61 protein-coding genes, 1 tRNA gene, 1 pseudogene and 2 CRISPR repeat arrays are annotated in these 57,671 nt (G+C 48.1%); of the genes and pseudogenes, 28 read left to right on the top strand and 35 right to left on the bottom strand.

Translation table 11 applies throughout. The features are described 5' to 3' along the window. Window positions 1–49: 49 nt before the first annotated feature. From QXJ75_02380 to QXJ75_02350, 7 genes are all read right to left on the bottom strand, one after another. On the bottom strand, window positions 50–1,102 hold the full coding sequence (locus QXJ75_02380; GenBank protein MEM3736927.1) for a hypothetical protein: 1,053 nt from the start codon (window positions 1,100–1,102) through the stop codon (window positions 50–52). Window positions 1,103–1,333: 231 nt separating this feature from the next. Then, entirely contained in the window at window positions 1,334–2,008 is a 675-nt protein-coding gene (hxlB, locus tag QXJ75_02375) for a 6-phospho-3-hexuloisomerase (protein MEM3736926.1), read from the bottom strand. A 64-nt stretch (window positions 2,009–2,072) separates the two neighbouring features. Beyond that, window positions 2,073–3,083 (bottom strand): DHH family phosphoesterase, encoded by a 1,011-nt coding sequence (locus QXJ75_02370; protein ID MEM3736925.1) that lies wholly within the window; start codon window positions 3,081–3,083, stop codon window positions 2,073–2,075. Window positions 3,084–3,122: 39 nt separating this feature from the next. Continuing rightward, the gene (locus QXJ75_02365; protein ID MEM3736924.1) at window positions 3,123–3,500 is read right to left on the bottom strand and encodes a prefoldin subunit beta; all 378 of its coding nucleotides are present in this window, start codon (window positions 3,498–3,500) and stop codon (window positions 3,123–3,125) included. Window positions 3,501–3,535: 35 nt separating this feature from the next. After that, window positions 3,536–3,823, bottom strand: coding sequence for a KEOPS complex subunit Pcc1 (locus QXJ75_02360; GenBank protein ID MEM3736923.1), 288 nt, complete (start codon window positions 3,821–3,823; stop codon window positions 3,536–3,538). Beyond that, window positions 3,808–4,305 carry a hypothetical protein gene (locus QXJ75_02355; GenBank protein MEM3736922.1) on the bottom strand — a complete coding sequence of 166 codons (498 nt, stop codon included), beginning with the start codon at window positions 4,303–4,305 and terminating at the stop codon, window positions 3,808–3,810. The genes QXJ75_02360 and QXJ75_02355 overlap by 16 nt, the downstream gene beginning before the upstream one ends. A 135-nt stretch (window positions 4,306–4,440) precedes the next feature. Further along, window positions 4,441–4,668: a hypothetical protein gene (locus tag QXJ75_02350; GenBank protein MEM3736921.1), complete on the bottom strand. Its 228-nt coding sequence runs from the start codon at window positions 4,666–4,668 to the stop codon at window positions 4,441–4,443. Window positions 4,669–4,886: 218 nt separating this feature from the next. Between QXJ75_02350 and QXJ75_02345 the strand changes: the two genes are divergently transcribed. After that, a complete protein-coding gene (locus QXJ75_02345; protein ID MEM3736920.1) occupies window positions 4,887–5,063 on the top strand; it encodes a hypothetical protein in 177 nt (58 codons plus the stop codon). A gap of 126 nt (window positions 5,064–5,189) precedes the next feature. Here the strand turns inward: QXJ75_02345 and QXJ75_02340 are convergent, their stop codons facing one another. The 3 genes from QXJ75_02340 to QXJ75_02330 form a co-directional block, all read right to left on the bottom strand. Continuing rightward, on the bottom strand, window positions 5,190–6,350 hold the full coding sequence (locus QXJ75_02340; GenBank protein MEM3736919.1) for an MFS transporter: 1,161 nt from the start codon (window positions 6,348–6,350) through the stop codon (window positions 5,190–5,192). A gap of 277 nt (window positions 6,351–6,627) precedes the next feature. After that, window positions 6,628–6,810, bottom strand: a complete 183-nt coding sequence (locus tag QXJ75_02335) for a DUF123 domain-containing protein (protein ID MEM3736918.1) — start codon at window positions 6,808–6,810, stop codon at window positions 6,628–6,630. Between the two features lie 223 nt (window positions 6,811–7,033). Next, the gene (locus QXJ75_02330; protein MEM3736917.1) at window positions 7,034–7,834 is read right to left on the bottom strand and encodes a DNA primase; all 801 of its coding nucleotides are present in this window, start codon (window positions 7,832–7,834) and stop codon (window positions 7,034–7,036) included. A gap of 258 nt (window positions 7,835–8,092) precedes the next feature. Between QXJ75_02330 and QXJ75_02325 the strand changes: the two genes are divergently transcribed. The 3 genes from QXJ75_02325 (at window position 8,093) to QXJ75_02315 (ending at window position 10,531) form a co-directional block, all read left to right on the top strand. Continuing rightward, window positions 8,093–9,382 carry an endonuclease Q family protein gene (locus QXJ75_02325; GenBank protein MEM3736916.1) on the top strand — a complete coding sequence of 430 codons (1,290 nt, stop codon included), beginning with the start codon at window positions 8,093–8,095 and terminating at the stop codon, window positions 9,380–9,382. A 217-nt stretch (window positions 9,383–9,599) separates the two neighbouring features. Then, window positions 9,600–9,920 (top strand): hypothetical protein, encoded by a 321-nt coding sequence (locus tag QXJ75_02320; GenBank protein MEM3736915.1) that lies wholly within the window; start codon window positions 9,600–9,602, stop codon window positions 9,918–9,920. Beyond that, a complete protein-coding gene (locus QXJ75_02315) occupies window positions 9,920–10,531 on the top strand; it encodes a V-type ATP synthase subunit E (protein ID MEM3736914.1) in 612 nt (203 codons plus the stop codon). The genes QXJ75_02320 and QXJ75_02315 overlap by 1 nt, the downstream gene beginning before the upstream one ends. Before the next feature lie 68 nt (window positions 10,532–10,599). Here the strand turns inward: QXJ75_02315 and QXJ75_02310 are convergent, their stop codons facing one another. From QXJ75_02310 to QXJ75_02300, 3 genes are read right to left on the bottom strand one after another with little or no spacing between them, the layout of a single operon-like run. Then, on the bottom strand, window positions 10,600–11,394 hold the full coding sequence (locus QXJ75_02310; protein MEM3736913.1) for a tRNA (adenine-N1)-methyltransferase: 795 nt from the start codon (window positions 11,392–11,394) through the stop codon (window positions 10,600–10,602). Further along, entirely contained in the window at window positions 11,381–11,950 is a 570-nt protein-coding gene (locus tag QXJ75_02305) for a hypothetical protein (GenBank protein MEM3736912.1), read from the bottom strand. Before QXJ75_02305 ends, QXJ75_02310 begins: the two co-directional genes overlap by 14 nt. A 13-nt stretch (window positions 11,951–11,963) precedes the next feature. After that, window positions 11,964–13,148, bottom strand: coding sequence for a pyridoxal phosphate-dependent aminotransferase (locus QXJ75_02300; protein MEM3736911.1), 1,185 nt, complete (start codon window positions 13,146–13,148; stop codon window positions 11,964–11,966). 517 nt (window positions 13,149–13,665) lie between these two features. On the opposite strand from QXJ75_02300, the gene QXJ75_02295 reads away from it, so the two are divergent. Both QXJ75_02295 and endA read left to right on the top strand, forming a co-directional pair. Further along, the gene (locus QXJ75_02295) at window positions 13,666–14,844 is read left to right on the top strand and encodes a TGS domain-containing protein (protein ID MEM3736910.1); all 1,179 of its coding nucleotides are present in this window, start codon (window positions 13,666–13,668) and stop codon (window positions 14,842–14,844) included. Between the two features lie 32 nt (window positions 14,845–14,876). Further along, complete coding sequence (gene endA, locus QXJ75_02290) at window positions 14,877–15,404, top strand: tRNA-intron lyase (GenBank protein MEM3736909.1); 528 nt, start codon at window positions 14,877–14,879, stop codon at window positions 15,402–15,404. Between the two features lie 245 nt (window positions 15,405–15,649). Here the strand turns inward: endA and QXJ75_02285 are convergent, their stop codons facing one another. The 4 genes from QXJ75_02285 to QXJ75_02270 form a co-directional block, all read right to left on the bottom strand. Continuing rightward, window positions 15,650–16,177: a Mov34/MPN/PAD-1 family protein gene (locus tag QXJ75_02285; protein MEM3736908.1), complete on the bottom strand. Its 528-nt coding sequence runs from the start codon at window positions 16,175–16,177 to the stop codon at window positions 15,650–15,652. Window positions 16,178–16,555: 378 nt separating this feature from the next. After that, window positions 16,556–16,840 (bottom strand): hypothetical protein, encoded by a 285-nt coding sequence (locus QXJ75_02280; protein ID MEM3736907.1) that lies wholly within the window; start codon window positions 16,838–16,840, stop codon window positions 16,556–16,558. A 2-nt stretch (window positions 16,841–16,842) separates the two neighbouring features. Beyond that, window positions 16,843–18,171 (bottom strand): histidine--tRNA ligase, encoded by a 1,329-nt coding sequence (gene hisS / locus QXJ75_02275; protein ID MEM3736906.1) that lies wholly within the window; start codon window positions 18,169–18,171, stop codon window positions 16,843–16,845. Between the two features lie 197 nt (window positions 18,172–18,368). Further along, window positions 18,369–19,223, bottom strand: coding sequence for a ZIP family metal transporter (locus tag QXJ75_02270; GenBank protein MEM3736905.1), 855 nt, complete (start codon window positions 19,221–19,223; stop codon window positions 18,369–18,371). A gap of 98 nt (window positions 19,224–19,321) precedes the next feature. Here QXJ75_02270 and QXJ75_02265 point away from each other — a divergent pair, with 98 nt between their 5' ends. After that, window positions 19,322–19,705 carry a CopG family ribbon-helix-helix protein gene (locus QXJ75_02265; GenBank protein ID MEM3736904.1) on the top strand — a complete coding sequence of 128 codons (384 nt, stop codon included), beginning with the start codon at window positions 19,322–19,324 and terminating at the stop codon, window positions 19,703–19,705. Window positions 19,706–19,751: 46 nt separating this feature from the next. Here QXJ75_02265 and QXJ75_02260 read toward each other — a convergent pair whose 3' ends face one another. The 5 genes from QXJ75_02260 to QXJ75_02240 form a co-directional block, all read right to left on the bottom strand. Then, on the bottom strand, window positions 19,752–20,771 hold the full coding sequence (locus tag QXJ75_02260; GenBank protein MEM3736903.1) for a type II glyceraldehyde-3-phosphate dehydrogenase: 1,020 nt from the start codon (window positions 20,769–20,771) through the stop codon (window positions 19,752–19,754). A gap of 40 nt (window positions 20,772–20,811) precedes the next feature. Further along, window positions 20,812–21,654 carry a coenzyme F420-0:L-glutamate ligase gene (locus QXJ75_02255; GenBank protein MEM3736902.1) on the bottom strand — a complete coding sequence of 281 codons (843 nt, stop codon included), beginning with the start codon at window positions 21,652–21,654 and terminating at the stop codon, window positions 20,812–20,814. Window positions 21,655–21,695: 41 nt separating this feature from the next. Then, window positions 21,696–22,367, bottom strand: coding sequence for a hypothetical protein (locus tag QXJ75_02250; GenBank protein MEM3736901.1), 672 nt, complete (start codon window positions 22,365–22,367; stop codon window positions 21,696–21,698). Next, complete coding sequence (locus QXJ75_02245; protein ID MEM3736900.1) at window positions 22,349–23,440, bottom strand: hydantoinase/oxoprolinase family protein; 1,092 nt, start codon at window positions 23,438–23,440, stop codon at window positions 22,349–22,351. The genes QXJ75_02250 and QXJ75_02245 overlap by 19 nt, the downstream gene beginning before the upstream one ends. A gap of 329 nt (window positions 23,441–23,769) precedes the next feature. Beyond that, complete coding sequence (locus tag QXJ75_02240; GenBank protein MEM3736899.1) at window positions 23,770–24,969, bottom strand: glycosyltransferase family 2 protein; 1,200 nt, start codon at window positions 24,967–24,969, stop codon at window positions 23,770–23,772. A gap of 92 nt (window positions 24,970–25,061) precedes the next feature. Between QXJ75_02240 and QXJ75_02235 the strand changes: the two genes are divergently transcribed. The 4 genes and pseudogenes from QXJ75_02235 to QXJ75_02220 all read left to right on the top strand — a co-directional run bounded on the left by QXJ75_02235 (window position 25,062) and on the right by QXJ75_02220 (window position 28,552). Next, window positions 25,062–25,307 (top strand): hypothetical protein, encoded by a 246-nt coding sequence (locus QXJ75_02235; protein MEM3736898.1) that lies wholly within the window; start codon window positions 25,062–25,064, stop codon window positions 25,305–25,307. 832 nt (window positions 25,308–26,139) lie between these two features. Further along, window positions 26,140–27,018, top strand: a pseudogene (pdxS, locus tag QXJ75_02230) (pyridoxal 5'-phosphate synthase lyase subunit PdxS). A 2-nt stretch (window positions 27,019–27,020) separates the two neighbouring features. Further along, window positions 27,021–27,656 carry a pyridoxal 5'-phosphate synthase glutaminase subunit PdxT gene (gene pdxT, locus QXJ75_02225; protein ID MEM3736897.1) on the top strand — a complete coding sequence of 212 codons (636 nt, stop codon included), beginning with the start codon at window positions 27,021–27,023 and terminating at the stop codon, window positions 27,654–27,656. 221 nt (window positions 27,657–27,877) lie between these two features. Next, entirely contained in the window at window positions 27,878–28,552 is a 675-nt protein-coding gene (locus tag QXJ75_02220; protein MEM3736896.1) for a 2,5-diamino-6-(ribosylamino)-4(3H)-pyrimidinone 5'-phosphate reductase, read from the top strand. On the opposite strand, the gene QXJ75_02215 is transcribed toward QXJ75_02220, so the two are convergent. After that, window positions 28,549–29,712, bottom strand: a complete 1,164-nt coding sequence (locus QXJ75_02215) for a hypothetical protein (protein ID MEM3736895.1) — start codon at window positions 29,710–29,712, stop codon at window positions 28,549–28,551. The two genes, QXJ75_02220 and QXJ75_02215, sit on opposite strands and share 4 nt — an antisense overlap. Before the next feature lie 131 nt (window positions 29,713–29,843). On the opposite strand from QXJ75_02215, the gene QXJ75_02210 reads away from it, so the two are divergent. The 3 genes from QXJ75_02210 (at window position 29,844) to QXJ75_02200 (ending at window position 31,836) form a co-directional block, all read left to right on the top strand. Further along, on the top strand, window positions 29,844–31,196 hold the full coding sequence (locus tag QXJ75_02210; GenBank protein ID MEM3736894.1) for an APC family permease: 1,353 nt from the start codon (window positions 29,844–29,846) through the stop codon (window positions 31,194–31,196). Window positions 31,197–31,225: 29 nt separating this feature from the next. Then, complete coding sequence (locus QXJ75_02205) at window positions 31,226–31,432, top strand: hypothetical protein (protein ID MEM3736893.1); 207 nt, start codon at window positions 31,226–31,228, stop codon at window positions 31,430–31,432. Window positions 31,433–31,608: 176 nt separating this feature from the next. Further along, entirely contained in the window at window positions 31,609–31,836 is a 228-nt protein-coding gene (locus QXJ75_02200) for an Lrp/AsnC ligand binding domain-containing protein (protein MEM3736892.1), read from the top strand. Between the two features lie 176 nt (window positions 31,837–32,012). Here the strand turns inward: QXJ75_02200 and QXJ75_02195 are convergent, their stop codons facing one another. Beyond that, window positions 32,013–32,933 (bottom strand): DUF72 domain-containing protein, encoded by a 921-nt coding sequence (locus QXJ75_02195; GenBank protein MEM3736891.1) that lies wholly within the window; start codon window positions 32,931–32,933, stop codon window positions 32,013–32,015. A 100-nt stretch (window positions 32,934–33,033) separates the two neighbouring features. Here QXJ75_02195 and QXJ75_02190 point away from each other — a divergent pair, with 100 nt between their 5' ends. Continuing rightward, window positions 33,034–33,732, top strand: coding sequence for a hypothetical protein (locus tag QXJ75_02190; protein MEM3736890.1), 699 nt, complete (start codon window positions 33,034–33,036; stop codon window positions 33,730–33,732). Window positions 33,733–33,960: 228 nt separating this feature from the next. Here the strand turns inward: QXJ75_02190 and QXJ75_02185 are convergent, their stop codons facing one another. Then, complete coding sequence (locus QXJ75_02185; GenBank protein ID MEM3736889.1) at window positions 33,961–34,128, bottom strand: ribbon-helix-helix domain-containing protein; 168 nt, start codon at window positions 34,126–34,128, stop codon at window positions 33,961–33,963. A 110-nt stretch (window positions 34,129–34,238) separates the two neighbouring features. Between QXJ75_02185 and QXJ75_02180 the strand changes: the two genes are divergently transcribed. Further along, window positions 34,239–34,556: a hypothetical protein gene (locus QXJ75_02180; GenBank protein MEM3736888.1), complete on the top strand. Its 318-nt coding sequence runs from the start codon at window positions 34,239–34,241 to the stop codon at window positions 34,554–34,556. Window positions 34,557–34,561: 5 nt separating this feature from the next. Here the strand turns inward: QXJ75_02180 and QXJ75_02175 are convergent, their stop codons facing one another. Next, entirely contained in the window at window positions 34,562–34,963 is a 402-nt protein-coding gene (locus QXJ75_02175) for a cyclophilin-like fold protein (GenBank protein ID MEM3736887.1), read from the bottom strand. 246 nt (window positions 34,964–35,209) lie between these two features. Between QXJ75_02175 and QXJ75_02170 the strand changes: the two genes are divergently transcribed. Next, window positions 35,210–37,111: an ASKHA domain-containing protein gene (locus tag QXJ75_02170; protein ID MEM3736886.1), complete on the top strand. Its 1,902-nt coding sequence runs from the start codon at window positions 35,210–35,212 to the stop codon at window positions 37,109–37,111. Window positions 37,112–37,171: 60 nt separating this feature from the next. Here the strand turns inward: QXJ75_02170 and QXJ75_02165 are convergent, their stop codons facing one another. Continuing rightward, window positions 37,172–37,984, bottom strand: a complete 813-nt coding sequence (locus QXJ75_02165) for a UbiA family prenyltransferase (protein ID MEM3736885.1) — start codon at window positions 37,982–37,984, stop codon at window positions 37,172–37,174. Between the two features lie 238 nt (window positions 37,985–38,222). Between QXJ75_02165 and QXJ75_02160 the strand changes: the two genes are divergently transcribed. The 8 genes from QXJ75_02160 (at window position 38,223) to QXJ75_02125 (ending at window position 45,481) form a co-directional block, all read left to right on the top strand. Then, on the top strand, window positions 38,223–39,398 hold the full coding sequence (locus QXJ75_02160; GenBank protein ID MEM3736884.1) for an NAD(P)/FAD-dependent oxidoreductase: 1,176 nt from the start codon (window positions 38,223–38,225) through the stop codon (window positions 39,396–39,398). A gap of 11 nt (window positions 39,399–39,409) precedes the next feature. Next, window positions 39,410–40,171 carry a geranylgeranylglyceryl/heptaprenylglyceryl phosphate synthase gene (locus QXJ75_02155; protein ID MEM3736883.1) on the top strand — a complete coding sequence of 254 codons (762 nt, stop codon included), beginning with the start codon at window positions 39,410–39,412 and terminating at the stop codon, window positions 40,169–40,171. A gap of 15 nt (window positions 40,172–40,186) precedes the next feature. After that, window positions 40,187–41,233 (top strand): NAD(P)-dependent glycerol-1-phosphate dehydrogenase, encoded by a 1,047-nt coding sequence (locus QXJ75_02150; protein ID MEM3736882.1) that lies wholly within the window; start codon window positions 40,187–40,189, stop codon window positions 41,231–41,233. Window positions 41,234–41,414: 181 nt separating this feature from the next. Then, window positions 41,415–43,082 (top strand): hydroxymethylglutaryl-CoA synthase, encoded by a 1,668-nt coding sequence (locus QXJ75_02145; protein MEM3736881.1) that lies wholly within the window; start codon window positions 41,415–41,417, stop codon window positions 43,080–43,082. Window positions 43,083–43,181: 99 nt separating this feature from the next. Beyond that, window positions 43,182–44,231: a polyprenyl synthetase family protein gene (locus tag QXJ75_02140; protein MEM3736880.1), complete on the top strand. Its 1,050-nt coding sequence runs from the start codon at window positions 43,182–43,184 to the stop codon at window positions 44,229–44,231. Between the two features lie 47 nt (window positions 44,232–44,278). Further along, window positions 44,279–44,356 (top strand) — tRNA-Gly (locus QXJ75_02135). A 49-nt stretch (window positions 44,357–44,405) separates the two neighbouring features. Further along, the gene (locus tag QXJ75_02130) at window positions 44,406–44,903 is read left to right on the top strand and encodes a hypothetical protein (protein MEM3736879.1); all 498 of its coding nucleotides are present in this window, start codon (window positions 44,406–44,408) and stop codon (window positions 44,901–44,903) included. A 110-nt stretch (window positions 44,904–45,013) separates the two neighbouring features. Next, window positions 45,014–45,481 carry a tyrosine-type recombinase/integrase gene (locus QXJ75_02125; GenBank protein MEM3736878.1) on the top strand — a complete coding sequence of 156 codons (468 nt, stop codon included), beginning with the start codon at window positions 45,014–45,016 and terminating at the stop codon, window positions 45,479–45,481. Window positions 45,482–45,556: 75 nt separating this feature from the next. Here the strand turns inward: QXJ75_02125 and QXJ75_02120 are convergent, their stop codons facing one another. Continuing rightward, window positions 45,557–45,697, bottom strand: a complete 141-nt coding sequence (locus QXJ75_02120; GenBank protein MEM3736877.1) for a hypothetical protein — start codon at window positions 45,695–45,697, stop codon at window positions 45,557–45,559. 365 nt (window positions 45,698–46,062) lie between these two features. Between QXJ75_02120 and QXJ75_02115 the strand changes: the two genes are divergently transcribed. Further along, entirely contained in the window at window positions 46,063–46,410 is a 348-nt protein-coding gene (locus QXJ75_02115) for a hypothetical protein (GenBank protein ID MEM3736876.1), read from the top strand. Window positions 46,411–46,565: 155 nt separating this feature from the next. Continuing rightward, a CRISPR array of direct repeats spans window positions 46,566–47,906; the repeat unit is 37 nt; unit sequence GTTTCTGTCTTCTCATCCTCATTGGAGTCATTGAAAC. Window positions 47,907–48,191: 285 nt separating this feature from the next. Here QXJ75_02115 and QXJ75_02110 read toward each other — a convergent pair. The 5 genes from QXJ75_02110 to QXJ75_02090 form a co-directional block, all read right to left on the bottom strand. Further along, window positions 48,192–49,337 (bottom strand): RAMP superfamily CRISPR-associated protein, encoded by a 1,146-nt coding sequence (locus QXJ75_02110; protein ID MEM3736875.1) that lies wholly within the window; start codon window positions 49,335–49,337, stop codon window positions 48,192–48,194. Between the two features lie 9 nt (window positions 49,338–49,346). Next, complete coding sequence (gene csx7 / locus QXJ75_02105; protein ID MEM3736874.1) at window positions 49,347–50,057, bottom strand: CRISPR-associated RAMP protein Csx7; 711 nt, start codon at window positions 50,055–50,057, stop codon at window positions 49,347–49,349. Window positions 50,058–50,062: 5 nt separating this feature from the next. Then, window positions 50,063–50,587, bottom strand: a complete 525-nt coding sequence (locus tag QXJ75_02100; GenBank protein MEM3736873.1) for a hypothetical protein — start codon at window positions 50,585–50,587, stop codon at window positions 50,063–50,065. Further along, complete coding sequence (gene cas10, locus QXJ75_02095; GenBank protein MEM3736872.1) at window positions 50,584–52,473, bottom strand: type III-B CRISPR-associated protein Cas10/Cmr2; 1,890 nt, start codon at window positions 52,471–52,473, stop codon at window positions 50,584–50,586. The genes QXJ75_02100 and cas10 overlap by 4 nt, the downstream gene beginning before the upstream one ends. 222 nt (window positions 52,474–52,695) lie before the next feature. Continuing rightward, window positions 52,696–52,827 carry a hypothetical protein gene (locus tag QXJ75_02090; protein MEM3736871.1) on the bottom strand — a complete coding sequence of 44 codons (132 nt, stop codon included), beginning with the start codon at window positions 52,825–52,827 and terminating at the stop codon, window positions 52,696–52,698. A 551-nt stretch (window positions 52,828–53,378) separates the two neighbouring features. Here QXJ75_02090 and QXJ75_02085 point away from each other — a divergent pair. Continuing rightward, on the top strand, window positions 53,379–53,531 hold the full coding sequence (locus QXJ75_02085; GenBank protein ID MEM3736870.1) for a CxxC-x17-CxxC domain-containing protein: 153 nt from the start codon (window positions 53,379–53,381) through the stop codon (window positions 53,529–53,531). A 244-nt stretch (window positions 53,532–53,775) separates the two neighbouring features. Next, the gene (locus QXJ75_02080; protein ID MEM3736869.1) at window positions 53,776–54,036 is read left to right on the top strand and encodes a GIY-YIG nuclease family protein; all 261 of its coding nucleotides are present in this window, start codon (window positions 53,776–53,778) and stop codon (window positions 54,034–54,036) included. A 180-nt stretch (window positions 54,037–54,216) separates the two neighbouring features. Here the strand turns inward: QXJ75_02080 and QXJ75_02075 are convergent, their stop codons facing one another. Together QXJ75_02075 and QXJ75_02070 are read right to left on the bottom strand one after the other, a co-directional pair. Continuing rightward, window positions 54,217–55,323, bottom strand: coding sequence for a site-2 protease family protein (locus QXJ75_02075; GenBank protein ID MEM3736868.1), 1,107 nt, complete (start codon window positions 55,321–55,323; stop codon window positions 54,217–54,219). A 158-nt stretch (window positions 55,324–55,481) separates the two neighbouring features. Then, window positions 55,482–56,084 (bottom strand): superoxide dismutase, encoded by a 603-nt coding sequence (locus QXJ75_02070; GenBank protein MEM3736867.1) that lies wholly within the window; start codon window positions 56,082–56,084, stop codon window positions 55,482–55,484. A 177-nt stretch (window positions 56,085–56,261) separates the two neighbouring features. Beyond that, a CRISPR array of direct repeats spans window positions 56,262–57,669; the repeat unit is 37 nt; unit sequence GATGCAGAACGAAAATCCCAACAAAGGGAATTGAAAG. Between the last annotated feature and the right edge of the window lie 2 nt (window positions 57,670–57,671).

Raw genomic sequence — 57,671 nt, 5'->3', positions numbered from 1 at the left:
ACTTTTCCATCTAAAACTTAGCTGCAAATGGCGTATTCACTTATCCCTGCTAGAAGTATTTCTTCAGCTCCTCAGCCGTTTCTTCGGGTCTCCGCTCAATAACAGGCTCATAGTGAAGCCGCTCCATAAAACCCGTGTCACAAGTGTAGAAGGGGCTTGGAGAAGGTCTCGACATGAGCTTCAAATTTAGAGAATAATACTCAAGATCTTCGCCAATAGGGCCTGAGTAAACTGTCATATTGAAGCTCCTAACCCCCTTATCATGATATCCCTTCAAAATCTTCGACAGTCCCAGGCAGAGATCCGCTAGGTGAGAATCTTTCAGTCCAGATAAATTTGAAACACCTGAGAAGACACCTAAAACCTCAGTGTTACCTTGTGGTGCATAGCTGGCCAACCAAGTCACAGCCCCTGTCTCTCCAACTAGCCTAGTCGCATTCTCCTTCTCCACCGAGACCAAGTCAGACCAGTAGTTGCTCTTATACTTCTCATAGTAAGCCTCGCTCTTTACAAGTAGCTCCTCCACCTGAGAGGTGGGCCACCGGTCAGCTAGAACCTGAAGGTGAGGGTGTATAATGCTAGCCCCAGCTGGGTGCATCTGGTTCCAGCTTATCAGCCCGTAGCGTACATCCGGCTGTTTAACATGAATCCTCATCAAGTATTCTAGACAGACCTTAAAGCAGTCGCTTATCAGCTTTGGCTGGAACTGGTCTAGCCTCAGATAATGCACGCCTGAGAACACCCCGACCGCGTGATGTTCTCCAAACGGGTACAAGTTTGGGAAAAGGCATGCTGAGCCAACTCTCAACTTACCCTCCTGTATCAAGTCTGGAGGGAATTTCGGCGTCTTACTCTCAAGGTTCTCTGGGCAGAAGAAACAGCCTTCTCTGGTCTTCATTATTACTTCCGTAAGCTCCCTATCATGTTTTTCAACCTCCACCGTCTGCTTAACCCTCTCTGTCCGCTTCAAGTTTATCCTACACCGTCTTCCTGTTAGAGGGTCGCTCCTATACTCTACAAGTTGAGTTTCGAGACTAAAATTTGAGAGCGGGCTCAGCAACCTCGCTAAGCAGCTCCTCTTACTGAACTTAACATCACCCATTCCCAATATACCAGCCTAACGTTAGTAGATGTTGCCTATACTGATCAGCTTGACTTCGCCCAGCCCTATAAGCTAACTTGGCTCGCCGCCTAGCATACTACAATACGGTTTAGCGTAATAAACTTGAGGCAATGAGAGGAGGTCCCAGATACGAACCTGCCCCCTCCTTTGTGGGATTTATAATTCCGAGACCTGACCGCGAAGAGCATTCCAACTCTAACTATCTACGGCTTATGGTGGCTCTATTGTGGCGTGGAGTCTCTTCAAATCTTCTTCAGTCTTACCAAGCCTATGCATCAATGCAACAACCAAAGCGTCTAGGAAGATCTGAGCAGCTGTCTCAAATATTGTGCCTAGTGGGGCGAGGGGTTCATGAACGCCCAGGATCTGCCTAGAGAAGTAATCTTTCTTCTCAGCCAGCTTTGTACGCCCACGTATAACCACTGAGTGATCAGCCATCCTGCCCAAAGGGGAATTCGGATAAGATGTTAATGCCAAAATTTTCGCGCCAACTTGCTTTGCAATCTTCGCCGCTGCAACAATCACAGTCGTCGACCCAGACCCCGAGATAGCAAATAAAAGATCGTTCTTCTCCATAGCTGGTGTGATGGTCTCGCCGATAACGTGAACGCGGAAGGTGAGGTGCATAAGCCTCATTGCGAAGGATCGCGCTACTAAGCCGCTCCGACCGGCACCAAGCACCATCACCTTCCTCTCATTATCCTTAGCCTCCAGTAAGATATCAATGAGTTTCGCTATCTGGCTTCGGTCGATTCTCTCCAGAGAGCTTCTAGTCCTCTCTAATATCTCTTCAACTGTTCCGTCGAAGTATCTCAGGGGCAGTTCACCCGCCTGTGGTTTGAGGAGAGATTGAGTTTGCGTATTACTTTGAGACCGCTGGTACACATGTCTCCCCGTTTGAAAACTAGAACAGCTTGGTTTAAAATAGTTTCTATCGAAAAAGCTGGACTCAAGTATGCGTGGTTTCAGCAGTTTTGGGGATCTTGGCTCTTAATATTTTCAAAGCTTCAGATTTAGCTGTCGAAATATCGCCCCTACCATTCACTCCTGCCGCTGTTGCATGACCTCCGCCAATCCCAGCAATCGCTTCCCCTATAGGGGTTGCGACATCGCGGCCAAGATGTAGCCTCGTCTTCTTGTAGAAAGATTCAGTCGACCTGAGGCTAACTCTAACCTCTCCCTCCTTCTCGCCTACCACAACTGAAACATCAGCTCCTAACGTGATCAACCCCCTAGCTGCCGAAGCCTCATGAGAATTGACATGAGAGAAAGCTAAGATCCATCCATGGATATTGTGAAGTTCTACGCGGCTCGCCGCCTTGAGTCTAGCGACTCTTTCAGAGAGCGACATAGGCTGCGTCATTAGATCCAAAGCTTCAGTTACGTCAAAACCTGAGGCAGCCAGGTCAGCTACTATACGAAAGGTTTTAGCGTTGGCTATATGGAAATGTCTAGTCTCATATGCAATCCCAAAGAAGAGCGCCAAAGCCTCTCTTCTACTGAGCCGATAGCCTAGCTGCGTGCAAAGTTCATAGACCAACTCGCAAGTAGACTTTGCCTCCTTATCTATTATCCTTACCTTAGAGAGCGTTAGCGTCTTGTCTTTGGGGGTATGGTGGTCAACAATTATGAGGGTTTTTCCAGACCTCTCCACCTCTTTACCTATCTCCCCCAATTGGTCTAGGGTGCTAGTATCTACGAGGGTGACGAAATCAACTTTATCTAACCGCAACTTATCTACCCACTTGACTGGTGTAACACTCATCAGAAGCTTCGAGACCTGACTGGGTCCATCCACCGCAACAATGTCACATTTGAGACTTGAGTGCAATCTCTTAAAGAGTTTGGAAAGCACATATGCCGAGAAGATAGCGTCTGGATCAGAGTTACGATGACAAATTAAAGCCCCATACCTCGGCTTGGATTTTTCTATAAACCTGCCTAAAGCCTTAACCTGCAATCTAGATTCGCCCCAAGGACTGTTCGAACCTCAGGGCACTTACGAGGCTTGAGCAGGTCTCAACCTTGTCTGAATCTCCTGCTCTAACTCGCGGAGTTTCTCCCTAGTTTTCTCTTCCTGTTTCACGAGAACGCTCAACCGTACATTGAGAAGTTCCTTCCTCTCTGATAGTTCCTTCACAAGCGAGGGTCTATCCTTCTTAATGAGGAGTGCTCCTATAGACTTGAAGACAACAGCGTCATCTGCGAGTTTCTGGAGTTCATCCAAGGCATGGGTGGTGTCTGTCAGCTCGAACTCGACTTGCTGCTTCTGGTTGACTATAATTTGGAGCGTCTGCTGTAGCTGCTGCAACTTTGCAAGTTGCTCCTGAAGGTATGGAGGCACCTCAACAGGCTCACTCATGCTACTCCCACGCATAGTCTCCTAATACTTATATAAGGTATATAATTCCCCTAAACAGAGGATTTATGTCTTCCCCCTTCAATCTCCTCCAAGACCCGTATCAAGCATAAGATCCACCAGCAGTAGGAGTTTAGTGAGGCCCTTAACGCGGAGACATCAGCTGCTTCCACAAGTAAACTTAACACATCATCTTCAACCTTTAAGGCTACTTTAGACCTTTTAGTGGGAAGGCGTTGGATCTCAGGCATCAGAGCCTCAAGGATTATCCTTGCCAAAGCCTCGGAACTAAGGCTCAAGTTGATCTCAGCCATCGCACCGCCCTTCACTTCACATCCCAACCAATAGCTCTCAGAGTTATCGATGGACCTACCTCCTCTTTACTCCTTGAGGAGAAGAAGGCAAGTCGCGGCACCCCTGAATCCTCCATTATCTGGAGAAAGACCTCGGAAGTTGAAATAAACTCTTCTGAGACCAGTTTCGCGTTAAATATTTGGCTCAAAACTTGCGCCAACCTCTTAAGCCAAGGCTTCTGAGGTTTTAAAATAACCAGCATAGTGGGTCTACGCCTAGGCATCTGAGCAACCTTTCGATAGTCGCGGCGTAGACGATAACCTTTTACATACAATATCGGTGGGACTGCCGTCAACTTGGCGTCTCCTACCCGGTAAAACCTTATGCATCCAACTCCGCCCCTCCAACTTTCAATTACAATAACATTGCTAGCCTCGAGTCTGTTAGCGTACTCCGCCAACCCTTTCATGTTGAGCTTTCCACGGGTGACTCTGATAGAGCCAGGTATGACGGCGTGCAAATCTCGCATCATTGTCCTAGCTGGGGGAGCGGGGTCCCTTGAGCTTGTTATGATTAGGTTACAGCCCAGAACCATAGTCCTTCAGGTATCTGTTGGACGTCAACAGCCCTTGCAATAAGTCTATCTCTGCGAACTACTAAAGCTTCAGTAGAGTTCTCTCTCTTCAAGCCTCTGCTGAAGTTTCCCTCTAATCTTTAAGCTCAACCCCTCCTCCGGCGGGGTCTCCTCTATTCTAGTGACCTTCTTGACAGTCAAACCGCAGAGACCGTTAGTTAGCAGCCGATTTCTGACACAAATTGCATACTTGCAGGTAGCTCCATCACAGAGGTCATCCGCATATTTACAGTAAACTTCCCTACCTTTCCACTGCATAGCTTTTTGGCTACATCTAAAAGATTCACACCTCGGAGAACATTTTTTAGGTTCCAAATCGGAGCCTCCATCAGTGTATATAAAAGTTAAAGTGCTTGTTTGGGGATGGTAGTGAAAATTTAGATACACATCCATGTTATTTAATCTATCGGTAACTGCCCTACTGGTTCACTCGAGGATAATTCAAGGCATCAAAATATGTTAGTAGAGGGATAGATTTGAGGCACGTATTAAAAGTAGCGAGTTACGTCGACAGGGAAGGTTTTATCTACTGCTCAGGTAAGCGAGGCATAGCCCCTGTGCCCCTTAACTTCCCCCTCACATGCCCATTCTGCGGAAAAATCTTCCACAGTGGTGGGGATATAAAGTTCGTCCTCACATACGAGATCATATAACCCAACCTGAACTCAGCATTTTCGACTTTTGAAGCGACCAGACTTTTCGCCATTAATGTTCAGATACAAAAAGTTCACATTACACAAAGAGAGTTCCAATTAAAGTTCTCGGTGGCTGTGTTCGCTCTACTTCCAGATTAGCTTGCTCATCAAAATTGTAGCTCCGACCTGAAGAAAGGTTGAGTAAGCGATTATGAGCTTGAAATCCACCTCATAAAGTATCCCGACAACAACCCCGCCAATGAACCAAGCTAGACCGAATAGTGCATTAAAGATTCCATAAGCCGTCCCTCTCATCTCGGCATCTACCAGATCGGCTACAGCTGCCCTTTGTACTGTTTCTTGAGCGCCTAATACTATACCGAAGAGCGAAGCCGAGATCAATAGCGTTTGTGGTGTTACATTTAGAGCCACTATTGGAACTAAGGCTGCTGTGGGAAAGGCTAAGCTTACAATCTTCAACCCATACCTGTCATAGAGAACCCCAAATAATAATCCGCTTAGCGCGTCTACCGCCTGAGCCAAGAGGAATATGATGGGGATGAACCAGTCTGGAAATACCCCATGCGATCTATATAAGATGAAAGCTATACTCATGAAGCCAGCGGTACTCAGCGTTATTGAGGCTGTATAGACCCAGTATGCTCTATACAGACCAGTGCGCCTCGCTTCATCCCCTCTTCTCGACGGGATTTCTTGTCTCTTGTAGAAGCTGTATGCTGCAGAAAGCGTCAATATGGCGAGTGCAGCAGGTATGCTGAATAAGAGGAACGCCATACTGTACTGGTTGTAGGTAAAGAGCACCAACGAGGCGATCGTCGGACCTGCGACCGCTCCAATTTGATCCAAAGCTTCATGTATACCGAAGGCTTTTCCTCTTCCAAAATCCTTTGAGACTACGGAGATTATGAAATCTCTCGAAGGAGTTCTGACAGCCTTCCCAAGCCTCTCAACAATAATGAGTAGCGCCGCCAACTGCCAGCTCCCACTGAAGGCTAACAAAGGTACTGCAAGTAGGTTTAAGAGATAACCTATGATTGTGAGAGCCCAATACCCCCTGGTTACATCTGCCAGTCTACCAGACACAAGCCTGAAACCATAACCGACAAAATCGCCGAGCCCTATCACTATGCCTAGAACGGCTACTGGTGCCCCCAATATTGCTGTTAAATATACCGGTATGATTCCTCTGGCTCCCTCATATGTGACGTCGGCAAAGAGGCTAACTACGCCCATCAGGATAATAACCAAAAGGGCGTTCCGCCTAGTCACGTCACAAGTCTTCAACTTATAAACGTCTCTCCTAGTTTATGCAACTAGTTTAGAGATTAGAGTAGTTCCGCAGGTAGATAACACATTTGGGGCATTAATCAGAAAGCGAGGTTCTCGACCTACTGCTCTACAGGAATCTGCCACTTCCTCTACTAGCCTACGTGATGTTTTTGAGGCGAAATAGTAAAGGTGACTTACCCAGCTGTTGCAGTCGCTTGAACCGAAACCCTTTAGGATTACCCTCACACCAAGGATTGCGCTGACCACCTTGGAGATTCGACACTCTACCCTACTATCCGCCTCTAATGGCGACGCTTACTATACGTGACCTCTCAGAGGCTAGGAGATAGTCGATATGCCAGTGCAGTCTCTTAACACGATTAAGGCATCTTGCTGCCCTGCCTTTAACCCCACGGAGGGCGGGGCTGACGTAGACATAGTAACCTTTTGGGAAACAGTTTTCGCCGAGGCGCACAACCCGTAATTTGTAGGGGGTCTGAGGTAGATTACCAAAATATATGACCCCTTACCCTTTAGGAGACTACTCGAGTGATTGACCTTCATAAGTACTCCGCGTAGTTTTATATCTGGGGGCAGCATCTATTATTAATAATAATTCGGGGGTAACTACATGTGTTGTAAAACTCCAGAAGAGAAGAAAAAAGCAAAGAAAAAAGGCTACTACCAGGGCAAAGAGGTCAAGGCTGGGAAGACTGCTTAAGAAGGAATCGGGGGAGGCATCTTCCATCCACTCTAGGATCGAAATCTTCTAAGTCGTCAACCTTTAATGGGATACAGATCCTCGAGACAACCCCATGAAGCGAGTACGGTAGTCTGAGTAGGCGCATCTCACCGCTGGTAACCCACTCATCAATTGGGTACTCCGCAGAGAACTCTTTAGCAAGCCTCTTCCTCTCTGCCCAACCCATATTCGTGGCGTCCTCGTTTTGCACCGTTAAGTGGAATCCTCTGCCTGAGTAGGTTACTTCAACTAGACCGTACCTCCTCTCTAACTTTTCGTATAGTTGGCGAGTTCGGCCCCTGATAACTTTGAACTCGTACATGCAAAAGCTTAGGCCTTGGTGTTTCCTCATCCTATCTTCGATGTTGCCGTGGTAGGGGCAGTGGATGTTCTCTGGATCTAGGTCGAAGGCTAGCTCTTGACCCTTGAATTCCTTACACTTCCAACAGTCTCGGTAGCTCTTCGGGCATCTGCGGCAGTTCTCTAGTTCGCCGCCGTAGAGGTTTCGGTCGTAGTAGACGCTTTCGGGGAGATATTGGAGTATATAATTCTTCACTTCGCTTAGGTCTTGATACTCGTCGATAATGATCGTATGGTTTTTCAGTTTCTCATAGTTGGGCGGGTAGATCCCAGTGTGTCTCCCTATCACCAAGGCGAACACTGTATTTCGCCTATTCTTGAACCTCTCTTCTAAAAGCCTTAGAGCGAATTCTTCTTGGTAGAATCGTCTCCGCTCCTCTATGCTAGAGTATCTCATACCCTTAGGTAACCTATAGTGTCGTGTTGGCATATTCTCAGATCCGGGTGAGTTGTAGGCTCAAGGGATAAAAGGACCAGTCCATATTTTGGGTGGGGTTACATATAAGAATAATCGGCAGTCTACTCTAAGGTAATATGCCCAACTTTAAGTTAAAGAAAGAGGTTTCAAAAATATCCATGTAAATGCTTTGAGCTTCAACGAGGTAATAAAGCTGGAGAAACTCAGCCTACCCTTATATCGCAAGTGGTGTAGTTGATGCGAGTAATTATTGACGCACATATACATTCAAAGTATAGTCGTGCTACAAGCCAAAATATGGACATTCGCTCTATAGCCCGCTTCGCCCAGATCAAAGGTCTCACAGTGGTTGGTACTGGAGATTTCACTCACCCAAAATGGCTGGAGGAGATAAAGGAAGCATTGGAAGAGAACCCTCCTCACAGCGGGCTCTACAAACTAAAAAAGAGTGAGGAAGCAGGGGTTTATTTTATACTGACAGCTGAAGTCTCCACAGTCTTCGAGTTTGAGGGAAGGGGCAGAAAGGTTCACCATGTTATCTGGTGCCCTAATATTGAGATTGCTGAGCAGATCAACGACTCTCTCTCCAACTATGGTTCCCTCACGGATGATGGAAGACCAACCCTAACCATATCGGCACCCCAACTAGTGGAGGAAGTCTTAAACATCTCCGGCGGTAATTTTATCTTTCCAGCCCACGCTTGGACACCCTGGTTCAGCATCTTCGGAGCCTTCAGCGGCTTCGACAACGTCGAGGCGTGTTATCAAGATAAAAGTTCAAGGATACACGCCTTAGAAACTGGGCTCTCATCAGATCCTCCGATGAACTGGCGGGTTAGCTCCCTCGACCGTCTAGCCATAATATCCAATTCTGACTGCCATAGCGCTTGGCCCTGGCGTCTAGGTCGAGAGGCAACAGTCCTCGAGCTGGAGGAGTTAAGTTATCTAAAAATAGTAGAAGCAATTAAATCGAAGGATCCTAAGCGGCTACTCTTCACAATAGAGACAGACCCGGCTTATGGTAAATATCACTGGACGGGTCATAGAAACTGTAATGTCTCGATGCCCCCGGAGGATGCTATACGGCAAGGTGGCAGATGTCCTGTCTGTGGGGGGCGGATGACTAAAGGTGTTCAGCAAAGGGTAGAGGAGCTTGCCGATAGGCCTCCTGACTATAGACCAAAAGGCGCACCCGGCTATGTTCACCTCCTACCCCTCTCCGAGATAATCGGAGCGGCCATAGGGGCTGAGAGCCCGGCAAGCCAGAGGGTCTGGGATCAGTATAACCTCTTAATCGAGAAGTTCGGTAACGAATACAACGTGCTTCTAGATGCCACCACAGAAGAGCTAAGTCGAATAGTAGGCCCCAAGGTTGCAGACTTGTTAAGTAGGATGAGGGAAGGTAAGCTAAAGGTCATCCCCGGGTATGATGGTGTATATGGGCGGCTTGAACTTGGAAACGGCTTCATTAAAGCGCCAAAAAGGAAGACTAAAGGCGGCAGAACGTTGCTTAGTGACTTCCTTTAGCCCTCTCCATAATTGGAGCGCATTAAATGTGGAGTGGAGTTGTCATCTATCACTGTTTGCCAACCATCTTTCAATAAAGATTACAATGTTCGGAGCTGGCAGGTGAGGTTTGGTTACCTAAAAGCCCCTTTCAAAGCTGGGGGTCACCTAAATTTTTATATTTAGGCGGCATGGAGAATCTTAAACCGGTCGGTGAGTAGTTAGAGGGTGGCTTGACTTGGCTCTAGAGGTTATCAAAAATATTCGGATTATTGAGGAGAAGGCTCGAAAGATAATCGAGGAAGCTGATATGAAGGCTGCAGAGATCAGGAAGCGTGGCGAGGTTGATGCTGATATTGTTAAGAGAGGGTTGATCGAAGAGGCACAGCGTCAAAGCGAGGCAGCTCTCAAGAAGGCAGAAGCGGATATCGATCTTAAAGTAAAAGCGTTATTAGAGGAGGCAAGGAAGACTATCGCAGACTTCTCAGAAAAGTCTTCTAAAAATATGGGCAAGGCTGTTAAGATGGTTATGAGCGAAGTACTGGGGGTCGCACTTTAATGTCTACACTTGCTCTATCCAAAATTGAAGAGGAGATCCTAGCCGACGCTCAAGAGGAGGCAAATCGGAGAATCCAAGAGGCTGAAAAAGAAGCCGCAGCCATAATCGAGAAGGCAAAGGCTGAAGCGCAAAGGAAAGTCGAGGAGATAAAGGCAAGAGTTCAGGAGCAGATAAAGATCCTTGAACGTAAGAAACTGAGCGAAGCGAGGCGTAAAGCAGCCCTCGCAGTTCTCGAGGAGAAGAATACGCTGATCGATAAGGTATTTAAAGAAGCCTTAAAACGGGTCAGAGATCTTAAAACTGAAGATGTTGAGAAGAGTGCCAAATACCTCCTTGAGGAGGCGATTAAAAGTTTCGGATCCGGAGACCTAAAACTTCAGGTGAGCAGCAAGGAGCGTAAAGTCTACGAGAACGTCATCAAAAGCCTGAACACTCCGAGGGGCGTGACAATAACTTTAGAAAAGGATCCACTACCTTCCAGCGGGGGGTTCATTATATCCACGGCAGATGGCCAAATTAAGATCGACAACACCTTCGAGACAAGGCTTGAGTCCGTCTCACGAAGTTTAAGGAAAGAGGTCGCCGCGATACTCTTCGGGCAGGTAACCTAGTTTCGAGAGAGCGGTCTTACATACTCCTACGGGTTGGAGCTCCTCCAAGGTAAATGTCGACTTAAATTCTAGAGTAGGATCTTCCTGCCGAATGTTAAGTAACCGGTATGCGCGATCATAAGTGTCTCAGGGCGAGTCTGCCCCCTCTTGACCTGATATCTTCTCATCAAGGTCTCAACTGTCTCGATGGCTGTGAAACCGCTGGTCTCCATAGTCTCAACAGTCTTGATCGACTGATCTATGGTGGGGCTGAAGGAGGCGAGTAGTCCACTTCCCCTCAGAGCTCTGTACGCGGGGGCCACAGCCAACCAAGGGGTGGCCATATCGAGAACCACCGCATCCACCTCGCTCTCATCTATGCCTTGGGTTATATCCTTAAACTTTAACTCTACATAATCGGTGAGGCCGAGGCGTTCTATATTCCTCCTAGCCACTTCTAGAAACTCCTCTCTAACCTCGTAACTGTACACTCGACCTGTAGGTCTTACGTGGTTGGCCAAGAAGCTTGTGAGCGCGCCGCTCCCAGCCCCGGCCTCTACAACCAGAGAGCCTGGTTTAATATCGGCGTTGACCAAGATTATGGCCATATCCTTAGGGTACATTATCTGGGTTCTCCGCGCAATCTTCTGAACATAGTCGTTCATAGTGGGCTTCAACACCATGAACTCCACATCGGCGCTACTCTTTACCCGTGTGCCGAAGCTCTGTCCTATCAACGCGTCGAACTGAATAAATCCCCGGTGGGTGTGGAAGACTTCACCCCTCTTCGCCTTCACTAGGTAGGTTCTCTTCCTGTCGAGGTATAGTAGGACATAGTCTCCTTCCTCGACGAGGTTTCCCCCCCTCAACCTAGTAGCCCCCACTATAGCACAACCTCACAAAGTTCTCGATGATTAGGTGTCCATCATTGTTGCCATTCTTCTCTGGGTGGAACTGGACCCCGAATTGCGGTTTCCACTTATGTTTAACCGCTTGTATTTTGCATTGTTCCGAGCTTCCATAATTCTCTAGGATGTTAGGTAAACTGAACAGTTCGAATATGTGGTCTTCGTAGACGATCAGCTTGGATCGTGAAGGTGCGAGAGGATAGCTTTTATGGAATTGTATCGAGGTTAGTCCTACTTCCGGTGTTTCCATCTTCCTGATCCTAGCTCCATAGCAGTATGCCATGATCTTGAGCCCTAGGCAGATAGCCAACAGCGGTTTAGTTAAGTTGTTGAGAAGATGTTGATACTGGTTCAAAGTCTCCGAGAGGTCTCTATGAGGTATGGCTCCACCTGAGATGATGACCCCAGAATGTTCCCATTCACTTGCCGCCCCAGGCAGACTTTGAATATCTAGTTCAACTCCTAAATCTTCGAGGCACGCGGTAAGTTCGCCCGAATACTGGCTCTTGTTATCTAGAAGTAGAATTTCCAACCAGATCAGCCATCTAATTTTTCAGCTGTTTCGCGGCATATTTCTCCACAGCCCTCTTCATCCTCTCCATGGCGGTCTCCAGTTTGTCTCTGGCGCAGGCGTAAGAGATTCTAGTATGGCCTTCGCCAGCCTTTCCGAATGCCACGCCGGGGCTCACAACAATGTGTGCCTCTTGTATGAGATACTTTGTGAACTGTAACGAGTCATTCGTCAGGGCTGAGACATCCGGGAAGACGTAGAAGGCACCCTTCGGGGTTGGGCAAGTCACGTTAGGCATATCTTCCAAAGCTTCGAGGACTAATCGTCTTCTATCCCGGTATTCCCTCAGCATCTCTTCGACGGTCTTTCTCGGCCCCCGTAGGGCGGCCAAGGCTGCCTTCTGGGATATGGAGCTGGCGCATACGTTTATGGCACCTCGAATCTTCAGTACCTGGGAGATAACCTTTGGGTCGGCGGCTAGGTAGCCTACCCTCCAGCCTGTCATCGCGTAGGTTTTAGAGAAGCTGTTGACTATCAATGTTCTCTCAAGACATTGGTCGAACTGGGCGACACTCATAGCCTCGGCGCCTTCGTAGGTGAAGGCGTCGTAGACCTCATCTGAGAGGATGTATATCCCCTTGTCTGCGGCTAGGTCGGCGATCCCTTTCAACACCTCCCTGCTATATACACCGCCAGTAGGGTTGCTGGGGCTGTTAACTATGATCGCTTTGGTATTCTCTCCAACCCTGCTCTCTATCGCTTGGAAGTCCCAGTCGAGGGTCTCCTTGTCGACAGGTACGAAGACAGGCCGTCCTCCAGCAATCTTTATGGCTGAGATGTATGGTGTGTAGCAGGGGTCAGGTACTATGACTTCTTCGCCCGGGTTGACTAGGGTCAGAAGAGCTGCAGCATCCGCTTCCGCGCCTCCCGAGGTCACTAGGACTCCCTCCTCCGGGTTTACCTCTAAGCCCTTTCTGGCGCGCAAGTCTTCGGCGATAGCTTCTCTAAGTTCCAAGATGCCTCTCTCCTCGGTGTAATGGGTAAAGCCTTCCCTAGCCGCCTCCTCAGCCACCTTAACTATATGTGGCGCTGTGGGGAAGTCAGGTTCTCCAACGTTCAAGTAAATGAGATCACTGTATCCAAGTTGCGCTGCATAGTCTCTGATCGCACGATAGAGCGGTCTATCTATGCTCTTAACCCTTTCAGCCAGCTCTTTCACCTGAGATCACTCAACCCTTTCGAATCCAGAATACGTTAAACTATTCATCTTATAACCTTTAACAGGCGGTGAAAGCTTCTCAGGTGCTCAGCTTAGCACCCTAGTGGGCGGCATTTGAATTTCGGTGAAAAGAATTAATATAAACTTAGACTGTTCGGTCTGGTGGAGTTATGCTTTGAAGAAGCAGGTTGTTTAGGAGCGAACCATAAGATAATTGTAAACTGGTTATGAAGAGTGTGAAGGGCAGGATCAGGGTGGAGAAACAGTTCACTGAAAAAGGAGAGAAGTAACCCCTCAGGCGCGCTCGGATTTCCATCTTCAAACCACCATTCGCTATTAAGACTTTTCTCAGTAAGATCCCCTGCCTATCTTCAATAGGTGTAAACATATCACACTTAGCCGACCAATTAGCTTGGTCAAGCTTTAGATGCTTCTGGCGATCAAAACTCGGCTTCGTCTTTGTCGCCCATAGGCGGGGTTAAATTCATTAGAAACTCGAAACTACTCAGTAACAGCTATGCCAACCAACCTACCTCCCATCTGTGCGGAGCTTGAGAAAAAGTATAGGGCAGCCCGCTCCTTACCTGAGAAGATAAAGGCGCTGGAGGAGTACATCAACTCTATCCCAGAGCATAAGGGAACCATGAAGCTCAGGGCCCACCTCAAAACTAGGCTTGCAAAACTGAGGGATGAACAAGAGGAGGCCCGTAAGCGCCGCAAGGCTCTAGGCGGCGGTAGAACCCCCTACGACATTGATAGGGAGGGCGCCGCTCGCGTTGTACTTCTGGGTCTAACCCAGAGCGGCAAGAGCGAGCTATTAAAGGCTCTGACCAATGTCGATGTTGAGGTTGGCAGTCACCCTTACACCACCTCTGTGCCAGTGGCCGGGATGATGGATTTTGAGGACATCCAGATACAGATCGTTGAGGCGCCGGCGTTAATGGAGGGTGCCGCTGAAGGCAGAGCTTGGGGGCTCTCAGTTTTGGGGCTTGCACGAAACTCTGACGGCATCATACTCCTCATAGATGGAAGCAAAGATCTCTCGGAGCAATTGAATCTCATATTAGGTGAGCTTGAGGCCGCGGCAATCTATCCAGAGAGTGAGAGGACCTTTGGGGTAGAGATAGAGCGGACTGGGGGTGGGGGGATTAAGGTCTTCTCAACCAGTGGCAGGTTCGTTGGTGGCGTCCATAAGATCCCTGAGATCCTAAGGAACTCAGGGATAAACAACGCACTGGTCAAAATCTGGGGCGAAGTTGACGAGGAAGACCTGAAGAAAGCCATCCTGCAACATGCTGTTTTTAAACCGTTTATGGTGGTTGTGAATAAACTGGACCATACGCCTCCAGCTGCATTGATGGACGACTTCGTCAGGGAGGTGGGTGATAGATTCGAGACTGTAGGGGTGTCAGCGAAGACCGGGATGAATATTGAGCTGCTGAAGCATAAGATCTTCAGCTTTCTGGGTATACTACGAGTGTACACCCGCCGACCAGGTCAGCCTGGATGTGATAAACCCTTCATCCTCAGAAGGGGCTCGAAGATAATTGACCTTGCCGCAGGGATACATAGCGACTTCGAGAGACGGTTTAGGTTTGCGAGGATCTGGGGGCCGTCAGCAAAGTTTCCCGGTGAGAGGGTTGGCGCTGATACAGAGCTGAGGGATGGTGACATAGTCGAGATTTATATGAGATAGACCAGCCTTTTACTTGTGATGGCGAGGTGCTGATGGAGCAGCGCAAAGTTACAGCCGTACTCTCAGGCAGAAAGGTCTGTGTGCAAGATCTGGCCTCTGGCCAAATTCTCCTCGAACGAGGTTATGGAGATAAAATTGGAAATAGTATAGAATTAGCTCCGTATGAGGCGTTATACCTCCTCGCTGAGGGTTGGCTTGATGTGTTAGATGAGGAGACTGGTGAGAAAGTTGCCTTCAAGGAGTTGCTCGATCTTTACCGTAGCAAGGATAGAAGAATTTGGGCAAGATACCTCATCTATAGAGACCTACGTGAGAGGGGATATGTTGTAAAGTCGGGTTTCGGTTTAGGCGTGGACTTTAGAGTCTACGAGAGAGGCACCTACGGTAAAGAGGCTGCACAGTACATCGTTTACGGTGTATTCGAAGGCGAGCCCATTTTAGTAGGTGACATGGCGAAAGCTCTGAACTACTCAAGCAACCTGAAGAAAGAGATGATACTGGGGGTTATTGAGAGGAGGGGCGAGATAGTTTACTACTCTCTCTCCCAATTCAACCCATAACTCATACAGGTAAGATACCAAACTGTTCGAAAAAACTTATAAACTTCGAACAATAAATTTATAGATGAAGATTCTTCTTAGAGGAGAGAAAGTTAATGGCGAAGAAGAAGAAAGCAGCAAAAAGTAAAAAGTAAATCGAGTTAAGTTCTTCCCTTTTTTCCTAATTACCACGCAACTCATTTATCCCCACATTTTAATCTCTCACAAATCACCTCCCCAGTTTAGTTGATGGCGGCCTCACTTTTCTATTGTGGGATTGCGAGGAAGGTCGGGGCTGGGTCTTCAGGGTTGATGAATCCTCGAACTTTAAAATCGAATCGCCCCAGACTCATCGATAACGTTCCATCCCTGAGATTGTGAAGCTTCATATTTTTCTTCTTCCTACGCAGACTTGAGCCTATTATCAACTCTAACGGGTAGTTGTTATCTTTCCAACTCTCAACATCTACATCGCTGGGGTAAAGGTCATGGTAGGGATACTTGCCTATACGAGTGTGAGAGTGGAACATACCCAAAAACTCTAGACCCATCAGTTGAGATTGAAGTCGTTCCACTCTACTCAAAAGACGAGGTTGCCAGACTAACCCAGAGTCCCCCCTCCTTTTTACCACTTGAAGTGGGAAAGCTAGGAGGCAGCCGTAACTGTCGCCACAGCCATTCTTACCAAAGAGGATGCCTGCGACCTCTCTGGGATAGGCCTCAACGGTTGAGAAGATCATTGTGGCGAGTGCATCTTTATGAATTCTGACCATCTTATGAGACTTGCGTCCCACGCCTTCCACCTTAGAAACCTGGCTCTGAAACGCTAGGTCTCTTGGCGATATGGGTTTTCATTTTCAGCGACTTTATTTAAGCATTAAGTATCTAAAAGTAACTAACAAGATTGAGCTACTAGACGTGGAATACCCCCGCGAGGTAGGGGAAGTTGTATAATGAGCCGTCTTCTCTCTCTATTTTTTAAATAGAAATGTCTTAAAACTTAAAAAGGCTCACTAGAAGCCATCCAAGTTATCTTAAAAAGAGAAAATTTGGCACTTAAACTTGGAAATACCTGGTTTTTGAGACATATTTATTATTAAAAAATAAAATTACCGCTTTTTTCAATATAAAAGCTCCATTTTTCATATTTAATCTAAGCACATGGTTGCCGATCAATCACGTTTACTAAGCAGACTTGCCTTGTGGTGCTCGTCCGTGCAGCTTGAGGGTAGCGTGGCTGAATCTTTCTTTATCTCTACACCGATAGTCCCTTCAACCTCTCGGCTTACTGGGCTGCTTGAGCCTTTATAGTATAGCTGGGCGTATTTACACACTTCACAGATATAGGCGTCGAAGCGGTGACCCTTCGTTCCAGAGCCCAGCATCTCTACTTGCTGTCTGAATATCCTACTAGAACCACAGCTTGGACACTTTGAGGGGGCGATTCTTTTTGGCAACTTCAGGTCTCCCCTGTTTCACTTAGCTTTTTCCTCAGGTAGTTTGTGACATCCGTAAGTTTAACCTCTAACTCATGTCTCTCACGCATATCCCTAACCTTAACCACTCCTCGCTCCTCCTCTTTAGTTCCTGTTATTAACACAAAAGGTACTTTCAAGCTATCGGCGTGCTCTAGTTGTTTTGTTAAAGATCGTCCTTTCAAGTCATAATCTGTGGAGATACCTTCAGCTCTTAACCGTTGAGCCAGTCTCAAAGCTGCACTGCGCACTGAGGACAGAGGGGTAACTATGTAGACTTGAGGCACTCTGGATACATTTGATATGAGTCCCGTCTTTTCAAGGGAGAGCATCAACCGCTCAATGCCCCCAGCTGCTCCTGTAGCGTGGACTTCCCTGCCGTAGGTGGTGCATAGGGCGTCGAACCTGCCGCCGCCTACAAGAGCACCTACCTCCTCGCAGTTCTTGTCGAATACCTCAAAGACCATGCCGTCATAGTAGCCTATCCCTCGGACTATACTCATATCGAATGTGCAACGGTCAATCTTCCCTAGTGCCTCAATGGAATCTTCAATTACCGCCAAGTTTTCTATGCCTTCCTCAAGTCTCGGGCTCTTAGTAACGAGCTGAAGCAGCTCTTTTGAGACCTCCTCTACCCCTCCATTTATCGACGCAAATTTCAGAACTGCCTCAATCTGCTGCTTTGAGAGTCCTATTCCAACAAGCTCAGATTCTACCTCGGTCCTCGATTGTTTCCTAAATTTGTCGACAATTCGTAGCACATTTTCCAGTCGTCCAGGTGTGTGTATTCCAAGTTCAGTGAGTAAGCCTTCTGCAACCTTACGGCTACTGATTCTCGCCTCAACATTCTTCAGTCCTAGTGCCTCCAAGATGTCGAGGCTTAAAGCAATAACTTCAGCGTCAGCCTCCGCCAAGGGGCTCCCAAATATTTCTGCATCCCACTGATAGAAGCACCTGTAGCGGCCGAACTGTGGTTCATCGTAACGCCACATGTTTGAAAAGGCGCAAAGCTTCAGGGGTAAATGCCAGTCAGGGTGGTTTGCTACCATCCTCGCTAGCCCCACTGTGAGGTCGAAGCGTAGCCCTTGTTTTCGCCCAGCTTTATCCTCAAACCAGTAGATCTCATCCCTTATGCTGGGGCCGCACTTTGCTTCCAGTGTCTCGAGGTTCTCGATTGGAGAAGGTTCTACCAACCTAAAGCCATACAGCCTGAGAGTTTCAAGTATCCGTTTCGAAACCCAAAGCCTCACAGCCATCTCCTCGGCTTCGATGTCTCTCATCCCCCGGGGAACCGTAAAGTGTAACTTTGACATATTCACACCTCACGCAGTCAGCTATGTTTGAGCCTTGTACACACTATAGCGTTACTGTTAGGTAAAGGTTTCACTACTTGGCTGCGTTACAGTTCAATTTTTCTATTATCTTTGCAACCATAGATGTTAAATTGGGGGTATGGCAGATTCGTTTGAGTAAAAACATAGTAGGACTGGGTTTGGAATGGGCCCTGAACCTACGAATATTTTAAGGCAAGCATGATGAGGACTCCTAAAATTAACGTGAGGAGCTGCAGTATGGACTTCTTCGGGTGTACCTCCTTATGTAGTTCAGGCACAAGATCAGAGCCTGCCACATAGATGAAGCCTCCCGCAGCGAAGAGCGTCATGACGACTATTAACCCCTCAATATAGGTAGTTAAGAGTAATGCAGTAACAGCGCCGAACATCGCTGTTATAGCAGTTAAAAAGTTTAATGCCAGCGCCTTTGACTTGCTCAACCCGGCGTGCACCAGAACGCCGAAGTCACCTATCTCTTGAGGTATCTCATGTAATATGACTGCGAGAGTTGTTGCGCCCCCTACATGTACACCCGCCATATAACTCGAGCCGATGATTAAGCCGTCGATGAAGTTATGAACGCCGTCCCCGACCAAATTCATAACTCCTAAAGGGTGTGGATGTGCCTCTGAAGTTGGTATGTGGCAATGTCTCCAACGAATCAGTTTCTCAACTACGAAGAAGGTCACTATCCCAACCAAGATGTAGAGTGACATCTCAAGTCTAAATCCCGCCTGCTCGATGACCTCCGGCACCAAGTGAATCAAGGCACCCCCAAAGAGTCCTCCTACAGAAAGGGCGACCAAGTAAAGGAGAACTTCACTAAGGTGCCTCTGGCTTAAGGAGACAGTGAAGATGCCAATAAGCGAAATGAGGCTCACAGCTAACACGCCTAGGAGGCTGTAAAGCCAGGTGTAAGGGTCTATCAAGTACCCGAGAGGAGGAGTGTTGTGAGGATAGGAATCGAGGTGTTCAAGCGGGGTTAAGCCCATCAAAAGCAATACCATGACTGGACTTCCCGCTCTACCCAAATGGATTCCCCTAACGCCAGAATTATTATGTTTATGACGTTTTATTAATAATTTTTATATATAAACTTATAATTTTGCTATTAATTTGGTGAGCTAGAGTGGCGAACATCAGTATATCGATAAGCGGCAAGATGCTTGAAGAGCTGAATGACATTGAAAGAGAGATGGGCTTCTCTGGGAGATCCGAAGCGATCAGGGCAGGAGTCAGGATGCTCCTGGCGGACGTTAGAGAGAAGAAAGCATTGACTGGCAGAGTTAAGGGGGTGCTTCTACTCATTCACGATCATGTGGCTGAGGACTTTGTCACAAAGTTAAAGCACAACTTTCTGGACGTGATCTACACCCAACTTCACAACCGTTTCAGGGAGGATAGATGCTTAGAACTATTCATATTAGATGGAGAAGCGGATAGGATAAGAGAGCTTACAAATTCACTCCAAAGAAGTGGAAAAATAGAATATGTTAAACTGATTATAGCCTAGGTTAAACCAAGCTACTGCGCTGTCAGCTTACCTGCCGGCATCACACTTACTTGATAATCCCGAGCGTGGCGTTAGTCATCTTTATCGACCTATCTGCATCCGAGAGATTCATTGAGGCTCGGATGGCATCCACATTCTCAGGGATCACGTCTGCCTCTTGATGGACTGCTTGGAGATAGTAAAGGTCGCCATCAATCACGGTGACAGATTCACGCCATACGCAGATCTCATAAAGGTCTTCTCTAGGTCTCCCTAGATCCCTCGCATAGTCGAAAAGGTCAGCCGTCGAACCTAAACCGTCACTCTTACTAACGAGAATGATTCTTGTTGTATCCTCTAAAACTTTAACCACATCCTCCGCAGTTGCAGTGGTCTTAAGAGAAGCCATGACAGCGTGAACATGCATGTATGTTGTAGGTACCTTCACAGCGATGGTTACGAAGGGCAGGTGGGGAAGGACCGTGTTGACATCTGGCGCGTGGTGGGATGGAATCTTTGTGGGGTCGGGAACTATTGCGTCGATGGGCCCCCGCTTTGTGTCCTCGGGGTCAGCTCCTCGCCTGACCACTGTGGCGGACGCCTTCTTTATGCCGAATGCTTGATCTACGGCATGCAGAGTTCTGCAAAAGCCGGTGGTATTGCAGGATACACACCGGATATACTTTGCACCTAACGCCTTAGCGAAGTTGCATTGTGCCACGAATGAGACCTCGGCTACTTTCTCCTCCTCGCCTCCTTCAAAGATCGCCCTTATGTTCTGTCTTTCATAAAGTTCAGCCTTATTCTGCTCACCAAGCCCCCCTGGGGTTGCATCTACAATTATGTCTACATCCTTCATCAGGTCGAGAATAGTGCCAGCCGAATCAACTCCGGATTTCTCAAATTCTTTGAGCGACTGCTCAGTCGCCGCATAGACCTTGTATCCTTTCTTGAGTGCCACCCGAGCCTTATAGTCAGGCTTAGTTTTAACTACCCCCATAAGTTTCATATCTGGCTGCGCATGAACAGCGTCGGCAACTCTCTTGCCAATGGTGCCAAAACCATTAACCCCTACCTTAACAACCAATTACTTACCCTCCAGTAATAACCTATCTCATCCAGCCTTTTTAATCTACCCTCCGAATTAGGACTATGGGGTAATGGTCGACGGCCTCCAGCATCTCCCATGTCACACCAGTCAGACCCACCCCGAACCTCTCAGCCATCTCCCAGACTGTCCGCCCAGAACCGTGGCCCCTGATTTGGTGTGAATATTCCGCTAAATCAAGAGCTTCATCAGCATGCAGCCGGCCAAGAGGGTAGACGGCTTTAGGTGTCGACCTAGGTTTCATCTTGAAAAACCTGCCCATTAGGTAGGTTAAGAAACCTCCCCCTGAAAAGATGCCTTCAAAGTTGACATACGTGGGCGAGAGGTGGAATCCTCTCAACGAGTAGGTCTTATCCGAGTCTGTGATGAGGACTATAACATCTCTCCCAGTCGCGTTTCTGATGGCATTGCCTATCTCGGCCGCTGTCGAAGCTGGGTCTCGTAGTGGGAGGCAAGAGTAGGAGTAGGGCAGATTTGATGAGTCAATTCCCCCTTCTGAGCCGAAGCGAAGGGCTTGAAGCATACCCGCAAAATCAAGTGCAACTTGCTTGTGTCGCGCTCCCTCCTCCAACGGGTAACGTTTCAATGTCTCTATCGTTCGTCTTCTCAATCTACAGAGAAACCCGAGGAAATGTCCCCAGAATACTCTCATCCAAAATCGCGCTAAGGCTTGGGCTAGGGGGCCTGGGTTAACCTTACCCTCGTCTATGATGTTACCTTGAGCGACTGAGATAGCCTTCTCCGAGATGGAGATAATGTCACCATCCCTAACCAAACTGCTGACAGCCGTCAGAATCTCCTTTATATAGTCTGTCCCAGGTCTCCAGTATCGAGTTCTAACCCGGCGTACTTTAACCCTCACACCCTCATTACGCCTCCAAGCGCGGTCAGCATAATTTACCTTTAGATCAATATCTCGGTAGAAACAGTAGGACGGCCCTCAAGGATGTCGCACACTCGGTCTGGGTATCTCCCGTTAACTATGTGGCACCTCAGCTTAGAACCCTTCAACACTTTAGGAAGGTATGAGTCTACACAGGTTCGAGGCCTGAAGTTTGAGAGAAGGTCGAGTGTCACCCTCTCCAGTAGCCGTGCATCTCGGTGAAGCTTGGGCTCGACTGTGAATACCCCATCTACATCTGTGATTAACACTAGCCTCTCAGTTTTGATAGTGCGCGCAATATAAGCGGCGATAGAGTCGGAGGTTACATCCCAAGATGGAGGTAAAGAAGTCACTCGCCGCATTAACCGAGAAGGCAAAAGGATTGGGAGTTTACCGCTGTCCGCAACGTGTACTGCCTCTTTGAGGGTAAGAACCATGCGTGAATTCCTGATTTTCTCTGAGAGTAGGAGGCCGTACTGATCCATAGCCACTACAGCTATTCGATGCGAAGTTGCATCTGAAAGGTGGAGCCTCTCAGAATACCACCGAGCCGCGTCAGCAAACCTTCCACCCCCAGGAATCACGAGAAGCCTATGACGGGTAGAGAGGTCTGAGAGCTTTTCAGCTAGCTTCAGTAGAACATTTGTCTCCTCACCCAGACTTCCACCAAACTTCAGAACCGCCTCAACCACTCCAGCCTACCTCCAACAAGCATCGAGGCAGTCATGAGGGCTAAGGCGAAGGCTGTGGAGACCACGGCAACCTCGCCACCCACTAAGCTACCTAAATCTATTATGCGAGTTAAGCCTAGCTTCTCCGCCGCTTTCCTAGCTAAAAAATTCCTGCCGAGCCCAGTTACCAAAACCCTCAAGCCAGCGTTGCGGTAGAGCCCTGTCCGCTTTAATACGTCTCCAAGCCCATCCGCAATCTGGAGGATCTGCTTCTCTTCCACGTATCGTGCAATATGTAAAATATCGCTCTCGTTCAACATCTCTTTATCGGCACAGACGAGTCGCGCAATCCTTGCTATAGCCTCGCTTCTAGACTTGCCCCTGCCGTCAGCCGTCTCGGCTGTGTAGTCCTCTGGTTGAATGTTACCCAAGACGAGATGAATATCACCGGTAGAAGTGAATAACTCCGACGAGACCCTAACCATCTCGCCCCTGAATGGGACGGCATTCACGATCGCCGCAGGATTAGTTCGTAGTGCGCCAGTGTATACGAGCTCCCCGTAAATAAGCTTCTCAAAGTCAGTGGCACCCTTCGCAGCAACCTTGCCTCCAGATACAGGTATTATGCTTGTAGTGGTACTCCCGACATCTATCGCGACGCAGTCTTTAAATAATTGGCAGGCCAGCCAACCTGTAGCAGCCCAGTTGGCTGAGGCTACTTTTAGGGGGGCTTCACGAGCTTCGGCTAACGATACAAGCCGTGAATCAGTGGTTAAGACGTATACCGCTGATCCCTTGAAGGTCTCCTCTAAGAGGCTGAGGATGTGGTTTACTCCCTCCCTCTTCGTCGAGTAGACATCTGAAAGCTCGGCCGTCATAGTGGCTCCTATTGCGTCGAGATGGTTGGACACTGATAATTGATCTCTCAGACTCTTTAGGAGAGAGGCTAGCTGCAACCTTCCAACCTTCCACACAGGAATGTAAGTGGAGGTATTCCATATCAGCTTTGGAGTTTCGTCTTCGACCTTTATCGCCACCGACTTGGTGTTAGCGCCGCCGATATCTAGTCCCAGAACTTTTATTGTATGCCCCACCGCGAACCACCTAACTGCATTATAGCGTATAACTTGGAAACAAATCTACTCAAGTTTAATTAAATAGTAATAGTCGAACGTTACCCCAGCACCCCACCCAATAATTATTTAGCAGAGTAACCCTGCTTGGCACTCTATTTTCTATGCCTACTCTCACGTTGCTAAAATGTAGGGCCGGCGGCGTTTGTGCCTCACCAAGATTTGAGTAGCCAAGAATTTTTGGCAAACGCCAAACGGTTTCAGCCTCCTGCAACATTAGGCTACCAAGTGTTATGTTGCGAGGTCCGCTCGGTGCAATGAGAATTTGGGGTCGACTATTCACACCTTCGTTACCATACACTCTTACTTCCTAAGAGGTATAGGATAGTCGCTCTTATTCTGATCAACCCTAGAAGTTGCCGGTATATGAACATTAAGGGAGCATACGTCATCTTCAGCGCGTTTCGCTTATCACTCGAAAGTAGCCCGGCCACCATCACTGTGAATGCCTCGAGCCCAATATAGAACCCAACAACTAAGGCAACAACCGCCAAAGGCGGATATAGCAGTGAGGCCGCTCCCACCACCCAGAGAGGCCTAGCGAAGAGTAAGGCGAACTCAAAGATTAGGGTGTCCAAGATGAGCATCTTTACACGTCCAATCTTTGGATCGAATATAATGCCCCTATGCTTCGCCAAGGTCTCGAGCAGTCCTCTGTCCCAACGTGTCCTCTGTCTTAAAAGCGCTCTCAGGGTTCTAGGTGTCTCCGTATAACAGACTGCATTTGGGCTGTATGCTACCTTCCCGAGGAGCCTGTAAATCTTCCAAGTTAGATCCAGATCTTCCGTGATAGTGTCAGGGTCGTATTGACCGATCTTCTTCAGGATACCCCGTCTAAAGGCGCCGAAGCAGCCTGAGATCACTATGGCTCCCCCGTAGAAGGCAGTCTGGAAAGACCTGCCCAACTCCATGCTAACCATGTACTCTACGTCTTGAAGTTTAGTTAGGAGGTTACCTTTGTAAGTTCTAACCTTGACGTTCCCCCCCGCAGCGGCTACTCTCTCGTCCCTCAGAGGCCTTAACAGCTCTTGGAAGGCTCCTGGGGCAACTTCTGTGTCATCGTCAATGACCACTATGATCTCACTACTAGCATACGGAATTCCAAAGTTCACAGCTTCAGTCTTCCTCCTCCCACTCTTGGACTTGTGAAGTAAGGTTACCCTCTGCCTGTAAGAGGCGACCTTATTGTAAGTTCCGTTTGTGGAGGCGTCATCAACTACGATAAGCTCTAAATTAGGGTAACCTGAACTCATAATCGACTTCAGGGTGCGGTCAATTACATCTTCACTGTTGTGGCAGGGTATGATCACCGAGATCGGTGGCCCATCATGTTCACCTTCCGACTTTTGTGGCCTAGCTCTGCTGCAGGCTACTACAGAAGCTCTGAAGATCAACCCCCAGACTAGGTCTACGACAAAGCTTAGGGCCAATATTACGAAGATGTCGAGAAGAGTAAGGTTCTGTAAGAGATTCGGCCAGGGGGGTTCCAATCCTCTCCTACCTAAAGCCTTTCAGTGAAAGCTGTCGCTCTATCAACCACACTTCGTAGATGTTATTTAAATGTTAAAACAGAGATGGTAATATGCCTCCGAGGGGAGAACATCCAGTCAGAGACGAGGTAGAGCAGAGACTCCGAATGTTAGATGAACGTGAGGTGGAACGACTCAAAAGGGACTTGAAGGAGACAGTTGATGACCTTGAGGAAATATTAACCATCTGCTTGGATCTGGTCACAGACCTAGACAACTATGGGTACAAGCTTAAGGGCAAGAAGTATCTTGAAGAGATCCAATACCTCATCCAGAAATTTAGGAAGGAGCTACTGTAGCAAACGGCTGCCCAGTTTCACCATCGGCTTGCCCAAATATGGCTAAATGCCATGGTATAATACACCAATCTTGACCCTTCGCCATACCCTGCCGATTGGCGCACATAGCCCACAGCTGCCTCCGTAAATTATATACATGAAACCTTGGGTGGCAAGAAATCTCTTCTACGAGTTTTATAGCTGTTAAACATTGATTTATAAAGAGTAGCAACTATTAGAGTTCGATAGCCATGCAGAAGCATCGCTGTTTGAGGAGAAGATTAGAGATTTGGAAAGAGTTACTTCCGTCACTGGGGGTTTCAGACCTCTACCGACTAATGTGCCGTGTAAAGCGGCACGCCAAGGTGCTCTCATGTAAACCTGAGCACGGCCACATAGCCCTAATTCTAAAATATAATTCTCTCAGAGACCGCATAAACACTAGGGTCCTCCTTTCCAGCTGGGTTGGTAAGAAGAGTTACCGTTCAATTCAGCTGTCAGGATTCAATTCAAGTAAAAGAGCCGCGAAACTTACACCGAGACTGCTCAAAGTCTCTTCTCTCCGTTAAAGTTTTTTTAACTTCCAAAGAATTGATTTTACATTGCCAGAGTTAGCGATTAAAGGAACTGGCTGTGAAATAAACTAGACTAGGCTGAGTAAACTATTTAGGTTGCCCCAGAGAAGAGTGCTTAATCTTAATTAAGTTTATCTTGTCAAGCTTGACGGTAACAGCCTCAACCAGGTGTGGCGCTTCCGCTGTAATAAAGCTTATGAGAATCCCATCCAAATTGGTATAGGAGATCACCGATGGAGAATATTCTAGACGCGGCTGTAGAGAAGAAACCACTTTACGGCACGGTACGCGTCAAGAGAGGTTTCGCGAAGATGCAGAAAGGCGGCGTAATAATGGATGTCACAAATGTGGAGCAAGCACAGATCGCCGAGGAGGCTGGGGCAGTAGCTGTCATGGTTCTAGATAAGCTCCCCGTAGATGTCAGGAAGGCTGGAGGTGTCGCTAGGATGTGCGATGTGAAGGTTATAGAGGATGTTATAGATCATGTGACGATACCTGTCATGGCGAAGTGCAGGATAGGCCACTATATGGAGGCTAAGATTCTCGAGGCGATAGGTGTAGACATGATTGATGAGAGTGAAGTTCTAACTCCGGCAGACGAGCAACACCACATTGATAAGTGGGGGTTCACAGTTCCTTTCGTAAATGGAGCCCGGGATCTGGGGGAGGCTTTGCGGAGGATAGCTGAGGGTGCAGCGATGATAAGGACTAAAGGGGAGGCTGGGACTGGGGATGTGGCTGAAGCGGTGAAACATATGAAGCTAGTCATGGGAAAGATTAGGGAGCTTAAGAGCACTACTGAAGAGCAGTTGCTCGATGTATCCAGAGAATACAAAGTACCTCTCGAACTTGTCAAAGAGACAGCAAACCTTGGGAGGCTCCCCGTGGTAAACTTTGCGGCAGGAGGCATAGCTACCCCCGCTGATGCCGCGTTGATGATGTGGCTCGGCGCCGACGGAGTTTTTGTGGGTTCAGGCATCTTCAAGTCCGATGACCCTCTCGAGCGGGCTAAAGCAATAGTCTTGGCTGTCACTCACTGGGATAAGCCAGATGTGCTCGTCGAGGCATCGAGAATGATAACCGAGAAGAAGTCTATGCCTGGTCTGGCTGTCAAAACCTTAAAGCCTGAAGAGTTAATGCAAACTCGGGGCTGGTGAGAGTGCCCTCTGAGCCTGAGTTAAAGATCGGCATCCTAGCTCTCCAAGGTGCCGTCTCTGAGCATGTCGAAGCGTTGCGGACAGCGTTAGAGCAAACTGGACATAGAGGGCAAATCCTTTTGGTAAAGGAACCAGCAAAGCTGGAGGAGGTTCACGGCCTTATCATTCCCGGCGGAGAAAGTACTACTATAGGGCGGTTGTCTCAAATTCTGAAGCTTCAGGATAGATTAGCCCAGGCGGCGGCAGATGGAATGGCAATCTTAGGAACCTGTGCGGGTATGGTTCTAATGGCGAAGGAAGTTTCTGACGCGCGGCTTGGCGATATTGGTCAACCTACTCTGGGCTTGATGGATATCCGAGTTGTTCGTAACGCCTTTGGGAGGCAGAGGGAGTCGTTTGAAGCCGAACTGGAAATCCCAGCGCTTGGGGGGTCCCTATTTCCAGGGGTCTTTATCAGGGCTCCTGTGGTAGAGAAGGTTTGGGGTGCTGCAGAGGTTTTAGCACGATATAATGGTAAGGTTGTGGCTGTTCAAGAGGGCAATATGATCGCTACAGCATTCCACCCAGAACTCGCAGATGACACTCGCCTTCACCAATATCTAATAAAGAAAATTCTGCGGTCGCCTCTCCTATCCTAAGACTTGTAGAGCTGCAAATCTAGAGTTCAACTAGGAACTGGCGGCCCTTTGTTCAAGGTGAAAAGTTTAAAGCTGTTACTTTGCGGTAGTTCGTCATCCTCTCAGTGTGGTGCCTCTCAGGTAAACTTATGTTGAAACGGTAGTCAGCCGAATTAAAGGTGGGCTGTATGCTTCTCTTGTCTTAATCATCTTTAAATAACCATCATACAATATGCGCGTCGGTGTCCTGTTTGGGAAGACCTTACGTGGTTGTCGGAGGTTTTATGAGCGTAGATGGTAAGACTGCTCCTAAAAACCTTCAAGGGCGTGTGTTCATGCCTTTGATGGGGCGCCGTCTGCAGGAAAGGTTGCATCGTCTGAGGTCTGAAGTTGATTGTATATTGGTTGGTGTAAAGACTGTGCTCACCGATAACCCTAGGTTAACTGTTAGGTTGGTTGATGGTAAAAGTCCTCTTCGCGTTGTTTTGGATAGTAAAGCCAGAACTCCCCTGAACTCGGCGGTGTTAAATGTCAAGGAAGCACCCACCCTGATAGCTGTCTCGCGTTCAGCACCTCCGTGTGCTGTCGAAGGGTTAAGGGGTGCTGGTGCTGAGGTTGTTGAGTGCGGCGACACTAAGGTTGACATCAGAAATCTTCTAGAGAAACTCTACGAGAGAGGGGTTAGGAGACTGCTAGTAGAAGGGGGTAGCGAGGTGAGATGGAGTTTCCTGTCGGAGGGGGTGGTGGACGAGTTATTCGTCTGGGTTATGCCCATGATATGGGGGGGAAAAGATGCTCCCACCATAGTAGACGGTGAAGGTTTTACTTCGCCTCGAGAGGCTATTATGCTTGAACTTAAACAGTTGGAAGTAGTAGAGAATATCATTACAATGAATTTTCTTGTTAAGAAAACCTAGATGGTTGAAAGCAGAGATCTATACCTCCGTACATCACCACCACTCATAGCAACTAAGTCTTCAACTTTCCTGGTCACATCAGTCGAGTCCAAAACTTGGCATGCTAACTCATACCCGTCTTTCAAATCTTTCACCTTCTCAGCCAGATAGAGCACGGCCCCCGCATTTATGAGCACTAGGTCACGTCTCGCTCCCCGATCTTTTCCGGCTAAAATTTTCAAGACAACTTTCGCGTTCTCTTCATGTGTATCCTTTGCTCTGACTTCGTCTGGGTCGCCTAGCTTCACTCCCAAGTCTTCCGGGTGAATTTTGTAGGTTTCGATCTCGCCATTATGCTTGAGTTCGGAGACAACGCTATCCCCAAGATTTGAAAGCTCGTCGATTATTATTTTTTCACTTCTCCCGTATCCTATGGTCACGAGCGCTCGCTCTTGCCCAACAATTGAGAGAACCCTGGCGACCATTTCTGTGTCAGGGATGGAGATTCCTCTAATCTGTCTCTTAACAGAGAAGGGATTCAAAGAGGTTGCTATCATCAACCTCAGAGAACTAATCAAAGGTAATATGACAGGTGCGATTGGGAGGTTTCTGAACTTCAGAATAGGTTCCATCCAGGGGTATATACCTGCCGAAGCCCATACCGCCGTTCCCACTTCCTTTAAACACTTTTTAACTACATCGGGTGAAGCGTCGACCTTCACGCCTAACGTTACAGCTAGGTCTGCAGCTCCAGTCTTAGATGAGAAGGCTTTGGCTGCACTTTTAATTGTTAGGGCGCCAGCAGCAGATGCAACAATTAACGCAGGCGTTGTTACATTGATAGTCTTCAGTGTATCTCCTCCAGTGCCTCCTCCAGTAATCACCGGCTCATTCACGTCGAATTGGAATTTGAACAGTTTCGATTCATCCACCGCCGAAGCCATACCAGCTAATTCGTCGACTGTAACCCCTTTCACAGTCAATCCGCCGAAGAAACTGGCTACCAAGACTTGGGCTTCAGCTCTCTCCTCTTTAAGAAGGCAAAAGAGTCTGTTCGCAGCTTCTTTCGCTTCGTTTAGGGTCAAGTCTTCTTTGCGCATTATCTTTACTAGGATCGGTGTCCACCATAACATCTCATCCGGGTACCTAGGGGACTCTAATGATACGTCACTCCGCCCCAAATTGGAGCCTCCATTCAGACGCACCATCTCTACACGAGATGTTTTACTTAAAAATGAGTAGAAACTTATAAATATTGAAATAGATTCAAGCTCTCTGTCTTCACATCTCATTTATGGGTGATTACCAAAAAATGAGTATATCTAAATCTGAATTGAAGACAGGGACTCTAGGGGTTCGAGAGTGCGCAGCTATTTGTATAGGTGGCATGATTGGGATAGCTGTATTCGTTTTACCTTCACTTACAGTTACGCTAGCTGGACCAGTTGCAGTGCTGGTTTGGGCTCTGGCAGGCTTACTCATGTATATCATATCTTTAAATTTCGTGGAGCTGGCAACCGCTTTCCCTAAGGCTGGAGGCATATATGTTTACCCATATGAAACCTTTGGGAAGAGCAAAGGCATCAGAATCTTCTCCAGTTTCCTAACTGGTTGGCTTTACTGGTTCACATTTGGTGTAATAGCTCAAACCGTAGGGGCAACATATCTAGCTCAACTCATATCAACTCTAATTCCGGGATTTGAAAAGTATACAATGTTGGTGTCTGTTTTATCCATAGTAGTCGTTTGGGCGATAAACTGTTTAGGAATAAGGCTTACAGGTTTAGTAAATACGGCGCTCACAGTTCTACTCCTCCTCTTGATGCTCTTTTATATAGTGGTCGGGATTTTCAACGTGAACCTTAATTACTACACTCCTATCGTGGCTGGTTACATGGGTTTCAGAGGTAGCTTAATAGGGATAACTATCGCTTGGCTTGGCTACACGGCTTGGATAGCTCTAACCTCTGTCGCAGAAGAGGTTAGGAAGCCCCAAGAGACCATACCTAAAGCTATTTCCATCGCCTTCCTCATCACCACCGTTTTCTATTTTCTAACATTGCTGATTACTTTTGGAGTTGCACCATGGTCTGACTTCACCCCTGAAAACAGCTTCGCTTACCACGCACCTCTATCCTATGCTTCCACAAAGTTCGCTCCTTGGCTTGCTCCCACGATCTCTTTAGCCACGATAATAGCTATTATAACCACCATGATCGTATTGTTCCTAGACAGCAGCAGGGTCCTCTTGGCAATGGGTAGGACGGGTATATTCCCCAGCCAATTTGCATATGTTCATAGGCGATTCAAGACGCCTATAGTTTCACTAACTGTTCTACTTGTGCTTTCAATTATATTAACTGCCTACCCACATCTAATCTACTTTCTAATTCAAATGGGTGGCGGCAACTTTGGAATCATATGTTCTATATGCAGTCTGTCAGTAATCTTCCTACGGAGATATAGGAAAGATGTTAAACCTTCGTTCAGGGCTCCCGGTGGAGTTGCTCTGCCAATAGTGGCGGTTGTTATTGTGGCAGTGGTTATGACCCAGTATGAAAGCGCTGTTTACTACCTTACATTGGGTTGGGTTGCGGTTGGTTGCGTTTACTATGTTATACGACGCGCCACAAAGACTGGCATATTTAGGTCATCCGTGAGGTAGAATAACTAAAGTTACAATAGGTGGTTAAGTTGCATGGGGAGAAACCTATTTACCTAAGCGAAGAAGAATACGAGAAGCTCATCGAGGCAAAGAAATTATATGAGGTTGACACGGGGGAAGAGATAAGTCTCGGCGGCTTTGTGTCGCTTCTGACATTAACCTACATGGTTTTTAGAGAAAAGAGAGGAAAAGCTGAGAGCATATACCTCAAAGAGTTAAATAATAGACTAAAATAACACCCCAGACCGCCTTGAATCAGTCCGCAAACTCGGTTTTTGATCTGTTTACTGTAAAAAATGAAGTCGAAAATTCGGGTTGGTTGCGGGGTCATCTTCGATAAACCTTTCTAAAAAGTGATTGGGAAGCTTTAAAAGATGTTTACCTCCAAATAAGTATCATTGGAGGGTATGGGTTGGCTGTAGTTGTCTACGTCCTAATGGTGACAAAAATAGGTAAAGAGTACAGCGTGAGGCAGGCTCTGGAGAAGATTAAGGGTGTATCTGAGGCCCGGACAGTCTACGGCGAGTTTGATGTGGTAGCCAGACTAGAGACACCCTCACTTAAGGAGCTTGACGCTATAGTGACAGAGATGCGGAAGATCGACGGGATAATCAGAACCGTAACATTAATTTCGGCTTGATGGTTAGAAGGCTCCTGGCAGCCTTTTTACCACCATTTTTCGTTCCTATTTTCTTTGGTAGATGTAAGGATTAGCTTGAGTTTTTGAGGGCTGAGCATATAGTTGGGCTATCTAAAGTCTCCAACCCTCTTAGAACATCACAGATATAATTGCCATACTTAACCAGCAAATCAGGTCTACCCGATAATTTTTTCCGCAGCCCTAACTAACTCTTCCAAGTTCTGGAAACTTCTAGCTGTTATCCTCTCCAAGATCGTGTACACTGGTAACTGTTTGTCAGGTTCTAGGTCGAAGAGTCTCCAACCAAGGTACCTCTGCAACTTTGCTAGGGTTGTAGGGAACCTGGTCTTCTCGAATACCTTACGAAAGGACTCAACCCCATAGGTGCCAGTTAGCGGGGGTAATTCATCTCTCTCCAAGTATGTACGGAACCTTATGGCGTCGTCGAACATAGATAAGTTGTTGAATAGGACGTATACGTCCCCACGCCTCGCAAACTTTGCTATCTTTCTCCTAAGTAGCTTCAACTCCTCATCAGAGTATTGATAGTAATATAGTCTACTCCCTAAGCCGTGGAGCCTTACATAGACCATTCGCCCAGCGTATACCGGTTCTCTGATAAGGGGGTCTGTAACGTGAACTACACCGTAATCTCTCAAGAGTTGCCCAAGTCTCTTACAGGCATGGCCTTCTAACCACTCTGGGCCGCGTGTCTCCCAGAGGAGGGTTAACTCGCCCCCCACAGCCTTGAAGAAACATTCCGCCGCTAGGAAAGTTCTATCTAGCGGCTTCACTGAAGCCGGCGTCTGGATGAGGAGTAGCCTCGATCTCAGAGTTTTACATATCTCCGCCATCCGCCTGTAGGATTCGAGGCACTCTGGGGTTGGTTCAAGTTTGTAGATGTGGCTTATGCTCTTATGGGCTTTTACCGTAAACTCAAAACTCTCAGGTGCCTCCTTTCTCCACCTCTCAGGAAGTTGAATTTTGGGAATCGTGTAGAAAGTCGAGTTGACCTCGACTAGATCTAGCGACTGATAGTATCTGGACTTAGCAACTGGAAAACCACAGCAGCCAACTTTGACGGCTAGACCCCTCAGCCCCTAAAAGCCCCCGAGCGTAGCTCGTTAATTCTTGCTGCGGTGGATTAATAAGGTTGCCCCTGTAATAAAAAGAGGCTTAAGCTAGAGTTGAAAAAGTTTGAGGAACGTTAAGCCGCCAGTGGGGGTGAAAGTCAAGAGCCTTGAAAGCTTTGCACGACTCTCTCTCGCAATAGTAGATTCTCCCCCCCTACTCTGGCATTTCAAGTATGAGAATGAACACTACCTGGGGGTCTTCTCCGTATATATGTTCTGGAAGGGTGACATCCCCCTCTTCGCCTATATACCCTTGAAGGATAACCCAGGGGCTTTTCTTGCCTATAGGAGTGATGGGGGCGAGGAGTGCCTATTCACAGACAGTTTCGAGGATACGCGATATGTTTACGCTCCAGTAATAACCCTAAAGGATGCCCCAGACATCTTCAGAGAGTCTCTCATGGGAAAGCGCCCCACCCTCCAGAAGCCGCTCACAGTGGAGCTTGACAACCTTTACTCCATGATGCGCCTTCTATTCCTAGTCTCCACCAAAGAGTACACCTCATTTCCAATCTGGCACTTCAAGAGAGGCGGAGATCTCTTACTAGGTGTTTGCATACCCTTCGAACACTTTTATGAGGCTAACGCGCTACCGGTATTCTTCTACCTGAGATTAAAGAGCGAGCCTCGCGGGCCTTTCCTCCGATATATGACAGCTAAGACCAAGGGCGAGACCCTTGAATACGCCAGATCCACTGGCGATACAAAATTCTTCTACGCCAAGATCATCGACGTAGAGGACATGCCCCTCTTCAAAGGATAAGGCATGTCTATAGGTCTTTTTTCGCGGTATTTCCTGACATTTTGCACAGCATCCACTTCCGTTCCAGCCCAATCCGCTCCTCTAAAAAGAATGGCTTGCAATACATTGCGGTATGGTCAGACCGGTTGCCTTATCTGGGGTAAAAAAATTCTAGCTACTGCAGCTCTAACAGACGGCTGGACACGGTCTCTGAGGTAGGTTCGGGCGGCTCTTCTCGGGTGCGTGCCCTTAGCGTTGTGGTTGTCGCAGCCAGAGTTCATTCTTGAGGAGATCCCTGACCGCAGCGCGGATTAGGGCGCTCCGGCTATTATACATATGTGTTCTCACAAGTTCGTCCATCCCCTCAACCAGTGCCTCTGGCAGCTTTACCGTGATCAGCTTCATCACTACAGGCATTACAACCACCACCCGTAATTAAATCGACTTACCAAACTTAAACTTTACCCACTTTGCTGCCGCGAATCTTTTTTAAAAACCTCGAGATATTAATTGAAAGGTGAGCAAAGATGGGTGGAGAGAAGAAGAAAAGTCTCGCACAAATGGAACGCGCTCAGACACAGAAAGCGGAACAACCGCAACCTAAGGGAGGCAAGTCTCCTCAAACTAAGTCCTATACGAGTAAGGTTGGGAAGGTTGACAGTGAGAGTATCACCCGCGAGATCATGAAGATGAAAGTGTTAACTCCGTCCGCGGTAGCTATGCAACTGGGTGTGAAGGTGAGCCAAGCGAAGGATATCCTAGAAGGGTTGGTACAGCAGGGCATTGTAGAGTTGGTGAGCAGCTCGTCACGCCTGAAGATCTATAAGGCCGCTCCTCCTATGTAGAGTTTCTAACCGTGCGCCTTTTCCACTCTGAGAGTCATCCCGCTCCTGATAGAGGCGAATAGTTCGAGATTCTTGGTAACCCTCCCCACAATGTTTACTGGGCTATAAGGTTGAGATTTCCCATAAAAGATGCAGAATGCGCTGCCTATTGGCCAGTAGGCTAAGGTTCCAGTCTCAACCTTGGCCTTAGCCTTCTCCATTCCCATCTTTACTGGGATCTCAAAGTAGATCTCCTCATTCCAGAGAGAAGCCTTACCTTCCAGAGGCAGGGCTCTCAGTATCCCTTCGACTGTCCGAGGCGCCAAGAACCTCACCAGCTCGCCTTCAGCCTCATCTAGCCCCACAGCAATTATCCGAATCCTAGTCCTTGAAAGGTCTCCTGAACCTCCACCCTTATGATAACCCACCTGATCACTGCACCTAGACATGGTAGTTAATGATCCTCGAGAAGCCAACTTTTATCTCCTTCCGTTCTCTATAAGCTTTTAGGCGCCCGCAGCGGAGAGATAGATCCCACCAGCGTCTTAGCAGGAGAGCCAGTCTTCACCATTCTTCACCTTCGTTGACTCGTGGGTCATTCTCCAAAATATTTATCTAAACTTGCCCGTCTATTCGTGCAGACGTATACTCTGTATAACTAATCGGCGTTGGGTATGTCTCCGGATCTAGAGAAATTTGCTGTAACCTTCCAGCCGATGGGTAGGCGGGTGGCTGTTAGGGAGGGCGCTTCTATCCTGGAGGCGGCTCAGGCGGCTGGAGTTGTCATTTGGAGCGTTTGCGGGGGAAAAGGCACTTGTGGGAAGTGTAAGATTCTGCTCAAGAAATCGGAGGCTACAGAGCGCGGGGTCACACACAAGTTCCTGTCCGAGCGTGAGCTCGAGCTAGGCTATCGCCTAGCCTGCCAGACACATGTAGAGGACGACATGGAAGTTATAGTCCCGCCTGAGAGTCGCCTCATAGGTGAGCAGATACTGTCCAGGTCGAACCTCGCATTGGAGAAACTTAACCCTGCGATCTTAAAGTTGGCTCTACATGTGCAAGCTATTGGAGGAAGTGAACCACAGGTTGAAAGTCGAATACTGCAGGAGGCAGCTACTAAGTTATGCTTACCGGATTTGTGTTTGGGTGAGGATTTACGGGATTGCCTGAGAAGTCTATTGTCCGCGGGAGGGGGGGAGGTCACATTTACGATAAATGTGAGCGGGGCTTGTCCGGGGGTCTTAGGCGTTGAGCTTGGGGATACTACGGCGCGGAGTTTCGGGTTGGCAGTAGATTTAGGGACGACAACAATAGTCGCCTATATGGTAGATATTAACACTGGGGGTGTTTTAGCTAGTGCTGCAAGTTATAACGGGCAGATAGCCTACGGGGAGGATCTGCTCTCAAGAGTTAACTTCGCTGCGAGGAGCATCCGCAACAGGGAGGTTTTGAAGAAGGCAGCGGTGGAGACTCTGAATAGCTTGATATCAAATCTAGCTGCTAAGAGCGGCGTCAAGTCTGAGGAGGTGGTGGATGTCTGCTTGGCTGGTAACACCATTATGGTATATCTCCTCGCAGGTCAGAACCCTGCCCCCCTACTAGACGCTGACGCTAAAGTAAGCCTAGATCCCCTCATACTCAATGCTCAAAGCCTAGGCCTTAAGGTGAGTCCCCGAACTAACGTATTCTGTCTGCCTTCGGTGAGTAGGTATGTTGGCGGTGATGTAATAGGCGACATCCTTGCCTCAGGCCTATTTAACGCCCCAGAAATTTCTGTCCTAATAGACATGGGAACTAACGGTGAAGTAGTAGTGGGGAGTAAGGGGTGGGGGTTCTGTAGCTCCTGCGCTTCAGGGCCAGCTTTTGAAGGTTGGGAGATCAAATTCGGTATGAGAGCTGTGGCTGGGGCTATAGACCACCTTAAAATCGACCGTGAATCCCTGAAGGCTCGGTATACCGTGATCGGTGGCGGAGAGGTGAAGCCTTTGGGAATCTGCGGCTCAGGGCTTATAGACGCTGTGGCTGAGATGTTCCTATCAGGAATATTGAACCATTTGGGTCGGTTTAGACCTCGCAAGTCGAACTTCGTGAGGATGGGTGCAGAGGGTCCAGAGTATCTTATAGCGCCTGCCAGCGAGACAGCACATGGAAGAGATATCGTTATCACACAGAGAGATGTTGAGAATCTTCTTCAATCCAAGGCGGCTGTCTGCGCTGCTGTTTCGATACTATTGAATAAATTGAGGATTACCATAGAGGATGTTCGCCACCTATATCTGGCTGGGGCGTTCGGAAACTATGTCGACCCGAGGAGCGCAGTTGCGGCCGGAGTCTTTCCAGAGTTCCCGAGGGCAGAGGTCGTCCAGCTGGGGAACGGAGCCATTGCGGGTGCTTATCTCACGCTCCTTTCAGTCGATAAGCGTAGGGAAGCCGCGGAGATAGCCAAGATGATGACTTACTTCGACTTGAGTGCAGATCCAGACTTTATGGAGGAGTTCAATGCAGCCCTCACACTGCCCGGGAAGCCTGAACTCTTCCCTTCAATGCATCAAAGTAACGTGAACTCTCAAACATAGAAATAAAATCGGCGGCTCTCCAAGATGCCCCGGTTTTTAAACAGTGATGAAATCTGTACCCTAAATCTTTATGGGGCTAGTTGTCCCTCCTGCTAGGAATGCTACAAGTCCTAGGAGCATCCAGAGTAGAGACATCTTCTTGGTTCGCTTCGCATTCTCTCTGCTCGGTCTCCTCGCAATGGATATAGCGGAGTAAAGGAAACCCGCATCGGCAGCTAAGACGAATGGTAGGTAAAGAGCTGAAACCATCCCTCCCAACAGAGGGAGGGCGCTCACAGCTACAGCTGCACCGTACAGAGCCGCAGCAACACGTGCAGCGTGTCTACAGCCAGATCTCAACGCCAAAGTTCTCACACACCTCAACTTGTCGCCTTCCACATCCACGATGCCCTTAATTACTTCTCGCCCCGTATTTGAAACGAAGGCGAGGAGTGCGAAGACTGTTAGGAGACTACCTGGAGCCGAGCCCACAATGAATGCTCCGTAGAGGAAAGGCACAGCGACACACCCGCTAACCATAAAGTTTCCAAATAACCCAAGCTTCTTGCCCTCCATGCTATAGTATGAGGACAACGTGAGAGATAGTCCTGCGACTAGGAGGCTTAACAGGTTCAAGAGTGCAGCAGTAGTCAATCCAACCCCAGCTAAGATGGCCATATAACTTAATGCCTCCTTCGGCTTGACTATGCCTTGTGGAACGGGTCTTCCCGGCTCGTTGAGAGCATCCACCTCGCGGTCGTAGTAGTCGTTCATAGCCATGGATGAGGATGTAAGGCAGAAGGCTGTCATGAACCCCAGCAAGCTCGGCAAAAGGGGAGGCTGCCCGTGCAACGTTATAGTTGCGCCGACGATCACAGCGAGACCCATCATCATACCATTCACAGGTCGAAGCAGTCGGACTACCCCTAAAAACTTCTGGCATTGTCTGAAATTTTGCTTGACGCAAGTTTCTTTCATGGGTAGTCACGTAGTTGGCAGAAATTATAGGGTCTCCGCCTTAAAACATTACAACCCGCTAGTAATAGGTTAATGTGGATTCAGTCAGGTTTTTATCCAACAAGCTGCGATGCATTAATAACATTGATAGCGGAACACTTTACAAGTGGTAAAGTTGGAAACGTATGATATTGTGGTGATTGGGGCAGGTCCAGCCGGTCTCATGGCGGCTAGGAAAGCTGCGGAGCAAGGCGCTAAAACTCTCCTCCTCGAGAAGAATCGAACATTGGGTGTTAAGGTTTGTGGAGAAGCTCTTTCTAAGCAGGGTTTAGCCGAAGCCGAGATTCCACCCTCGCCCAAGTTCATCTGCACAGAGGTGAGCGGGATCAATGTGTATGCACCTAACGAGGAATGGCGGGTAGAGATTCATCCAAAGGAGTTGGGGTTCGAGGAGGGTTACATATTAGAGAAGCCGATCTTTCTGAGGGAGATGGCTAAGGCGGCTGTGGCTGCTGGCGCAGAGATTCAAGTCGGCTGTGAGGCTACCACTCTCACCATGTGCGGCGATGCAGGCGTTGAGATTCAAGCAACCAGTGTAGGTGGAGGACTGCATGTCAAGGCCAGATACCTCATAGGGTGCGACGGAATAAACTCCATAGTGGCGAAAAACTTCTTCGACAGGAAAGGCTATGAAGTAATCTCTTGCATACAGTATAAAATGGTAAACTGTGTGATCTCTGACATTAACACTATAAGTGTCTATGTCGGCAGTAAGGTTGCTCCAGGAGGCTACATCTGGGTCTTCCCGAAGGGGGACGGGGTTGCTAACGTGGGAATCGGAACGAGAGGGCATCAAGCGAAACCCTATCTTGATAAGTTTATAGCCAGCCATCCAGACCTCTTCAGGAGAGCAGAAATAATTGAGTTCCTTGGCGCCCCTGTCCCGATAAGCGGACAGATAAAGAATCTTGTTAATGGGCACGTTATGATTTGTGGCGACGCAGCGGGGCAGGTTATACCATTGACGGGCGGTGGTATTCACACCTCTATCGCCGCTGGAAAAGTCGCTGGGGAAGTAGCGGGTCGCGCCTCCACAGTTGGAGGTATAGACCCATACGAATATCAGAGAATCTATAATGACTATTGGGGTGATCGTATATACAAAAGTCTTCTGGCTCTACGTGTTGTGGAGAGGCTCAGTGATGAGGACCTCAACCAGTTGGCTGCGCTCCTGGATGGGAAGGACATAGTTGATCTGGCTAACGGTTTGAATATAGAGAGAGTTGGTAGGAAACTGATGGGGCATCCTGCCTTCGCGAGGAGGCTAGCCGACGCCCTCATAGGCGAATAGAGGGCGGGCATATGGGGCCTACGGAAGAATATCTTCTTAAACGCATTAAAGAAGAGGGGGCAATCCACCTCGTATTGATAGACCCAGAGCGATTCAGCCCTAAAACCTATACTAAAATATGCCATGAGAGCGAGAGAGCAGGTTCAGCAGCAATCTTAATCGGCGGCTCTACAATCTCCGCCCCCCATGAGGTAGACCTTGCCACCAAGGCGATTAAACGCTCAGTGAAGATACCCGTGATACTCTTCCCAGGGAACATCAGCGGGATAAGCCGATATGCTGACGCAATATTCTTCATGTCGCTCCTAAACTCTACCAACCCCTACTTCATAGTCGGCGCCCAAGCACTGGGAGCACCGCTAGTGAAAAAGTACAAGCTTGAGGCGATACCTCTAGGCTACATAATTATGGGTTCTGGTGGTGCGGCTGGGGTAGTGGGCTACGCTCGCCCAATACCTTACAACCGGCCAGAAATCGCCGCGATGCACGCTCTCGCCGCTCAATACTTTGGAATGCGCCTAATCTACTTGGAAGCAGGCTCTGGGGCTACTGAACCTATACCACCGGAAGCCATCTCACACATCAAAAATGTTATAGATGTGCCCTTAATTGTGGGGGGAGGAATAAGGACTGGAGCTGACGCAAAAATGGCAGTTGAAGCTGGAGCTGACATCATAGTAACAGGAACCATCGTGGAGCAGACACCACTTGTGAGGGAGAGCCTCCAAGAAATCATAGAGGGGATTAGAAGTGTCCATCCCAAAGGCCGGTGATAGACTACGGCAAACATTCACTCAATGGAACTACCCCGAAGGGTAATAGTCGGCCGCGGCGTCATCGGAATCGTTGGGAAGACTTGTGAAAGTCTAGGGCTCTCTGGGGTTGCCCTCGTCCTGACTGGTCCTGAAACATATGAGCTAGCCGCTAGGGCAGTTATAGACTCGTTGGAGGATGCAGGTTTCGACACCGAATATCTCAAGATTGGAGAGCCTAGGTTGGAAGTTCTTGAGCAAGCTGAAGCCAAGGTTGAGAATTTGAAGCCTACCGCAGTCTTAGGTGTAGGTGGTGGTAGAGTTATCGATGCTGCAAAAATTGTTGCAGGTAAGAGGGCTATTCCTTACTTGAGCGTCCCCACCGCAGCATCCCATGATGGTATCGCCAGCCCGCAGGCGTCTATCAAATGTTTAGGGAAACCTTTCAGCGTCAGGCTAACAGCTCCCTTAGCCATCCTTGCCGACATCGAAGTAATATCAAGGTCTCCCTACAGGTTGACTGCCAGCGGGTGCGGAGACATAATCTCAAAGTTTACAGCCGTCCGTGACTGGTGGCTGGCTCACCACCTAAGAAACGAGTATTATGGAGATTATGCCGCAAACCTGGCGTTGATGAGCGCCAGAATTGCCTCTCGGAGGTCTGACACTATACGCGCAGGCTCTGATGAGGGAATCGGCATAGTTGTCGAGGCATTGATCAGTTGCGGAGTGGCTATGAGTATCGCTGGTAGCTCGCGACCATGCAGTGGGTCTGAACATCTCTTCAGCCACGCCTTGGATAGGGTAGCTCCAAAACCGGCTCTACATGGAGAACAGTGCGGTGTCGGAACAATAATGATGGCATACCTCCATAGGATAAACTGGAAGAGGATACGAGATGTCTTGAAGAGAATTGGGGCCCCCACCACCGCGAATGAGCTGGGAGTTGAGCCTGACCATGTTGTAGAGGCATTAACCTTGGCACATACTATAAGGCCGGAGCGTTACACTATCTTGGGAGAAAGAGGTCTGAGCCGAGAGACAGCTCTCAAACTTGCGCGAAGTACGGGTGTAATCGGCTAGTAGGGCTGTGGACCTAGTGCCGAAACAAGGTGTGACTGGGCTGTAGTAATTTTTAGGTGCCCAGCCGCCGTTTTAAGAGTAAACAATTACAAACCTAATCGATGCTTTTTTAAAGACCAACCATACTTAAATGGCTCTACACCAGTCTCTTCTTCAAGGCTGGTAATTGGGGGGAGTAACTTTGGGAGATAACGGTCGGGGAGCCTGTATCCTCGGCTGGGGAGGATACATCCCTCTAAGAAGGTTTGACATAACAGAGCTAGTTCGAAGAAGAGAGAAGGATAAGATAGACTACTACCGGCATGGTTTATGGGCGGAGGAGAAAGCAATCCCCGGGCTTGATGAGGACACAATAACGATCGGGTGGGAAGCCGCAAGGAACGCCGTCAGGAGGGCTGAGATAGATGGCAGAAAGATCGAAGCATCATTCTTCGGAAGGGAATCTGGGCCCTACGCGGTAGGGTCTTCAGGTCTCCAAGTGGCGGCTTTCTTTGAGTCATGTGAGCACCTAAAACATGTCGCCGACCTTGAGCTGGCTTGCAACTCGGGGATGGAGGCCGTGAATATATGCAGGAGTTATGTTGAGAGCGGGGAGATCAATTGCGGTCTAGCCGTCGGGGCTGACATCTCCGGTGGAGCGGAGGGAGATCCTTTAGAGATACTTGTAGGCTGCGGTAGCGGCTCCTTCGTCATTGGTAAGAATGGCAGCAAAAGAGATGTTGCGGCTCTAATTGTGGATGTGGTGGGTAACGCGGGGCTGGAGCAGGACTTCTGGAGGCGTGAAGGACAACCTAACCCTGCTCATTTCGGGGAAACCACGAAGAGGGCATATATGCACCGCGTACTCACTTCCACCCGTAAAATGTTGGAGAAACATGGGATTACACTGAACCATTTTAGGTGGATAACTTGCCACTCACCCTACGCGAAGCTCGTTGAGCAGACTTTTAGGCCAGTCTCCGTCATCCAGACGTTCCTTCACCCAAACGAGATAACCGAGGAGCTTCGGAAGGAGATGAAAGAGAATCCTGAGGTTGTTGTTAAGAGAGCTGAGGAGTTTAGCTACCTGAATAAATACTACAAGAAGTTCGTCTTGAACTCATTGAAGATACTCACCCTTAGCGAAGCTGAGAGGAAGGAGAAGATCCACCCAACACTTCTCTCGAGATGGGTTGGGAACTCTTATGCTGGGAATACACCCCTCAACCTTGCACATGTTTTAGACATGGCTGAACCTGGGCAAGACATCTTAGCTATCTCATACGGTTCTTGGGCGGCAAGCTTAGCCACTTGGGTTAGGACGCTGCCTGGGCTCGATAAGAAGAAGGGACTAGCGCCAAGCGTAAAGAGTCTCCTAGAGAGGAGGAAAATGTTGAACTGGAAAGACTATTACCTGATCAAGATACGTCGCATAAGAGAGTATCTGCGTATGAATAGACCCCCCAAGAGAGTCATAGGAGAGATACAGCCCCTCGAAGGCAAGAAGATAAAGATACAGATCTGCCACGGGTGCAAACGAGTCTACTTCCCAGCCAAAGACTTATGCATAGACGAGAAATGTCCCGGCTTCAATGACACAGCAATACTAGAGACAAAAATGTATCCGTCGAGGGCCATCCTCAAGTCATTCAAGAAGCGGTGCAGAGTCAAGACTTATAAGATATATGCGGAGAGTAAGGCTATCATCACAGACACATATCCGCCCTATTTGGTTGAGGGTGTCGAGTTAGAAGCCATCGTCAGGAAGATCGATGAAGAGGGGGATGAAGGTCAGGTGCGCTACGGTATAGTCTATAGGGCGGTAATGGGTGCGCCTGCAGCTTCAACAAACATAAAAGCCGGCGTTTAAGATAAACTAACATCCTACTCCTCTATACCAGGCTTTCTATGTTTTTATAGAAGTTCGCCGAAACTCTCCCGTGGGGTTAGGATACAGGGGAAGGAACTGTTGAGGATAGATGCAGGCTTAGGCCGATCCAGTTCAGCCGACACACCTGAAACCCAAACCGACATATTGGAAGAGATGAAACTTGTTTCTAATAGAGTAAACTCAGTTCTGGATAAAGTGCTGAGTCGAGGTAGCCCTGAGGTCTTGTATATGGCTTCGAGGCACCTCATCAAAGCTGGAGGAAAAATGCTTAGACCATACCTTACCTTCAAAAGTTGTGAGTTGCTGGGTGGGGATGTCGAAGCTGTGCTTCCTTCAGCTGCGGCTGTGGAATTACTGCATACTTTTACCTTAATTCACGACGACATAATCGACCACGATGAGGTCAGGCGTGGTGTTCCGACGGTTCACTCACTATGGGGCATCCCGCTCGCCATAGTCGCGGGAGATCTACTCTTCGCCAAGGTTGGCGACACTATCACCGGGCACACCAACCATACCCGTGTCTCGCCTCAACAGATCTTAAGGGTTCTAGCCACCTTGAACAATGCCACAGTCAACATATGCGAGGGGCAAGTTCTAGATATGATCTTTCCAAGTATAGAGGGAGTTTCTGAGGATGATTATGTAACGATGATTGGAAAGAAAACATCATACCTCTTCAAGGCGGCAGCTGAGATTGGCGGCATCATTGGCGGTGGGTCTGAGGAGGAGATAGCTAGCCTAGGCAGATTTGCCTATGCGGCAGGGTTGGCGTTCCAGATCACTGATGATGTGCTAGGTTTAACCTCCACCCTACAAGAGCTTGGCAAGCCTGTGGGAAGTGACTTGAAAGGAGGTAAGAAGATTCTGCCCCTCATCTACGCCATCAGCCACTTGACTGCGGAGGAGCGAGCTAAAATTCAAGGTTTACTGAGTGGCTCACCTAGGCCTGAAGAGATAATCTGGGTCAGGAACCTGATTGACTCCACCGGCGCTATCCAATATGCCTCCACCAAAGCTAGAGAATATCTCGCTAAAGCACTTAGCGAGTTGGAGATGTTCACAGAGAACGCGGCCAAAAGGGCTTTGGTTAAGTTCTCTCACTTCCTTGTCGAGAGGAGATTTTGAGAATAACGTAAAAAGCTTTAATTCTGAGTGTGAAAATTTAGCGGAGGGCGGCCATGGTCCAGCCTGGTCTAAGACGGAGGCCCCCCAAGCCTCTAACCCGGGTTCAAATCCCGGTGGCCGCACCAACCTTCAGGCTCGATTCCATCGCTCTTTTTTATTATGGGTGCCAAGCATATGAGCCGGCTGGGGATCTACCCACATGACCAAGCCTTTAACAGCGCCTTAAAGCGTCTCCAGTCGGCGGCGGACATCTGCCAGGAGAATAAGGCTGAGATTATGGGGCTGGTTGAGCACCTGCTGTCCAGAGGAGTCAGCAAGCCCAGAGCAACCAAATACATCAACCACCTCACCGTGCTGGCTAGGATGGTTGGGGTGCCCTTCAAGCAGCTTGGGAGGGCGGGTGTGGAAAGGCTGGTGAGCCGGGGGAACTCTGGAGGTTATACGGAGCATACGAAGCACGACTATAAGATAATCCTCAAAAAGTTCTACCAGTGGCTGAGGGGCTGCGACGAGGAGGAGTACGAGTATCCGGAGGAGGTCAAGTGGATAAGGGCTACGCTTAGGAGGAGGCGGCTGCTGCCTGAGGCGTTGCTCACGGCGGAGGGGTTGAGGGGGCTGGTGGAGGCTGCTGAGAACCCGCGGGATAGAGCCCTTATTCTCACACATTACTAGTCGGGTTGCAGGATAGGTGAGACCCTATCACTTCTCGTACTCAATGTGTGGTTCGACCAGTATGGGGCTGTGCTCATCGTGGACGGTAAGACTGGCCCAGAAGGGTTAGGGTGATAGCGGCTGTGCCCGCGTTGGCGTCGTGGCTCAGCATCCACACCCTGAGAGGAGACCCGAATGCGCCTTTATGGGTTGGTTTAGGCTCTGTGGGCAGGTATGAGCCTTTGAGCTATAGTGGGATTAGGGCTCTGCTCCGCAGGCTCGCTAGGAGGGCTGGTCTGAATAAGCGAGTGTACTCGCACCTTTTGAGGCATACGAGGGCGACTGGGCTGGCAGCCATGCTCACGGAGGCTCAGATGAAGGAGCTGCTGGGCTGGGTTCATGGCTCAGATATGCCCTCAGTCTATGTTCGCCTCTCAGGGAGGGACGTTGATGGTGCGCTGCTGAGGGCTCATGGAATAGTAAAGGGTCAAGAGGATAGAGTGAAGGCAGCACTCGTATCGACTGTGTGTCCGCGGTGTAGGCAGGGGGCGGTCCTGAGGCGCAGTTCTGCTCAGCCTGCAGCATGGTCTTGGATGTGAGCGTGGCGGTGAGGCTGGAGGAGGATAGAGCCAGAGCGGATAGGATAATTGACTTGCTGATGGGGGATGTGGAGGTTAGAAGGTTTCTTGCGCGGAAGGTTTCCGAGCTTTCTTCCTCCTCTCAGCCTCCTCCCACATCCGAAGTAGCTCCCTAGCCCAGTAGGGTAGAAGCCGTCGAGCCTCCTCTACTCCCACTTCAGATGGCTGATGAGACACCAACTGCCACCTCCGCGGTCAAGTGGGAAGACAAAATGAAGATCATTTGAACTAGTGGTTTCGACTTCTGCTGCAACCAAAAAATTGGCATGGCTCTCCTCGACTTGGCTGGTTTAGTTATTAAATTTTGTTTATTGCATGCGTAATAGTTCAGATTTAATTTTTTGAAGGCATTGCAACATGTACGGCAAACAGGGCTAACAGAATTGTTGTGAGAATACCTATAAGGCTCGAAATGGGTTATCGAATCCTCCAATCTCCGTAATTTGGAGTTGTGAATATGAGAGAAAAAGATACAAGTCTCCTACTTTCAGAAATGAAAGATTTTTTTTACGCGATGTTTAAGTAAACTCGAAAAGTTAGAAGTGAAACTAAAAGATTTTGAGGATGACACTTTCGGTGAACAAACAACAGAGAACGAGATATACATTAGTAAACGCCTAAACCAGAGGCATACGAAGCTCACGTTGGTTCACGAGTTTTTGCACACGTTGGGTTTGGATCATGACAATTTTGGTCGAAGCATAGGGTTTTACTCGAACCACGAATGTGCGGATGTTGTTAGTGAGGCTTTTGCGTCGGTGATTTTTGGTGAACGGTTAAGGTGGTTCCCATATAAAGATATGGCTGTGAATGTGAAATATGCCGAGAAGATGATTGGCAAATTGAAGGGTGAAATAGAGAAGCTGGAAGGGTCGTTGAATAAGAAATGAGGGTTGTGAGAATACTTGGCTCGAAACGCCGTTGAACTATGGCTTCCGTATCTTTTCTTTTTATTAACGGGTAAGCTATGAGATCGGTTTTACTATTGACATGGGGTCTCTCCTCGCGGTCAGCGACATTTCGAGATGCTGCTCACAGCTTCAAGGTTTCTGTCTTCTCATCCTCATTGGAGTCATTGAAACTTTCAAAGTGCGGGGCGCCGATACGGAGGAGATATTTCGCGTTTCTGTCTTCTCATCCTCATTGGAGTCATTGAAACGAAAGAAAAAAAAAATGGAAATAATGCTGAAAATAAAAACGTTTCTGTCTTCTCATCCTCATTGGAGTCATTGAAACTTTAGCTCAACGTTCTGCGAACGTTGAGAGGTGGAGTGGTTTCTGTCTTCTCATCCTCATTGGAGTCATTGAAACTTGTCTCCTTTTAGCCTCTGAACCAGACGAACGCTATTGCGAGTTTCTGTCTTCTCATCCTCATTGGAGTCATTGAAACCTTAGAATTTGGTTGGGTGATGTTGTAATATTTTCTGCGTTTCTGTCTTCTCATCCTCATTGGAGTCATTGAAACGGATGACTATGTGGCCAAGGCGAAACAAATATTAAAGTTTCTGTCTTCTCATCCTCATTGGAGTCATTGAAACTGCCCTGCTGGCGTGGTGCAGTGGGGGCAGTGGATGGATGAGTTTCTGTCTTCTCATCCTCATTGGAGTCATTGAAACCCACCGCAAAAAACACAGGGCGAAGTGCTCTACGCCCAGTTTCTGTCTTCTCATCCTCATTGGAGTCATTGAAACTGTGAAAACGAGCTTTCGCGAAAACTAACCCGCATGGAAGTGTTTCTGTCTTCTCATCCTCATTGGAGTCATTGAAACACACGTGGCCAAGGCGAAAGAAATATTAAACCAAAAATTAAAGTTTCTGTCTTCTCATCCTCATTGGAGTCATTGAAACTGTTAGGCGAATTAAGACTGACGGAGACCGCGTTTTAGCGTTTCTGTCTTCTCATCCTCATTGGAGTCATTGAAACTAAAAACATTATCTTGGAGAAATTTTAAACATGTGCAACATAGTTTCTGTCTTCTCATCCTCATTGGAGTCATTGAAACAACATGGCTTCGCTGGCCCACATGTTCGCCTCGGGACGTTTCTGTCTTCTCATCCTCATTGGAGTCATTGAAACTTATTTTTTGCGATTTGCGGCTGAGCGAAATGTTGCCGGAGTTTCTGTCTTCTCATCCTCATTGGAGTCATTGAAACTCGCGGACCAACACGTATTCAAGGCTAAACAAATATTAAAGTTTCTGTCTTCTCATCCTCATTGGAGTCATTGAAACTTTAACGGCGAATATCTGGCCTGGCTGTCCGACGCCCACAGGTTTCTGTCTTCTCATCCTCATTGGAGTCATTGAAACTTTTAGAAAAGTCTCATCGATTTCGTCTCTAGCCCAATGGGTTTCTGTCTTCTCATCCTCATTGGAGTCATTGAAACCAGAGTATCTTTTAGGTTTAATCCGGGTTTCTAGCCCCATTTTAGGGTTTATCTAGACACAGCCTCCGATTGTCTGCTTGTCGCATCAAGCTTTATAAAGAAAATCGAAGCCCACCATAATCTAACCCATATGGTGCCATGCCTCTAGCTTGGCGCTTTTACACGGCTATATGAAGATCCGAAATCCACTTAGCGCATAGATCGCCGATCTGCATGTCCGATGGATCACTACTGGACCCGTTGCACAGCCCCTTAAACACCCCCTAACAGTTTGTAATTATTATATCAACCTATCTTTATCTGGCCACATCCATGGGGCTTATAGGCTCCTACAGCATTCACCTCTAGGGCCGCAAGACCCAGAGCGAGCTTCTCATCTCGGCTATCAGACTGGAACCTTAAGGTTGACCCAGCAGCCAGCATTGGCTCAACTCGACGACGTCTCTCATCCCTAAGAGACCACCCACTAAAGGTGCCATAAACCAGCTGCTGCTCAGCTATTGTGACTTCAGGTAGACTTGGCTTTCCATCCTTGAAACATCGGGTATAAGCCCTTCGAGCATTCTCCAATAGCGCCGAGGCATCAATAGTGCTCTCACCTTCCCGCAGAACCATCGGAGAGACAAGCCAGACTGTGAAGTCAGCTGGATCTATCTCCCTCGCTCGCCGACGTATATCCTCTGAAGTGACCTCTGTAATCGTCAGATTCTCCACGGTGACTTTTCCCAGACCGCTAGATTTCTCGCCCCCCACCCCCTCGTCAGTCAGCCCCCTCGCCAAGAGGCTCTTTATCTTCTCAAGATACTCTCGACACTCCTCAAAGAGAATCACTTCCAACCGGAACTCGGCACCTCGATCAATGACCTCCAGTGTCCTAAGCGTACCTTTCTCCTCCCTACCACCCACAGTAGCCGCAGAGAAGCGGCCCCGATCGATGGCAGTTGATATAATCCTTGTAACAGGTGTAGGATGTGGCTCCATCTCACCACAGCCGGAGCAAACATAACCCGTGTAAGGCTTTACCTTCTTCCCACACTTCACGCACTCAAGAGGCGGCTTGAAAGTGTCATAGGTCATGCCACATTGTCGGTTTTCACATCTGAAAACTGTCCTCTTAGCTGGTAGGTAGACACCACCACACTTGATATGGAGAGGGTAGGCATAGCGGAAGAGGATGTTTGCAGATTTGCTGAAGTCATCACCATATAAGTAAGTATAGAGGCAGTCGTCGAGATACTTGCACTTCTCATGGTTTACCAAGGGTTCATCTAGTTTACATGCAACTTTGAGGAGAGAGATACCGAAGGCACCTCTAAGGAAGGAGCCAGGTATATATGGGGTAGTATGCTTTATCACCCCCGCCCTCTTCCCCGAGCCGATATGGAGGGGCGTCTTAGCTACCAATGTTCCACAAACTCGATAGCAGATCACTGAACCCAACTACCTCTTCTCCTTCAGCCAGCGTTCCAGATCTGCTCCTTCAAGAACATCCTCCTCTTCCTCGCCTAAGTAGTATTTGGCAGTCCGGGTATAGACTTTGTCAAAGTTCAGTCTAACCTTGCCGAACCCTCGTGTGGAAGAGCCGCCTAAGGCTGAGTCCTCCATCGACTTCATAGCTGCCAACAGTAGCTTCAGCTCCTCATCGGTTAGATTCTCGGCCACTATCTCAAGATTGAAAGTCGATCCTGCGGGAACCGCCTCGATAGAGTATAGAGCACTTCGAGCTACGCTACCTTTCTCTCTGTCTATAGCCGTCCCTGTCCGTGTCAGGAATTTTTCTATCTTCTTGGTAGGGTATGCATCTCTAAACTTTACCTTGCTTGCTACTGAGACTTCCCCCGCGGTGCCGAATATCCTACAGGCGATACAGAAATCTTTAGGTTCTTTTTTTAGTGTGCCACACATATTCTTGACATCAGGCGGATTACAGACCTCTTTCCCCTCTTTCCGAGCTATCTTCTCGGCCTCGGCCCTAATGCGGCCTTTGAGAGATGAACCGGGAATGTAGGGCTGCCCTTCCGTATCCACCAAGATCGGCATATCAGCGGCGCCTATATCAACCTCAGGCTTCCCTGAACCTATATGCAGAGGTGTCAAAGTCTCTATCACCCCACTGAAAATGGTTCTCTTCTCGAGCTTCTCAAAAACCATATTTCTCACCTCCTTTCAACTTGGGTTCTAATCCATATCTTGACAGGTATATTCCGTATTTCAGTGATATTCTGCTTTATCCTAGCGCTCAACTCTTCCGCGAGTTGTCGCGGGTTTCCACGGAAGTCGCGGAGCATCACAAACACTTCAGGGGTGTCTCGCTCCATCCGAATCTCAACACCTATGTACCCATACTGTTGAGTGGTACGTTTTATTGTCTCCCCAATTATTGGTTCAAGGGCTTTCCATCTTTTCAACCTATAATAGTCATAGAGCATGTTTGCATACTGCAGTATAGTGACTACCTGCATCTTCTCGTATCTGCCGATAAGCTGTAGCATCTTTTCTCCAAACTCTAGGTAGCCCGATATCCGCGGTATCTGATACTGGACATAGGCTTCTAGCATAGGCTTGTCACGGGTTCTCGCCGTATCATAGAGGGTTCGTAACTGCTTAGCCCCAATGTTACAACTCACAGCTAGCTTAGCCAGATCCTCCCCCTCACGCTTCAAACCCACTTCTCCGCTCAAACCTCTTCACCTCCTCGGAAAGCATTATAGACCTGAAATGCATCATGAAACAGGCCGGACTTGATATAAGCTAGAAGCCGCTCCCCTTCATGCCACTCGATCTGTCCACGACCCATAAAGTATTTAGTTACAGTTTGTGCATTCTCGCGGTTCCTCTTACAGGCGGCAGCTATAAGTCTGACTTGGCTTGATGTAAGTTTACACCTTCTCAGATAATCCACAACTCTGAGAAGCTTACCGATTTCGACCCAAGAATACGCCCGGCACTTCTCCAGCTCAGCTTCGAGAACCCCTGCTTCAGTGATAAAGTGGAAGGCTATAGATGCCTTGCCAGCAACTTGCTTGGCCTTTCTGAGGAGTATAGTTGCCGACTCGAGGGCAACATATATTGGAAGCCTGTAGTGGAAGATCGCGACACCTGCAGATAGAGTTGCTTCACCCCCCAACGCCTCTTCGAACTTCGACGCAATAGCTCTAGCCGCATGGAGACTTTTCATACCAGGTGTTACTGCAAGTATATCATCTCCGCCTGCAAATATGGCCTCGCCGCCAAGGGAGTTAATCTCCTTAACAAGAGTTATCTCGCAAGTCTGGTGGAGGAGACCGCTTATCGTCGATAGCCTCGACGGCGTCATAGCCTTACGGTATAGCTTCACTCTCCTCCCGCTCAAAACCTCGCCCAGACCATCGCCGTCAGCCTTTATCACAGCGACAAAATTCCTTCCATCCTTCATGTCGTCTAAGCTCACTCCCTTACCCGTCATTCGTTTCTCCCAGCACAAGGAGCATAGGGCTTCAGGTCTCGGCGACGCATCTATAGGTATCACCTTCTTATCATCAAAGTGCTCGGCTGGCATCTTTCTACATACATCGCATAAGGGAATATTCTCCTCGATAACTGGAGGAATAGGCATAGCCCTCTCTCCCTTTTCAGCTCTGAGGTTATTCACGGCCTCCTCCCACACACTTCCGAAATACTGCTTAATTTTGCCCCCATCTGTCTCTGTTGAGCAGACCGTCATCGTGAGCATGCCTCTTGTTGACGTCTCGAACCTGTTTTTCACTTCTCGGAGGACCCTCTGACTTTCGTTGGGGGGCGAGATCACTAGGAGGCTACCGCCACCGTGGAATAGAAGGCACTCTGGGCCTAAGATCTCCTTGACTGTTTTGGCGGCCTCCTCCGTGGCTTCTTTGACTTTGCGGCTACCCGCCTCAAGGTCGGGTAGGCGTGACGATGCGTTAATGTAATCTGAGACCCTGTCTGCGTCTGCTGAGATCAGGACAAATTTATACTTCGAAGGTTCGTCTCCCTGGTACCCTCCGCTCTTCCATGCGCAGTTGGCTATAGCCGCCGTCAATTTAAGGTGATCCCACAGTGAGGCATCGTTCACAGGGCTTCTGGTGTCGGCTGGAATCTCCCTTAATAGTGACTTGGAAAGGAAATCGTAAAGAGAGTCATAGAGTTTATCTGTTGGAAGGCAACCTTTGAATCTCTGTTTGAACTGCTCTTGGAAGAGGTAAAGGTCCCGTGCTGTGGTTTCCTTAACGATCTTGCTACCGTCTGATAGAATATGGGTCAATCTTACTGGGAGTGAAGGTCTCCCTCCGGCGCCCATCGTCTCCTCAGGCCTATCTGCTCCGGAGGCAATGTTGTCCGCGAGGCAGATAATTCTCTCAATATCCGTCTTAGGGCGATCTTCAAGATTATATGAGGAGCCACTGTGGTGTCTCATCGCGATAGAGGCAACCTCAGCGCCGACCGTCTCGTTGAGGAGTTTCTCCGTGTAGTAGATGTGGTGTGACCATGGTTTCTGGTTTGCCCAGCATTCGGGTTTGCCGATGTCGTGAAGGAGGGCTGCTAGCCTAACTTGCAAGATCTCTTGCACTTCTCGGCCCTCTGATACTTATCCTAGAGGTTAGCGTTATAACTGTTACCCCCGTAGGGTCTCTCCTTGTACTAGGCTTCTCGATCTAACATTGTCATACTTGTAGGCAACCTGTACTGCCCTCGATGTTATGGACTAGGGGGTGTCGTCATTGAAAATTTTGAATTTTTGGCATGAATAGATAATAAGGATCCTCTCTTACCTCAACTCCTCCCCTAGCTTTTAGATTTTCCCTTTTAACGTTTTGTCACAGACTTTATCCCTTAGCCCCTCCGTATAGGCGGCCGTTAAGGGGGGGTCAGCCCTCCAACGTTTGGCGGTTATATATTTCCGTATACGCAGGTAGACTGCCAAGGGGGCTTAAAAGTAGCTTATACTATCGTTTCTAAGGTAGCCCTTTAACTATAAAAAATGAAGTTTTGGCCTCTGTTCTCATTATTCCAGTTTAATCGAACTTTAGCGTACCTCGGCCCGCCATGATCAGAGCTTCAAGTTACCGATCGAGGGCGGTATCCCACGGTTCCATAAATCGCCGCATCTGTTGCCAGCTCAACAATTACTTTAAAATATGAAGATGCTGCAAATAATAGATGAGGTTAAGTGAAATGCTTCAAACCTCTAAAGGTGCAGGAAATAGTGGAGAATCAAACCTGAAGCCCAAATCCCGGTGGCCGCGCCATTCTGAGCTAATTACGTGGGACCTTTTTTTGAGGTGGCGAGGAGAGGCATACCTCGTTTATTTGGGACTCAATTTTGCAGTTCGATAGTTAAATTAGCTCAGCCTAGTTATTGTTCTCGGCTATGCTAGTTTTTTAAGGCTTTGTAGGGGCTGTGGGTCTGGTGAACAGTTTAAATACTACCAGTGGGACCATTAGTAGTTATAAACCAATGGAAGGGTGAAAGGAATGGTTTATGGAGAACGCAGGTTCGGTGGAGAAAGGACTATGCATAATGCTACATGTTCAGACTGTGGCAAAGAAACCCAAGTCCCATTCAAGCCCACCGAAGGAAGACCTGTGTACTGTAGGGAATGCTACCAGAAGCATCGAAAATATTGAATCACACCGTTATCCTCGATTATGAATAGCGATTAATGGTGTATTCAACAATCAGTAATTTTTTGAAACTTTTTTTCTCGTCACTCGGCTCTCTACGTGCAAATAGCCATCGCGTGGTTCGTCTCTTTTTTATTCTTACAGAATATTGCTGCGATGGCAACTGCGTGCTTCAGCTGAGTGTAACGTGGGCAAAGTTTGGAATCTAGTAGCTGTGCTTATATGTGTGATGAGTTAAATTACTCGGGTGAGGAAGGAGGTCTTCAACGTATACATTCTTCGATGTTCAACTGGAGAACTTTATGTTGGATGCACAGGTAACCTTGAGAAGAGAGTTGAAGAACATAATAGAGGTAGAGGCTCGAGGTTCACGAGATCTAGAATACCAGTAAAGCTTGTTTACAGTGAAGAGTGCAGAAGCAGAAAGGAAGCTGTGTGTAAAGAACGTCAGCTGAAAAGGAAGACTAGGAGAGAGAAATTAGAGTTAATCGGTATGGTTTACGCCTAGTTACGGCAGATGAGAGCTGTCTTCAATTTGTGAAGATTTGGTCGCTCAACTCTGCGCCAGTAGGTTACATAAATTAGCCATAGGTAGTCTCTTCACCCCCTAGGTGTAACTGCGGCTGGATGAATGCTGCTGAGGGTGGATAACTAAGTTATTCGCCTAGTTTGCGTCTGCTCTACATTTTCACCAGAAGATCACTGCGCTTAGAACTAGGATTATATAGGCTAAGACGCCCAGCATTTTTCTACTGGTTGAGAGGGGAGAGACGTCGTCTAGTAGTTCTATGCTCCTCCTCGAGCCCATAAAAAATAAGATGAGGAGGGCGAAGAACCAGAAACCTGTTGCCACCGCTATTGCCAGCCCAATGAGGGAGGCGTAGCGGTGTCCTCTCTCGCCGAACATGGCTCGGGCGATGTGGCCGCCATCCAGCTGCCATGCTGGTAGGAGGTTGAGAAAGGTTACGACGAAACCTATCCATCCAGCTATGCCTATTGGTGGGATTACAGCGACATAGCCAGGAGATGCGTTGACGCCTATTAGGTGGTTGAGGATGATTAAGCCAAGCGAGGACGGTAACTCGAACACCTCAACGCCTTGAGTTTCAAGCTGGCTTACCAAAGTTTGGTCTACAAATCTCACACCTAAGAGGGCTATTGAGGAAACTATGAGGGCTATTATGAAGCCTGTTACTGGGCCGCTGAATCCTATGTCGAAGAGTTGGTCGCGGTTTGCTGGCGGATCCTTTTGCATGATAAGAGCTCCGAAGGTCCCGAAGCCCATTGGGTAAGGGGGGCCTGGGATGAAGTAGGGTGATGTGGCTCTTAATCCTCTTTTTGCCACTGTTAACTTGTGGCCCATCTCGTGGAGTCCCACTATGCCTAATAAGGCTATGGTGAAGTAGAGGGAGTGGAGGATGATGTTCTCGCCGAAGATCTCAGACCAAAGATGTGAGTTGAAGTAGCCGCTTAAAGAGACGGTGCATACGGAGGCTAGGAATAGGATTAGGGGTATGTTTCTTCCTCTCTCAGGTCTCTCGGTGGGCTTGTGGAGAACTTGGATTACTAGCCCTCCATATCTACGGCGTAGAAGTGGGAGCAGGTTGTATGGGTTCAGTTTCTGAACGAGCCTTATGAAGGTTTCCTTTGAAGGGCCTCTGGTTTTGACGCTAAATATAGGTATGTCAAATTCGAGCATGAAGCCCTCGACATGGAACTCTGAGTCTATGATCTCGTAAAGTTCTCTGAATGTGAGGGGTTGCGGTGTTGCATAAGGATTGTTATCGTTTGCCATTTAGTATACTATCCGTCCATTAGAACTTGGTTTTCTGTAAGGTCTCCCTAGGTTAGGGCTTAGAATGTCTAAGTCCCAGATTTAAACCCTTTGGCTTCTCTGTGTTGCTCGTGCCTAATCTTTAAGTGAGCTGCTGTCTAAAGTCATCTGATCTCTGTCTATTCTAGTCTTCTATTTGCCTCTTCCCAGTTTGCTATGTTCCAGAATGCCTCCACAAATTTTGCCCTGTCGTTCTTATAGTCGATGTAGTACGCATGTTCGAATACGTCGATGATCATGAGGATTTTGAATGTTGGGTATATGTTGGTGTTATGTTTCTCCACCTGCATGATCACTGGCCTACCGGTTTGTGTACATATGGCCAATGCAGCCCAGCCAGAGCCTTCAACGCTTATAGCTGCCTGAGTGAACTCTCTCTTGAACCTCTCGAAGCTGACGAACTCTTTTTCTAGGAGAGTGCCTAGAGTGCCTCCAGGTTTCCCGCTGCCCTCACTAGCTCGTTTAAGGTTTTTCCAGAATAGTGAGTGAAGGAGGTGCCCTCCGATATTGAACGAGAGTTCCTTCAATGCAGACTTCACATCTATCTCGGTGTTCTCTCTCCTCGCCCTTTCAAGTCGCTCGAGTATCGCGTTTGCGCCTTTGACATATGCTTGATGGTGTTTCTCGTGATGGATTCTTAACTGTTCTTCCGAGATGTAGGGTTCCAGATCTCCGTAGCCGTAGGGTAGTTGTGGCAGAATATAATATTTTGTAGGTTCCATGTTAATCACAGTAAAATATTGACAACACTTACACTTATCTTTACTTCTTAAGGCTGAGTATCTGTTTTTTTCGATTATCTTTATAAGGGGGTTTGCGGTTACATAATAATCGGTTGTACCTTTCGCGGCTGCCCTTATATAGGGCTCTCTGGGCGAGATAAGCCGCGTTTGGGTTTGGATGCAGAACGAAAATCCCAACAAAGGGAATTGAAAGACAAGATTGCTAGCAACAGCTAACAATCCTGACTTTATGATGCAGAACGAAAATCCCAACAAAGGGAATTGAAAGTCCAAAGATTTAATCAAAACAGGAATTAAGCTGACAGGCGATGCAGAACGAAAATCCCAACAAAGGGAATTGAAAGGACGCCCACATATTAGTTTCAGGACTGATTACAAACCTGGATGCAGAACGAAAATCCCAACAAAGGGAATTGAAAGGGGGCGAACCATATATGTCAGCGCCCCGTTTGCCACAGAGATGCAGAACGAAAATCCCAACAAAGGGAATTGAAAGTGAGCCTAGAACTGCCGCCGCAGAAAAGTCAGGGGGAGATGCAGAACGAAAATCCCAACAAAGGGAATTGAAAGACAAATTCGCCTAAAATTTCCTGCCGCCACTCCATCTGATGCAGAACGAAAATCCCAACAAAGGGAATTGAAAGCTTATAGCATTGTTGAACATGTTTTCGCTGGCCCATATAGATGCAGAACGAAAATCCCAACAAAGGGAATTGAAAGTATCGGTGTTCCTTCTCGTGCGGGCGAATATGTGCGTTTCGATGCAGAACGAAAATCCCAACAAAGGGAATTGAAAGACAACAAGATTCTCCCTCAGAAGACGGTCGAAAAGCGATGCAGAACGAAAATCCCAACAAAGGGAATTGAAAGCAAAAATCGCGGAACTTTTTGAAAAGGCAGGCATGGAGGATGCAGAACGAAAATCCCAACAAAGGGAATTGAAAGTATATAACTTCTGGCTTCATCCAAATCCATTTTTATCTCCGATGCAGAACGAAAATCCCAACAAAGGGAATTGAAAGCGACCGTTTAAGCGAAGAGGTTCAAACGTACATTGCGAAAGATGCAGAACGAAAATCCCAACAAAGGGAATTGAAAGCTCGTTTTCAGTCACCTTTTGTTTTGTGCGGTAATAAATAGGATGCAGAACGAAAATCCCAACAAAGGGAATTGAAAGACGAGGAGCGGGCAACTATGTATTTCGCGGATGTTAAAATGATGCAGAACGAAAATCCCAACAAAGGGAATTGAAAGAGCTCTTTGCCAGTAATAACCCCGTCTAGATAAGCATTTTTGATGCAGAACGAAAATCCCAACAAAGGGAATTGAAAGAAAGTTGTTTTCTCTGAGCCGAAAGGCACAACATATAAGAGATGCAGAACGAAAATCCCAACAAAGGGAATTGAAAGCCGACGGAACAATATTAACCATCGTGTCGAACAGTATAGTTGCGATGCAGAACGAAAATCCCAACAAAGGGAATTGAAAGTATTGTTTCCGTCGGTTTGAAATATTGCTCAAGATCAGGATGCAGAACGAAAATCCCAACAAAGGGAATTGAAAGCT

The sequence above is a fragment of the Candidatus Bathyarchaeia archaeon genome (genome assembly GCA_038883335.1).
Lineage (GTDB): Archaea > Thermoproteota > Bathyarchaeia > Hecatellales > Hecatellaceae > JAVZMI01.
Note: the sequence above shows the minus strand (reverse complement) of the source record. Positions and strands in the feature narration are given on the sequence as shown.

Coding starts and splice junctions, on each gene's coding strand:
- QXJ75_02295 (MEM3736910.1), top strand. CDS start 13,666: ATGCCAACCAACCTACCTCCCATCTGTGCGGAGCTTGAGAAAAAGTAT.
- QXJ75_02380 (MEM3736927.1), bottom strand. CDS start 1,102: ATGGGTGATGTTAAGTTCAGTAAGAGGAGCTGCTTAGCGAGGTTGCTG.
- QXJ75_02315 (MEM3736914.1), top strand. CDS start 9,920: ATGTCTACACTTGCTCTATCCAAAATTGAAGAGGAGATCCTAGCCGAC.
- QXJ75_02355 (MEM3736922.1), bottom strand. CDS start 4,305: ATGCGAGATTTGCACGCCGTCATACCTGGCTCTATCAGAGTCACCCGT.
- QXJ75_02155 (MEM3736883.1), top strand. CDS start 39,410: ATGGGGCCTACGGAAGAATATCTTCTTAAACGCATTAAAGAAGAGGGG.
- QXJ75_02350 (MEM3736921.1), bottom strand. CDS start 4,668: ATGCAGTGGAAAGGTAGGGAAGTTTACTGTAAATATGCGGATGACCTC.
- csx7 (MEM3736874.1), bottom strand. CDS start 50,057: ATGGTTTTTGAGAAGCTCGAGAAGAGAACCATTTTCAGTGGGGTGATA.
- QXJ75_02070 (MEM3736867.1), bottom strand. CDS start 56,084: ATGGAACCTACAAAATATTATATTCTGCCACAACTACCCTACGGCTAC.
- hisS (MEM3736906.1), bottom strand. CDS start 18,171: ATGTCAAAGTTACACTTTACGGTTCCCCGGGGGATGAGAGACATCGAA.
- QXJ75_02325 (MEM3736916.1), top strand. CDS start 8,093: ATGCGAGTAATTATTGACGCACATATACATTCAAAGTATAGTCGTGCT.
- QXJ75_02185 (MEM3736889.1), bottom strand. CDS start 34,128: ATGCCTGTAGTGATGAAGCTGATCACGGTAAAGCTGCCAGAGGCACTG.
- QXJ75_02210 (MEM3736894.1), top strand. CDS start 29,844: ATGAGTATATCTAAATCTGAATTGAAGACAGGGACTCTAGGGGTTCGA.
- QXJ75_02075 (MEM3736868.1), bottom strand. CDS start 55,323: ATGGCAAACGATAACAATCCTTATGCAACACCGCAACCCCTCACATTC.
- QXJ75_02235 (MEM3736898.1), top strand. CDS start 25,062: ATGCCTCCGAGGGGAGAACATCCAGTCAGAGACGAGGTAGAGCAGAGA.
- QXJ75_02170 (MEM3736886.1), top strand. CDS start 35,210: ATGTCTCCGGATCTAGAGAAATTTGCTGTAACCTTCCAGCCGATGGGT.
- QXJ75_02130 (MEM3736879.1), top strand. CDS start 44,406: ATGAGCCGGCTGGGGATCTACCCACATGACCAAGCCTTTAACAGCGCC.
- QXJ75_02165 (MEM3736885.1), bottom strand. CDS start 37,984: ATGATGATGGGTCTCGCTGTGATCGTCGGCGCAACTATAACGTTGCAC.
- QXJ75_02330 (MEM3736917.1), bottom strand. CDS start 7,834: ATGAGATACTCTAGCATAGAGGAGCGGAGACGATTCTACCAAGAAGAA.
- endA (MEM3736909.1), top strand. CDS start 14,877: ATGGAGCAGCGCAAAGTTACAGCCGTACTCTCAGGCAGAAAGGTCTGT.
- QXJ75_02180 (MEM3736888.1), top strand. CDS start 34,239: ATGGGTGGAGAGAAGAAGAAAAGTCTCGCACAAATGGAACGCGCTCAG.
- QXJ75_02085 (MEM3736870.1), top strand. CDS start 53,379: ATGGTTTATGGAGAACGCAGGTTCGGTGGAGAAAGGACTATGCATAAT.
- QXJ75_02365 (MEM3736924.1), bottom strand. CDS start 3,500: ATGCGTGGGAGTAGCATGAGTGAGCCTGTTGAGGTGCCTCCATACCTT.